Annotated in this window: 45 protein-coding genes and 1 pseudogene (2 of these 46 running past the window's edge); 39 read left to right on the top strand and 7 right to left on the bottom strand. The window is 66.7% G+C overall.

The genetic code is table 11. The annotated features are described in order from the left end of the window. Positions 1 to 293 carry the end of an SPL family radical SAM protein gene (locus tag B8V81_RS08385; RefSeq protein ID WP_101808131.1) on the top strand. Its footprint begins 805 nt before the window's first position, so 293 of the gene's 1,098 nt are visible here — the last part of the coding sequence; the start codon falls outside the window, past its left edge; its stop codon occupies positions 291 to 293. 28 nt (positions 294 to 321) lie between these two features. On the opposite strand, the gene B8V81_RS08380 is transcribed toward B8V81_RS08385, so the two are convergent. Next, complete coding sequence (locus B8V81_RS08380; RefSeq protein WP_028598336.1) at positions 322 to 555, bottom strand: hypothetical protein; 234 nt, start codon at positions 553 to 555, stop codon at positions 322 to 324. A 115-nt stretch (positions 556 to 670) separates the two neighbouring features. Here B8V81_RS08380 and B8V81_RS08375 point away from each other — a divergent pair, with 115 nt between their 5' ends. The 11 genes from B8V81_RS08375 to msrB all read left to right on the top strand — a co-directional run bounded on the left by B8V81_RS08375 (position 671) and on the right by msrB (position 14,877). Next, the gene (locus B8V81_RS08375) at positions 671 to 1,615 is read left to right on the top strand and encodes a helix-turn-helix transcriptional regulator (protein ID WP_101808130.1); all 945 of its coding nucleotides are present in this window, start codon (positions 671 to 673) and stop codon (positions 1,613 to 1,615) included. A gap of 325 nt (positions 1,616 to 1,940) precedes the next feature. Further along, positions 1,941 to 2,378, top strand: coding sequence for a MarR family winged helix-turn-helix transcriptional regulator (locus B8V81_RS08370; protein WP_101808129.1), 438 nt, complete (start codon positions 1,941 to 1,943; stop codon positions 2,376 to 2,378). 31 nt (positions 2,379 to 2,409) lie between these two features. Beyond that, positions 2,410 to 5,601 (top strand): efflux RND transporter permease subunit, encoded by a 3,192-nt coding sequence (locus tag B8V81_RS08365; RefSeq protein ID WP_101808128.1) that lies wholly within the window; start codon positions 2,410 to 2,412, stop codon positions 5,599 to 5,601. A 173-nt stretch (positions 5,602 to 5,774) separates the two neighbouring features. Then, positions 5,775 to 6,779, top strand: coding sequence for an aldose 1-epimerase (locus B8V81_RS08360; protein ID WP_028598332.1), 1,005 nt, complete (start codon positions 5,775 to 5,777; stop codon positions 6,777 to 6,779). 100 nt (positions 6,780 to 6,879) lie between these two features. Then, entirely contained in the window at positions 6,880 to 7,665 is a 786-nt protein-coding gene (locus tag B8V81_RS08355; protein ID WP_028598331.1) for an SDR family NAD(P)-dependent oxidoreductase, read from the top strand. 68 nt (positions 7,666 to 7,733) lie between these two features. Then, positions 7,734 to 10,547: a CHASE3 domain-containing protein gene (locus B8V81_RS08350; protein ID WP_101808127.1), complete on the top strand. Its 2,814-nt coding sequence runs from the start codon at positions 7,734 to 7,736 to the stop codon at positions 10,545 to 10,547. Positions 10,548 to 10,651: 104 nt separating this feature from the next. Continuing rightward, positions 10,652 to 10,954 (top strand): LapA family protein, encoded by a 303-nt coding sequence (locus B8V81_RS08345; RefSeq protein ID WP_342352563.1) that lies wholly within the window; start codon positions 10,652 to 10,654, stop codon positions 10,952 to 10,954. Between the two features lie 118 nt (positions 10,955 to 11,072). Beyond that, positions 11,073 to 12,521: a nicotinate phosphoribosyltransferase gene (locus B8V81_RS08340; protein WP_101808125.1), complete on the top strand. Its 1,449-nt coding sequence runs from the start codon at positions 11,073 to 11,075 to the stop codon at positions 12,519 to 12,521. Next, a complete protein-coding gene (locus B8V81_RS08335; RefSeq protein WP_101808124.1) occupies positions 12,499 to 13,653 on the top strand; it encodes an alpha/beta hydrolase in 1,155 nt (384 codons plus the stop codon). The genes B8V81_RS08340 and B8V81_RS08335 overlap by 23 nt, the downstream gene beginning before the upstream one ends. Next, positions 13,628 to 13,855 carry a hypothetical protein gene (locus B8V81_RS08330; protein ID WP_146000467.1) on the top strand — a complete coding sequence of 76 codons (228 nt, stop codon included), beginning with the start codon at positions 13,628 to 13,630 and terminating at the stop codon, positions 13,853 to 13,855. The genes B8V81_RS08335 and B8V81_RS08330 overlap by 26 nt, the downstream gene beginning before the upstream one ends. A gap of 59 nt (positions 13,856 to 13,914) precedes the next feature. After that, complete coding sequence (gene msrB, locus B8V81_RS08325) at positions 13,915 to 14,877, top strand: peptide-methionine (R)-S-oxide reductase MsrB (protein WP_028598326.1); 963 nt, start codon at positions 13,915 to 13,917, stop codon at positions 14,875 to 14,877. Between the two features lie 123 nt (positions 14,878 to 15,000). On the opposite strand, the gene B8V81_RS08320 is transcribed toward msrB, so the two are convergent. Continuing rightward, the gene (locus B8V81_RS08320) at positions 15,001 to 15,594 is read right to left on the bottom strand and encodes a TetR/AcrR family transcriptional regulator (RefSeq protein WP_028598325.1); all 594 of its coding nucleotides are present in this window, start codon (positions 15,592 to 15,594) and stop codon (positions 15,001 to 15,003) included. A gap of 245 nt (positions 15,595 to 15,839) precedes the next feature. Between B8V81_RS08320 and B8V81_RS08315 the strand changes: the two are divergent. The 6 genes and pseudogenes from B8V81_RS08315 to nrdF all read left to right on the top strand — a co-directional run. After that, a pseudogene (locus B8V81_RS08315) lies at positions 15,840 to 17,342 on the top strand (YhgE/Pip domain-containing protein); the annotation flags it as partial. A gap of 132 nt (positions 17,343 to 17,474) precedes the next feature. Further along, positions 17,475 to 18,116, top strand: a complete 642-nt coding sequence (locus tag B8V81_RS26255) for a YhgE/Pip family protein (protein ID WP_373864124.1) — start codon at positions 17,475 to 17,477, stop codon at positions 18,114 to 18,116. Between the two features lie 276 nt (positions 18,117 to 18,392). Then, entirely contained in the window at positions 18,393 to 19,037 is a 645-nt protein-coding gene (locus B8V81_RS08310) for a TVP38/TMEM64 family protein (protein ID WP_228551680.1), read from the top strand. Between the two features lie 555 nt (positions 19,038 to 19,592). Then, positions 19,593 to 19,952, top strand: a complete 360-nt coding sequence (nrdI, locus tag B8V81_RS08305) for a class Ib ribonucleoside-diphosphate reductase assembly flavoprotein NrdI (protein ID WP_028598323.1) — start codon at positions 19,593 to 19,595, stop codon at positions 19,950 to 19,952. Then, the gene (gene nrdE / locus B8V81_RS08300) at positions 19,939 to 22,023 is read left to right on the top strand and encodes a class 1b ribonucleoside-diphosphate reductase subunit alpha (RefSeq protein WP_028598322.1); all 2,085 of its coding nucleotides are present in this window, start codon (positions 19,939 to 19,941) and stop codon (positions 22,021 to 22,023) included. The genes nrdI and nrdE overlap by 14 nt, the downstream gene beginning before the upstream one ends. A gap of 81 nt (positions 22,024 to 22,104) precedes the next feature. Further along, positions 22,105 to 23,061 (top strand): class 1b ribonucleoside-diphosphate reductase subunit beta, encoded by a 957-nt coding sequence (nrdF, locus tag B8V81_RS08295; protein WP_028598321.1) that lies wholly within the window; start codon positions 22,105 to 22,107, stop codon positions 23,059 to 23,061. Between the two features lie 94 nt (positions 23,062 to 23,155). Here nrdF and B8V81_RS08290 read toward each other — a convergent pair whose 3' ends face one another. The 3 genes from B8V81_RS08290 to metE form a co-directional block, all read right to left on the bottom strand. After that, entirely contained in the window at positions 23,156 to 26,941 is a 3,786-nt protein-coding gene (locus B8V81_RS08290) for a DUF7507 domain-containing protein (protein ID WP_101808251.1), read from the bottom strand. Positions 26,942 to 27,074: 133 nt separating this feature from the next. Further along, the gene (locus tag B8V81_RS25725) at positions 27,075 to 27,392 is read right to left on the bottom strand and encodes a hypothetical protein (RefSeq protein ID WP_043111142.1); all 318 of its coding nucleotides are present in this window, start codon (positions 27,390 to 27,392) and stop codon (positions 27,075 to 27,077) included. A 232-nt stretch (positions 27,393 to 27,624) separates the two neighbouring features. Beyond that, positions 27,625 to 29,943 carry a 5-methyltetrahydropteroyltriglutamate--homocysteine S-methyltransferase gene (metE, locus tag B8V81_RS08280; RefSeq protein ID WP_101808121.1) on the bottom strand — a complete coding sequence of 773 codons (2,319 nt, stop codon included), beginning with the start codon at positions 29,941 to 29,943 and terminating at the stop codon, positions 27,625 to 27,627. A 256-nt stretch (positions 29,944 to 30,199) separates the two neighbouring features. Here metE and B8V81_RS08275 point away from each other — a divergent pair, with 256 nt between their 5' ends. The 18 genes from B8V81_RS08275 to B8V81_RS08180 all read left to right on the top strand — a co-directional run bounded on the left by B8V81_RS08275 (position 30,200) and on the right by B8V81_RS08180 (position 53,226). After that, the gene (locus B8V81_RS08275; protein WP_084136958.1) at positions 30,200 to 31,894 is read left to right on the top strand and encodes a PucR family transcriptional regulator; all 1,695 of its coding nucleotides are present in this window, start codon (positions 30,200 to 30,202) and stop codon (positions 31,892 to 31,894) included. A 22-nt stretch (positions 31,895 to 31,916) separates the two neighbouring features. Beyond that, positions 31,917 to 33,155 (top strand): XdhC family protein, encoded by a 1,239-nt coding sequence (locus B8V81_RS08270; protein WP_052333099.1) that lies wholly within the window; start codon positions 31,917 to 31,919, stop codon positions 33,153 to 33,155. A 242-nt stretch (positions 33,156 to 33,397) separates the two neighbouring features. Continuing rightward, positions 33,398 to 34,078, top strand: coding sequence for a nucleotidyltransferase family protein (locus B8V81_RS08265; RefSeq protein WP_164820157.1), 681 nt, complete (start codon positions 33,398 to 33,400; stop codon positions 34,076 to 34,078). A 1,490-nt stretch (positions 34,079 to 35,568) separates the two neighbouring features. Continuing rightward, a complete protein-coding gene (locus tag B8V81_RS08255) occupies positions 35,569 to 36,768 on the top strand; it encodes a BMP family ABC transporter substrate-binding protein (RefSeq protein ID WP_244912731.1) in 1,200 nt (399 codons plus the stop codon). Positions 36,769 to 36,877: 109 nt separating this feature from the next. Then, positions 36,878 to 38,485: an ABC transporter ATP-binding protein gene (locus B8V81_RS08250; protein WP_101808119.1), complete on the top strand. Its 1,608-nt coding sequence runs from the start codon at positions 36,878 to 36,880 to the stop codon at positions 38,483 to 38,485. Continuing rightward, a complete protein-coding gene (locus B8V81_RS08245; protein ID WP_101808118.1) occupies positions 38,482 to 39,678 on the top strand; it encodes an ABC transporter permease in 1,197 nt (398 codons plus the stop codon). Before B8V81_RS08250 ends, B8V81_RS08245 begins: the two co-directional genes overlap by 4 nt. Positions 39,679 to 39,699: 21 nt before the next feature. Continuing rightward, positions 39,700 to 40,629: an ABC transporter permease gene (locus tag B8V81_RS08240; RefSeq protein ID WP_028598491.1), complete on the top strand. Its 930-nt coding sequence runs from the start codon at positions 39,700 to 39,702 to the stop codon at positions 40,627 to 40,629. A 54-nt stretch (positions 40,630 to 40,683) separates the two neighbouring features. Next, on the top strand, positions 40,684 to 41,736 hold the full coding sequence (locus tag B8V81_RS08235; protein WP_043111183.1) for an FAD binding domain-containing protein: 1,053 nt from the start codon (positions 40,684 to 40,686) through the stop codon (positions 41,734 to 41,736). Continuing rightward, positions 41,733 to 44,159: a molybdopterin cofactor-binding domain-containing protein gene (locus tag B8V81_RS08230; RefSeq protein ID WP_101808117.1), complete on the top strand. Its 2,427-nt coding sequence runs from the start codon at positions 41,733 to 41,735 to the stop codon at positions 44,157 to 44,159. Before B8V81_RS08235 ends, B8V81_RS08230 begins: the two co-directional genes overlap by 4 nt. 325 nt (positions 44,160 to 44,484) lie before the next feature. After that, the gene (locus B8V81_RS08225; RefSeq protein ID WP_101808249.1) at positions 44,485 to 45,006 is read left to right on the top strand and encodes a (2Fe-2S)-binding protein; all 522 of its coding nucleotides are present in this window, start codon (positions 44,485 to 44,487) and stop codon (positions 45,004 to 45,006) included. Positions 45,007 to 45,020: 14 nt separating this feature from the next. Continuing rightward, complete coding sequence (locus tag B8V81_RS08220) at positions 45,021 to 45,503, top strand: nucleoside deaminase (protein WP_101808116.1); 483 nt, start codon at positions 45,021 to 45,023, stop codon at positions 45,501 to 45,503. Next, positions 45,500 to 46,006: a 2-oxo-4-hydroxy-4-carboxy-5-ureidoimidazoline decarboxylase gene (gene uraD / locus B8V81_RS08215; protein ID WP_101808115.1), complete on the top strand. Its 507-nt coding sequence runs from the start codon at positions 45,500 to 45,502 to the stop codon at positions 46,004 to 46,006. Before B8V81_RS08220 ends, uraD begins: the two co-directional genes overlap by 4 nt. Before the next feature lie 18 nt (positions 46,007 to 46,024). Further along, a complete protein-coding gene (gene uraH / locus B8V81_RS08210) occupies positions 46,025 to 46,408 on the top strand; it encodes a hydroxyisourate hydrolase (protein WP_101808114.1) in 384 nt (127 codons plus the stop codon). Between the two features lie 55 nt (positions 46,409 to 46,463). Beyond that, positions 46,464 to 47,921, top strand: coding sequence for an allantoinase AllB (gene allB, locus B8V81_RS08205; protein WP_101808113.1), 1,458 nt, complete (start codon positions 46,464 to 46,466; stop codon positions 47,919 to 47,921). 25 nt (positions 47,922 to 47,946) lie between these two features. Continuing rightward, positions 47,947 to 49,488 carry a Zn-dependent hydrolase gene (locus B8V81_RS08200; RefSeq protein WP_101808112.1) on the top strand — a complete coding sequence of 514 codons (1,542 nt, stop codon included), beginning with the start codon at positions 47,947 to 47,949 and terminating at the stop codon, positions 49,486 to 49,488. Further along, the gene (locus tag B8V81_RS25720; protein ID WP_244912730.1) at positions 49,485 to 50,858 is read left to right on the top strand and encodes a pyridoxal-phosphate-dependent aminotransferase family protein; all 1,374 of its coding nucleotides are present in this window, start codon (positions 49,485 to 49,487) and stop codon (positions 50,856 to 50,858) included. The genes B8V81_RS08200 and B8V81_RS25720 overlap by 4 nt, the downstream gene beginning before the upstream one ends. Next, complete coding sequence (gene ggt, locus B8V81_RS08185; RefSeq protein ID WP_101808111.1) at positions 50,855 to 52,450, top strand: gamma-glutamyltransferase; 1,596 nt, start codon at positions 50,855 to 50,857, stop codon at positions 52,448 to 52,450. Before B8V81_RS25720 ends, ggt begins: the two co-directional genes overlap by 4 nt. A gap of 227 nt (positions 52,451 to 52,677) precedes the next feature. Beyond that, entirely contained in the window at positions 52,678 to 53,226 is a 549-nt protein-coding gene (locus B8V81_RS08180) for a chromate transporter (protein WP_028598498.1), read from the top strand. A gap of 115 nt (positions 53,227 to 53,341) precedes the next feature. On the opposite strand, the gene B8V81_RS08175 is transcribed toward B8V81_RS08180, so the two are convergent. After that, on the bottom strand, positions 53,342 to 53,614 hold the full coding sequence (locus tag B8V81_RS08175; protein WP_146000465.1) for a hypothetical protein: 273 nt from the start codon (positions 53,612 to 53,614) through the stop codon (positions 53,342 to 53,344). 235 nt (positions 53,615 to 53,849) lie between these two features. Between B8V81_RS08175 and B8V81_RS08170 the strand changes: the two genes are divergently transcribed. Together B8V81_RS08170 and B8V81_RS08165 are read left to right on the top strand one after the other, a co-directional pair. Continuing rightward, positions 53,850 to 55,085: a PAS domain-containing hybrid sensor histidine kinase/response regulator gene (locus B8V81_RS08170; protein WP_101808109.1), complete on the top strand. Its 1,236-nt coding sequence runs from the start codon at positions 53,850 to 53,852 to the stop codon at positions 55,083 to 55,085. 81 nt (positions 55,086 to 55,166) lie between these two features. Then, complete coding sequence (locus B8V81_RS08165; RefSeq protein ID WP_101808108.1) at positions 55,167 to 55,706, top strand: NADPH-dependent FMN reductase; 540 nt, start codon at positions 55,167 to 55,169, stop codon at positions 55,704 to 55,706. A gap of 776 nt (positions 55,707 to 56,482) precedes the next feature. On the opposite strand, the gene B8V81_RS08160 is transcribed toward B8V81_RS08165, so the two are convergent. Then, positions 56,483 to 57,436: a D-2-hydroxyacid dehydrogenase gene (locus B8V81_RS08160; protein WP_101808107.1), complete on the bottom strand. Its 954-nt coding sequence runs from the start codon at positions 57,434 to 57,436 to the stop codon at positions 56,483 to 56,485. Between the two features lie 229 nt (positions 57,437 to 57,665). Here B8V81_RS08160 and B8V81_RS08155 point away from each other — a divergent pair, with 229 nt between their 5' ends. Beyond that, positions 57,666 to 57,671, top strand: partial view of a hypothetical protein gene (locus B8V81_RS08155; RefSeq protein WP_146000464.1) — the 5' portion only. Its footprint extends 363 nt past the window's final position; only the first 6 of its 369 coding nucleotides appear in the window; it begins with the start codon at positions 57,666 to 57,668; its stop codon lies off the right edge, out of view.

Here is a 57,671-nt window from a genome sequence, read left to right as displayed (position 1 = left end):
ACGAGGAAGAGCTGCGAGTGCGAATCGAGGAGCTTAGGCTGCTTTACGGGCTGCCGCGCTCGCTGCCGGCTGTGGAGGAGCCGGGGCGGTGGAGCGGCGAAGCCTGCGCCGGGCCGCCGGGCGGCCCGGCGGACGGATGCGGCCCTACGGACGGCGGCCTCGCCGCGTTCGAGCCGCAGCGCAGCTCCGTTTCGTTAGGGCAGCGGCTGGCCGCGCGCAGAGAAGACCCCGCGGCCGAAGCGAGCCGGGGGCCAGTCAAGGAAGTGCTGGAGCAGATGGCGCTCCCCTTTTGAGCTCGAGCCGGGGGCGAGGACAAGCGCCTCAGAAGCCAGTGCGGTACTTCCGGGCGCTGGACGAGTCATCTTTCGTATGCGTCTTGTCCTTCTCGTCCTGCTGCTCGATCGTCAGGTCCTCGACGGGGATGGGATCGACGTGCTGCTGGGCGGGATCCTGATCCATCAGGCTTTCTTTTTCCGTCGGGTACTGCTCGGGATGGTCCCGATCGGCCACGGACGGAGTCGTGGATCGGAGGGACTTGTCTTTCGGGTCGGTCATTTCGAGCACCTCTTTTCGATGTTGTCTCCGCTGCCGGATCGGCTAGGAGGGGGTTGTCTTCCTTACCCCAAAGCAAGGAAGCACTAACGCAGGTCGCCAAGGAGGCGGAAGAGAAATGAAGCTGGCGAGGCTGCTCGGCATCACGATGCTGCTGCTGGGCAGACGCAGGGTCGGAGCCCAGGAGCTCGCCGAGCGCTTCGAGGTGTCGGTGCGCACGATCTATCGGGACTTGGAGGCGCTCTACGCGGCCGGCGTGCCGGTCGTATCCTATCCCGGCCTGGACGGCGGCTACGAGATTCTCCATACGTTCCGGATCGACCGGCAATACCTCAGCATGGAGGAGCTGCGCTCCATGCTGATCGCGCTCAAAGGCGTTCAGGCCGCGTGGAGCGAGCAGCAGCTCGGGCGCCTGCTCGACAAGGTCGGAGCTCTGCTCAGCCGTACCGAGGGAGGCGCCGAACGGGAGAAGGACGCCGGCCAGGTCGTGCTGGACCTTAATCCGTGGCGAGGCGGAAAGCGCGAGAAGAGAATGCTGGAGGAGCTGGGGCAGGCGCTGGAGCAATGCCGTGCGATTCATATGGCTTATATGAATTGGGAGGGCAAGGAGTCGGAGCGGGAGATCGAGCCGATCGGGCTGGTGCTGCGGGATATGGTCTGGTATTTGTACGGCTTCTGCCGGCTCCGGCAAGATTATCGGACGTTCCGGCTGAACCGCATCCAGCGGCTGGAGCCGCTGGAGGAGCGGTTCGAGCGTCATGCGATGACGATCGAGGAGCTGGACCGGCGCTGGGAATCGGACGGAGAGCAGCAGCTCGAGCTTCGCCTGCTGTTCCATCCCTCCGTCCGGACGCGCGTCCGGGACGAATATCCGCCGCAGGCGATCCGGCAGCGCGAGGACGGCTGGCTGGAGGTCGCCTGCACCCGCCACAAAGGCTATTGGCTGTACTCCCGGCTGCTCAGCTACGGTCCCCGCGTCAAGATCCTCGATCCGCCCGAGGTGGCGCAGGAGATGCTGCGCATGGCTCAGGACATGGTGGAGCTTTATGAGGATCGCTCCTGAGCGGCGGAGCGCCGCAAGTTCCGCGAAGAAAGGCATGGCAAAAGGAAGGTCGCGCAAAGCGATGATTGCCGCGCGCCGCTTGAGAGATCGCAGGCATAGAAGGCGCGCGATGGCGCGCAGGACCTTGAGGCTGCGCAGGAATCGTGGGGCTGCGCAGGGACCTTGGGGCTGCATGACAAGCTGGTCGCGAGCAGCTAGGCCGCGCGCAGCTTGGCTGCGACCGGTTCGGCATGCCGCCTGTCGGTTTGACAGGCGGCTTTTTCTCGTGATAAAGTTCGATTATCTAATTGTTCTATATTCGAACTTGTACGAAAAGGAGAAGCGAATGCAGGAAACCAAGCTGAAGGAAATCATCGAGCGCTACGAAAGAGCGAGCTCTCAGGTCAACCGAAGATTCGGAGCGCTGATTCAGAACAAGCTGCCGGAAGGGATCACGCAGGAGCAGTTCGGCATCATCCGCTACTTGAGCGCGCATCCGGACAGCACCTCGACGGAGCTGGCGGATACGTTCTGCGTCGGCAAGAGCAGCATCACGTCCATCACGACGAAGCTGGTCGACAAGAAGCTCGTCCGCCGGCGTCCCGATGACCGGGATCGCCGGGTGACCTATTTGTCGCTGACGGAAGAGGGGCGGCTGGTCGCCGAGCAAGCGGGAACAGTCATCGGCGAGACGCTTGGAGCCTATATTTCTCGCTTTACGGAAGAAGAAGCCATGCAGTTCATCGAGATGTTCGAGGATCTGGCGGCCAGGCTGAAGGACTAAAGAGAAAACAAGCCGGGAGAGGGCGTGGAGCATGAGAACGATTCTGAAATGGCGGTGGGCGGTCCTCGCGCTATGGATCGCGCTGGCGGCAGGCTTGATGCTGCTGGCGCCGGATATGCAGCAGCTGGTGCGGGAGAAGGGGCAGATCACGGTGCCGGACGGCTATTCGTCCTCGACCGCTTCGAAGCTGCTCAAGGAGAAGGAAGCGCAGAGCCGTGCGGCCGGCGACGCCGGAGACGAGAAGTCGGCCGTGCTCGTCTTTCACCGGGACGAAGGACTGAGTGATGCCGACCGGCAGGAGATCCGGAGCGGCCTCGCGGAGCTGAAGGGCAAGGAGAGCCTCGGCATCGCATCGGTGACGGGGCCGTTCGACCGGAAGGAGCTGGAGGATCAGCTCGTCGCCAAGGACGGCAGGACGATGCTCGCTCTCGTCTCGATCGAGGCGGACGGCAAGGAGCCGCAGGAGCTGCAAAGCCTGCTCGTCGAGGCGGCTTCGACGATCAAGGTCGAGCACTACTACACGTCGGAATGGATGATCAACGAGGACCAGATCCGCAGCTCGATGGAAGGACTCGCCAAGACGGAATATATTACGGTCGTGTTCATTCTCGTCATCCTGTTCCTCGTCTTCCGCTCGGCGGTCGCGCCGTTCGTGCCGCTCGTCGTCGTAGGGCTCAGCTACCTGCTGTCGCAGTCGGTCGTAGCCTTCCTCGCGGAATACGCCGGCTTCCCGCTCTCCACGTTCACGCAGATCTTCATGGTGGCGATCCTGTTCGGCATCGGGACGGACTATTGCATCCTGCTGATCAGCCGCTACAAGGAGGAGCTGGCGAGCGGCCTCGATCGGACAGAAGCGATCGTACGGACGTACCGGAACGCCGGCCGGACCGTGCTTATCTCCGGGCTCGCCGTGCTGATCGGCTTCGCCTCGATCGGGTTCTCGACATTCGGCCTCTATCGCTCGGCGGTCGCCGTCGCGGTCGGCGTGGCAGTGCTCCTGCTCGCGCTCGTGACGCTCGTGCCGTTTTTCATGGCGGTGCTCGGGAACGCGCTGTTCTGGCCGCAAAAAGGCTCGCTCTCGCATAGCGAGAGCCGGCTGTGGGGGCGGATGGGCCGCTTCTCGCTGCGCCGCCCGGTCTGGGCGCTGCTCGTGCTGGCGGTCGTCGCCGTGCCTCTGCTCCTCTCGTACCGCAACGCGATTTCGTTCAACTCTATGGAAGAGATCGGCGACAAGTACGATTCGGTCAAGGCGTTCAACCTGATCTCGGACAGCTTCGGGCCTGGCGACTCGATGCCGAGCACGGTCGTGCTGAGGGCGGATAAAAGCTTCGACGGCAAGGAAGGGCTGGCCGCGCTGGAGCAGGTCAGCCGAGAGCTGGCCAAGGTGCCGGGCGTCAAAAGCGTGCGCAGCGCGACGCGCCCGGCCGGCGAGCCGCTGCAGGAGCTGGAGGTCGCCTCCCAGGCGGGCACGCTCGAGAGCGGCATCGACCAGAGTACGGAAGGGCTCGACCGGATCGGCCAAGGGCTGTCCGAGGCGAGCTCGAGCCTGGCGGCCAACGCGCCCAAGCTGGAGAAGGCGGCGGCCGGAGCCGGCGAGCTGGAGCAAGGCACGGCGAGGCTGCAAGGCGGCGTAAAGGAGCTGGAGCAAGGCTTGCGCCGCATCCAGCAAGGCTTGCAGGACGGCTCCGTCGGAGCGAAGGAGCTCAGCGCCGGACTGAAGCAGGCCCAGGGCAGCGCCGTGCAGCTGGCTGAAGCGAGCGACCGGCTGCTGCAAGGCTATCGCGAGGCTGCCGGCGGGTTGGATCAGCTGCATGGCGCGTATGAGCGGCTGGCGGCGAGCCAGCGGCAGCTTGCCCAAGGGCTGGGCGGCGTGCAGCAGGCGTTCGAGGCGCTCGCAGAAAAGTATCCGGAGCTCGGCTCCGACGAGCAATACCAGGCGGCGCTCCAATCGCTCGCCGGACTGCAGGGCGGCGCCGAGCAGGCGGCTGCGGGGCTGGAGCAGGCCAATGCCCAGCTGGCCGGAGCGGCTGCCGGCATCGGCAAGGCGAACGGCGGCCTGGAGCAGGCAAGCGCCGGCCAGGCCGCGCTCGGCGGCGGACTGCGCGAGCTGGCCGCAGGTCTCGACGCGCTGCAGAAGGGCATTCAGCAAGCGGCGGACGGCCAGGGCCAGGCGATCGGAAAGCTGCCGCAGGTGGCGGCCGGCTTCGAGCAGCTGCAAGGCGGACAGCGGCAGCTGTCGCAAGGCTTCGCCGAGCTGAACGAGCAGCTCGGCCAGCTGACGAGCGGCCTCGACCAGAGCGTCGACGGCATCTCTCGGGTGAGCGGCGGCCTCGCGGAGGCGAAGTCGTATCTGACGGAGCTGTCGAAGTCGCCGAGCCGCAGCCTGACCGGCTGGAACCTGCCGGATGCGGCGCTTCAGGACGAGTCGTTCCGGCAGGCGGTGGCAACCTATCTTTCGCCGCAAGGAACGATGGCGACGCTCGACGTCGTCTTCGACTCCAATCCGTACGAGGAGCAGACGCTCCGCCGGATCCCCGAGCTGGAGGCCGCGATCGAGCGCGGGCTGGAGGGGACGGCTTACGCGGGAGCGCAGCATGCGATCGGCGGCATCACGAGCGTGCAGCATGACCTGAACACCATCTCCCAGGCCGATTACTCGCGCACGGTCGTGCTCATGATGGCAGGCATCTCGCTCATCCTGATCGCGCTGTTCCGCTCGCTTGTCATCCCGGCCTACATCATGGCCTCGCTGCTGCTTACCTACTACACGTCGATGGCGGCGGCGGAAGCGATCTTCAGCCGGGCGCTCGACTACTCCGGCATCAGCTGGCCGGTGCCGTTCTTCAGCTTCGTGCTGCTGATCGCGCTGGGCGTCGACTACAGCATCTTCCTGCTCGACCGCTTCCGCGAGTACCGGCATCTGCCGCCGCAGGAGGCGATCCTGCTGTCGATGCGCCATATGGGCTCCGTCATCCTGTCGGCCGCGGTCATCCTCGGCGGCACGTTCGCGGCGATGCTGCCGTCCGGCGTGCTGTCGCTGATGCAGATCGCAACGGTCGTGCTGATCGGCCTGCTCCTGTATGCCGTGCTGATCCTGCCGCTGTTCATCCCGGTCATGGTGCGCCTGTTCGGCGCGGCCAACTGGTGGCCGTTCATGGGCGGACGCGAGGAGCGGGAGCAGCCGCTGCCCGCGCCGGCGCCGAGCCTGTCGGCCGACCGCTAGTCCGTCTCCCGGCCGCTGCCGCGCTCGGCGCAGATCGCAGTCAATAGCCCCGAAGCTTCGGCTTCGGGGCTATTGCCGCGTTGCGGGGAGGACGGCGTCCGTCTCTTTTCATAGTAAATCGCGACGACGTTATGGTACTCTACTACTAGAGTAGAGAGAGGAGCGGTCGTGTCATGGCAACGAGCAGTGCGTTCGAAGGAATCTACCAGGGCCAGAGGGCGATCTATCTGAGGGCGGACGCCTATGAGGCGGTCATGCTGCCCGAGACCGGAGGCAACCTCATCGCCTTCCAAGACCGCATCACCGGCTGCCGGTTTTTGCGAGAGCCGTCGCAGGAGGAGCTGGCCCGCTTCCGCGAGAATCCCGTCGTCTGGGGAATTCCGGTGCTCTTTCCGCCCAACCGCTACGAGGACGGCCGTTTTCCTTGGCGAGGACGGATCTACCAGCTGCCGGTCAATGAAGGAGAGCGCGACAACCACCTCCACGGCTTCCTCCATGCGATTCCATGGGAGGTCGAGAGCTTCGGCAGCAAGGGCTCCGAAAGCTTCGTCACGGTGGCGGTCCGCATCGACGAGGATCATCCGGTCTATCGGCGCTTCCCGTTCCGCTTCACGATCCGCCTGCGCTATGCGCTGAGTCCGGACGGGCTGGCGCAGCAGGTGGCGGTGCGCAATGACGGCGACGAGCCGATGCCTTGCCTGCTCGCCTTCCATACGACGTTGAACGTGCCGTTCGCGCCCGGCAGCAAGGAGAGCGACTACAGCTTCAAGCTGACGGCCGGCCGCCGCTGGGAAATGAACGAGCGCATGCTGCCTACGGGAGCGTTCATGGAGCTCGCTCCGGAGGAAGAGGCGATGAAAGGAGCCGGAGCCGATCCGTTCTGGACCTCGCTCGATCATCACTATACGGCGGAGCCGCAGATGGGCCGCAACCGGATGGAGCTGACCGACCGCAAGCGCGGCATGACGCTTGTCTACGACGTCGGCACCTCGTACAAGCAGTGGATGCTCTACAACAACGGCGGCAGGGGCGAGTTCATCTGTCCGGAGCCGCAGGTCAATCTGGTCAACGCCCCGAATTCGAACTTGCCTGCGGAGGAGATCGGACTGTTCGGCCTGGAGCCGGGAGAGATCTGGGAGGAGCGGGCCCGCCTGTATGTGAAGTTGCGCCCTTCCTGAGCGGCAGGAAGCGCGAATGTCGATTTCCCGGGAAATGCCCCGGATCGGCTCGAGCGCGAGCCGGCCGCGAAGGAAGTTCATTCCGAAGGAGGAACCGCAAGTGAAGCTGAAGCTGGAAGGCAAGAAGGCGATCGTGACCGGAGGCAGCAAGGGAATCGGCTATGCGACGGCGCTGGAGCTGTCCCGCCAAGGGGCGAAGGTGGCGCTCGTCGCCCGGACGAAGGAGGAGCTTGAGGATGCGGCTGCCCGCATCGTCGCGGAGACGGGCGGCGAGGTGCTGGCCGTGCCCGGCGATGTCTCCCGGGAGGAGTCGGCTGCGGCAGCGGTGCGCGGCATCGCGGATCGCTGGGACGGCGTGATCGACATCCTGGTGAACAATGCCGGCACGGCCGCCGCCGCTCCGTTCGCGGAGGTCGGCCCGGCGGCGTGGAAGACCGATCTCGACCTGAAGCTGCTCGGCGCGGTGCATATGACGCAGGCGGCCCTGCCCGCCCTCAAGGCGGCAGGCGGCGGAGCGATCGTCAACGTGACGGCGATCGGCGGCAAGACGCCGCCGAAGGCATCGCTGCCGTCATCCGTCTCGCGGGCGGCGGGGCTCGCGCTGACCAAGGCGATGAGCCGCGACCTGGCGCCGGACGGCATCCGGGTCAACGCCGTCTGCATCGGGCTCATCCGCAGCGCCCAGATCGAGCGGCAGTGGCGGCGGACCAGCCCCGACCAGACGTGGGAGGAGTTCGCGCGCGATCCGCGCCACGACATTCCGCTCGGACGGATCGGAGACACGGAGGAAGCCGCCAATGCGATCGTGTTCCTCGTTTCCGGAGCGGCTTCCTATATTACAGGGACAGCCATCAACATCGACGGGGGCAAATCGCCCGTCGCGTGAGGCGTCCCGGATTTCATTTTCAAGCAGATGCGACTTGCCTCTGCAGCAGATAGGAGCTTGCCCATCCGATGGAAGTCAATCTCAGCGGACGGACGGACCGACGGGGCCGATTCACGATCCGCTTCAAAATCATTTCCGGCTATGCGGTCATCCTGGCCTGCCTGGCCGTCTCGATCCTGATCGTCTTCCTGCAGCTGGCGGCGGTGCAGGAGGAGACCGAATATGTGACCGAGCACGACATCTCCGTCATGAATCTGACCAACGCGATCGAGAAAAACCTGCTCGACATGGAAACGGGACAGCGGGGGTTCATCATCACCGGGGAGGAGGCTTATCTCGATCCGTACCGCTCGGGCTTCTCCCAATGGCAGAACAACTACAGCGAGCTGCTGGCGCTCGTGAGCGACAATCCGAGCCAGACCAAGCTGCTGGAGCTGGCGAGAGGCTCGATCGAGCAATGGCTCGCCATCACGATGCCGGTCATCGAGGCCAAGCAGAACGGCGACGAGGCGAAGGTCGGCGATTTTTACGCGATCGACCGCGGCAAGCAGAACATGGACCAGCTGCGCGGCAGCTTCGACGCGTTCCGCCAGACGGAGCATAAGCTGGCGGGGCAGCGGCTGGAAAGGCTGGACCGGAGCAACAGCCTGCTGCGGACGACGCTGCTTTCGCTGTTCCTCGTCTCCATCGTCCTGTCGGGCCTGTTCGGCTGGCTGATCTCGCGCTCGATCGTGCGCACGATCGGCAGCGTCACGGAATCGATCGACGGCATGGCGGATTCGCGCGGCAGGGACCTGGCTCAGCTCGCCAAGCGGATCGAGATCCGCTCGCGCGACGAGATCGCCGATCTGGCGGCCGCGACGAACCGGCTGCTCGACGAGGTCGAGGGCCACGACTGGAAGCAGCGGCAGGCGCTCGCGATCGGCTCCGCGCTGCAGCAGACGGGCGGCGCGGCCGAGACGCAGGAAGCGTTCCTGCGCTTCGCTGCCGAAGCGCTCCGGGCGCCGTTCGCGGTGCTGTACGCGGTCGAGTCGCTCAAGCCGAGCCGCCGGCTGCAGCTCGCCTGCTCCGTGACGGGCAGCGGCGACGGCGCGGCTGCGCTGCCGCCCGCCATCGAGCACGGCGAAGGCCTCGTCGGCCGCTGCTTCGCCGAGCAGCGGATGCGGCAGTATGACGTGCCGGAATCGTACGTGAAGATCGGCTCCGCCCTCGGCGAGGCGAGTCCGCCGCAGCTGCTGCTCGTGCCGGCGGTCTACGAAGGCCGTACGCTCGCCGTGCTGGAGGCCGCCCGCTTCGAGCCGTTCACGCCGCTGGAGCAGGACTTGGCGCTGGAGGCCGCCGAGCAGCTGGCCTTGGCGCTGCACCGCGTCCATACGGGCGAGGAGATCCGCACGCTGCTGCAGGAATCGCAGGCGATGACGGAGGAGCTGCAGCAGCAGGCGGAGGAGCTGCAGACCCAGCAGGAGGAGCTGCAGACCCAGCAGGAGGAGCTCGAAGCCTCCAACGAGCAGCTTATCCGGCAGGCGCGACTGTCGGAGGAGAAGTCTCAGGAGCTGCAGAGCATCCAGCAGGAGCTGACGCTGTATGCGGCGGAGCTCGAGCGCAGCTCGCGCTACAAGAACGAGTTCATGGCGAACATGTCCCACGAGCTGCGGACGCCGCTCAACAGCATGCTGATCCTGTCCCAGATGCTGGCGGAGAATCCGGGAGGCAACCTGTCGCCCAAGGAAGAGGAGTTCGCCAAGGTCATCCATACGGCCGGCGAGGATCTGCTGGTGCTGATCAACGATATCCTGGATCTGTCGAAAATCGAAGCCGGGAAGATGGAGATCAGTCTCGAGCCGCTCAATCTGAGCGAGCTACCGGCGCTGCTGCAATCGAGCTTCCGCGCGCATGCCGAGCGGAGCGGGCTCGAGTACGCCGTCATCCGCAGGCTGAACGTGCCGGACATGATCGTCAGCGACGAGCAGCGGCTGATGCAGATTCTCAAAAATCTGCTGTCCAATGCGTTCAAGTTCACGAAGCAGGGCGGCGTGACGGTGACGATTTCGCGGGCGACCGAAAGGGAGGTGCTGCAGCATCTGCCATCCCATGCGGGACGTCAGGTCGTGGCGTTCGAGGTTCGGGATACGGGCGTCGGCATCGATCCGTCCAAGCTCGACCTGATCTTCGAGGCGTTCCGCCAGGCGGACGGCACGACGAGCCGGCAGTTCGGCGGCACGGGCCTCGGCCTGTCGATCTCACGCCAGCTGGCGAGCCTGCTGCAGGGCTGCCTCTTCGTCGAAAGCCAGCCGGGCCTCGGCAGCGCGTTCACGCTGCTCTTGCCGAGCCTTGGCGAGGCCGTCCGCGCGGAGGAGCCCGGCCGGGCTTCCGGCTTGCTGCAGGAGGCGGCAGGTTATTTGGACGAGGAAGCGGCGGCCGGCCGTTCCTTGGAGGAGATGCTTGCCGAGCGGCTCCGCCTGCCGTCGTCCGAGACGGAGCCGCCGAGGCGCGGCAGCCGGTACGGAGGCCGGCGCGTGCTGATCGTCGACGACGACATCCGCAACGTCTACAGCCTGACGAGCTTCCTTGAGCAGCAAGGCATCGAGGTGCTGACGGCGGCCAACGGCCGCGAGGCCCTTGACGCGCTGGCGGCGTTCGGCTGCGATCTCATTTTGATGGACATGATGATGCCGGTGCTGGACGGGTACGATGCGATCCGGGAAATCCGCTCCATCGAGGCGCATCGCAGCTTGCCGATCATCGCGCTCACGGCGAAGGCGATGCCGCAGGACCGGGAGCTGTGCCTGCAGGCGGGAGCGACCGATTATATCACCAAGCCGCTCCATCTGGAGCAGCTCAGCTCGCTGCTCGAGGTATGGCTGCCGCGGCGCAAGGTTTGACCCCGGGAGGCCGGGGTAAAAAAGGTTGATTAAGGATACAATGCGGATAGGGTGGTTGAACGATGAGAACGCAGGGATTGCTTATTTCGGGTCTTGTCTTCGCTTTGCTGATAGCCATTTTCGCGGCCATTAACGTCGATCCCGTTCAGGTGAACTTCCTGTTCGCGCAGACGAACCTGCCGCTGATTCTCGTCATTCTCGGCTCGGCGCTGCTGGGCGGCGCGAGCGTGGGCCTGTTCGGCATCATCCGCTCGTTCAGGCTGCAGAAGCAGCTCAAGGCGCAGCAGAAGGAGCTGGACGGACTGCGGGCGCAAGCGCGCCTGGAAACCGCGCCTGTGCTTGCGGATGATCCGCTGCCGGCAGGCTCCATCGAGGCGGGACCGGCGGCACGGCCTTCGGCCGAGTAACGGACGAAACGACGAGCTGCGCCCTGCGAGGCGCAGCTTTTCCCTTTTATGACGCGGACGGCGCGTGCCTGCGGCGGCCGAGAGCCGCGGGATGCCGATGAAAAGGAGGACGACACGGATGGAGACGGCGAAGCTGGCGCTGCATACCGACAAATATCAAATCAATATGATGTATGCCCATTGGAACATGGGGACGCATGAGCGCAAAGCCGTGTTCGAGATGTACTTCCGCAAGCTGCCGTTCGGCAACGGCTATGCCGTTTTCGCCGGGCTGCAGCGGATCGCCGACTACATGCTCGGCCTGAGCTTCACGGAGGAGGAGCTCGCCTACCTGGAGGAGCAGGAGGAGCGGTACGAGCCGGAGTTCATCGAGGAGCTGCGGCGGTTCCGCTTCAGCGGCAGCATCGACGCCGTGCCGGAGGGCACGCTCGTCTTTCCGAACGAGCCGCTCGTGCGCGTGGAGGGACGGATCTTCGAGGCGCAGCTCGTGGAGACGGCGATCCTGAACATGGCGAACTACCAGACGCTGATCGCGACCAAGGCGTCGCGCATCAAGCAGGTCGCAGGCGCCGACGCGCTGCTGGAGTTCGGCACCCGCCGCGCCCAGGAGCTGGACGCGGCCGTATGGGGAGCGCGCGCGGCTTACATCGCGGGCTTCGACGCGACGAGCAACATGCGGGCAGGCTGGCTGTTCGGCATCCCGGCCAAAGGCACGCACGCGCATGCCTGGGTGCAGGCGCATGAGTCCGAGCTGCAGGCGTTCGAGCGTTATGCCGACGCGCTGCCGGACGGCGTGACGCTGCTCGTCGACACCTACGATACGCTCGGCAGCGGCGTGCCGAACGCGATCGAGGTAGCTCGGCGGCTGCGCGCCAAAGGGAAGGAGCTGCAGGCGATCCGGCTCGACAGCGGCGACCTCGCCGTCCTGTCCAAGGAGTCGCGGCGCCTGCTGGACGAGGCGGGCTTCCCGGACGTGCGCATCGTCGCCTCCAACGATTTGGACGAGAACATCATCCTCAACCTCAAGGCGCAAGGAGCGGCGATCGATACGTGGGGCGTCGGCACGCAGCTGATCACGGCGGCGGACCAGCCCTCGCTCGGCGGGGTGTACAAGCTCGCGGCGATCGACCGCGGCGCCGGCTATGAGCCGGTCATCAAGCTGTCGGGCAATCTCGACAAGGTGACCAATCCGGGGTCCAAGACCGTGTACCGGCTCCTCGACCCGGCGACGGGCTGCGCGGTCGGCGACTACATGGCGCTGAGCGCGGAGGCGGCCCCGTCCGGAGAGCCGCTCCGCCGCATCGACCCGGCTCATCCGTACGTGAAGTCGGTGCTGACCCGATACGAGCCGGTGGAGCTGCTGCAGCCGCTGCTGCGCGAAGGGAGTCTCGTGCGCGAGCTGCCGGATCTGGAATCGATTCGGCGCTACCACCGGGAGCAGCTGGCGCTGTTCCGCCAGCCGCATTTGCGCAAGCTGCATCCGGAGCCGTATCCGGTATCGTTCAGTCCGGAGCTGTGGAAGCTCAAGACGGAGATGATCGAGCGTGTCCAAGACAGGAAAGAGTGAGCAAGAGCGGCCGCCTGCCGGCCGGCTGGCGCTGCCGCTGCGGCTGCTGCTGGCGGCCGTGCATGCCGGCGCTTGGATGACCGGACGGCCGCTCGCGGGCATGCGCGGACGGATGGCCGCCTTCATGCGGGCGATGGATGCCGTCGCCTGCCTGCGCCTGTCTGGCCGGGTCGACTCGGGGGACATCGACCTGCAGGCGGAGGACGGCCGCCTCATCCCGGCGCGCTGGTACCGGCCGGAGATCGAAGCGGGCGAGAGCGGCCGGGCGGAGCCGCTGCCGGTCATCCTGTATTACCACGGAGGGGGCTTCGCGCTTGGCGGCCACCGGCTGCGGCATCGCTACAACCGCGCCTGGGCGCAGCTGAGCGGCTGCCTCGTGCTGTCGGTCGGCTATCGGCTGGCGCCGGAGCACGGCTTCCCGAAAGGAGCCGACGACGCCTACGAGGCGCTGCTCTGGGCATCGCGCGAGGCAGGCTCGCTCGGCGGCGATCCGGCGCGGCTCGCCGTGGCGGGCGAGAGCGCCGGCGGCAACATCGCGGCGGTGACCGCGCTGCGCGCCCGCGACGCCGGCGGACCGCCGATCCGGGGGCAGGCGCTGCTTTATCCCGCGGTCGACCTGACCGGGCGGGGCGGTCCGGGGGCTGCGAGCCAGCCGTCGCTGCGACAGAACGGCCGGCAGTACATGCTGACGCTGCGGCTGCTGCGTCAATTCGCCGACGGCTACGCGCCGGAGGAGCTGCGCGCGCAGCCGCAAGTATCGCCGCTGCTCGCGCCGGATCTCGGCGGACTGCCGCCGGCGCTCGTCGTCACGGCGGAGCTTGATCCGCTGCGGGACCAGGGCAGGCTGTACGCCGAGCGGCTGCGCGCCGCGGGCGTGCCGGCCGAATACCGCTGCTATGCGGGCATGATCCATGATTTTACGGCGATGATGCCGGGCTGGCTGCCGGAAGCGGAGCAGTCGCTGCGGCAGGCGGCCGGGTTTTTGAACGATCGGCTGCGCCTTCCCGCGCATGGCGGCGGCCGTGCGGATGCGTCCGCCTCCGACGATCCAGACGGAGGGATCGGGAGCGCAGCGGCGAGGCGGCAAGGAGAGGAGACAAGAGAGCATGAGCATGGGCAACCATTCGGCTGAGGGCGGCTCGCAGGAGGAGCTGCTGCAGCTGCGGGCGCGCTGCGCGGAGCTGGAGAGCCGGCTGGCCGCAGCCGAGGCGGAGCGCGAGCGGCTCGCGGCGGAGACGGCGAGGCTCGCGGCGGAGGCGCAGCGGCTGCGCCGCAGGCTGGGCGGAGCGGAGGGCGCGATGCATTCGCGGCTGAAGGACGCGCTGCGCGAGTAGCGGCTTGGACTTCGGTCCCGGACGTCCGCTATAATAGAAGTCTGAGGAGGGATGGCAATATGGCAAACAACAACGAGCAGCTGGCGACATTCGCCGGCGGCTGCTTCTGGTGCATGGTATCGCCGTTCGAGGAGCTGCCGGGCATCATTCGCGTCGTCTCCGGCTATACGGCCGGCCACGTGGAGAATCCGACCTACGATCAGGTGTGCGAAGGCAACACCGGCCATACGGAAGCCGTGCAGATCACGTACGATCCGGATGTCTTCCCGTACAGCAAGCTGCTGGATATCTACTGGCAGCAGGTCGATCCGACCGACGCGCTGGGACAGTTCGCCGACCGCGGCGATTCGTACCGGCCCGTCATCTTCTACCATACGGAGGAGCAGCGCAAGCTGGCGGAGGAATCCAAGCGCGCGCTGCAGGAAAGCGGCCGCTTCGACAAGCCGATCGTCGTGACGATCGAGCCGGCCGCTCCTTTCTACGAGGCGGAAGACTACCATCAGGACTACCACAAGACGCATCCGTTCCGCTACAAGATGTACCGCAGGGGCTCCGGCCGCGACCAGTTCATCGAAGAGCACTGGAAAATGGACAAGAACGAGGACGAGCTGCGCGCCCGGCTGACGCCGATGCAGTACGAGGTGACGCAAAACAGCGGCACCGAGCCGCCGTTCCAAAACGAGTTCTGGGACCACAAGGAAGAGGGCATCTACGTCGACATCGTCTCCGGCGAGCCGTTGTTCAGCTCGCTCGACAAGTACGATTCCGGCTGCGGCTGGCCGAGCTTCACGAAGCCGCTGGCCAAGCCGAGCATCAAGGAGAAGACGGATACGAGCCACTTCATGGTCCGCACCGAGGTGCGCAGCGCCGGCGCCGACTCCCACCTGGGCCATGTGTTCGACGACGGCCCCAAGGATCAGGGCGGCCTGCGCTACTGCATCAACTCCGCCGCGCTCCGGTTCGTACCCGTGTCGCAGCTGGAGGACGAAGGCTACGGCGAGTACCGGAGCCTGTTCCGCTAAGCGTTTTCGATCCGTCAAAAAAAGCTGCCTTCCGCCATTACGGCGGGGGCAGCTTTTTTGCGCTTGAAGCAGAGGGGAAAAAAGGCGGTGATAGATGCCCCTGAGCGGGTCAGTCAATACGTCCTAAAGCGGCGAGCCGCTCTTTTGCGAGATGCCGTCCAGGAAATACAGCTCGAACAGGCGCATGACGTCCTCCTCCTGGAACGGCCTGCCCGAGACGGACGGCCAGTCCACGACGAGCGTAATGAACAGCTTGACCAGCACATACGCCGTCAGCTGCGGATCGCAGGGCTTGATCTCGCCCTTGGCGACCGCGTCCTCGACATGCCGCGCGACGAACTCCAGCAGCGCCTCCTCCATCATGCGGATGCCGAAGCCGGCCGCGGCCGTGCCGATCTCCTTCATCTCCAGCGACAGCCTCGTGAACAGCTCATGCTCCCGTCGAAAGTTGAGCACGTCGAGCAAGGCGCGGTGCAGATTCTCGGCGAACGGCTTGGCCGGGTCGACCGCCTTTTCGGCGAGCTGCACGATCTCCTCCACGAACGCGTTCATGATCTCTTCGAACAGCTGCTCCTTGTTGTCGAAAAAGGTGTAGATCGTTCCTTTCCCGACGCGCGCGATCTTGGCCACCTGGTCCATCGTCGTCGCCTTGTAGCCGAACAAGGCGAATGACCTGGCGGCGGCCTGGACGACCTCGGCTCTCCGATCGATCGACATCACGTGCAGACCTCCCGTATATGACTCTAGAACGAAAATGGTTCTTCTGGTCATTTTGATCGTAGCATAAGGTTTTTATACGGTAAACCGCCGTTTCCGGTTTCAGAAATGAAATCGCTTCAAGGGAAAAAAGCGGACAGGCGGCCGAAAAGAGCCGGTTGCATGTTGAAAACAAGCGTGATAAAGTAGGATTCTGACCAAATGACCAAAATAGATTTTTAGTCAGAGAGGAGAAGGGAATACCCATGAAGGCTGTGAAAACGATCGGCCAGGACTTGAAAGCGATGTTCAAGAAGCCGATGCTCGCCATCTCCTTCGTCGCCGTCGCGTTTGTTCCTATCCTATATAGCGGCTTTTTGATCGAGGCTTCCTGGGATCCGTACGGCCATCTGGACAAGATTCCGGTCGCGGTCGTGAACGAGGATCAAGGCACCGTGTACGAAGGAGAGCGGATGGATGTCGGCCAGGAGTTCGTCGACGAGCTGAAGAAGAACGGGAAGTTCGCCTGGAGCTTCGTCACGCCGGAGCAGGCGGCGCAGGGAATCGCCGGCAACGACTATTATATGGCGATCAAGATTCCGAAGGACTTTTCCGCCAAGGCCGCCACGCTCATGGACGATCAGCCGCAGCAGGCGGAGATCGTCTTCGAGCCGAACGGCGACTACAACTTCATCGCGGGCCAGATCGGCTCGACGGCGATGAAGGACGTCCGCGCGGAGCTGAATGCGAGCATCACGGAGGCGTATGCGCGCAGCATGCTGTCTCAGGTGAAGGAAGTGTCGGAGGGCTTCGCGGAAGCGGCGGACGGAGCCGGGGAGCTCAAGGACGGAGCCGGCAAGCTGGACGAGGGCGCTCGCGCGCTCCAGGAAAATCTCGCCAAGCTTGCCGAGGGCACCGGCAAGCTCAAGGAAGGAGTGTCGCCGCTCGTCGGCGGGGCGCTCAAGCTCAAGGACGGCACGGCGACGCTCGCCCAGGGCAGCGGCTCGCTCGCCTCCGGCCTGGCGCAGCTGCAGCAGGCGGGCGGACAGCTGACCGATGGCGCCGCCGCTGCCGACAATGGAGCGGCTCAGCTCGAGCAAGGGCTGGCGGCATCCGCCACAGGCGCGGCCAAGCTGCAGCAAGGGCTGCAGCAGTCGGAGCAGGGCAGCGCCAAGCTGGCGGACGGCCTCGAGCAGTCCGCGGCCGGCAGCGCCAAGCTGGCCGACTCGCTGGCGGCTGCGGAGGAAGCCGGCGGCAAGGTGTCGTCCGGCGCGGCCGAGCTGAGCGCCGGACTGGAGGCGCTGCTGCAGGCGAACCCGCAGCTGGCGGAGTCCGAGCAGGGCAAGCAGCTGCTCGCGGCGAGCAAGCAGCTGGCGGAGGGCAGCAGCCGGCTGAGCGCGGCTCAGCAGCAGCTGAGCGCTGGCGGCCGCCAGCTGGCGGACAGCCAGCAGCAGCTGGCGGCTGGCGCGGCCTCGCTGCATGACGCGCAGAGCCAGCTGCTGCAGGGCAGCGGCGAGCTGAGCGCGGGGCAGCAGCAGCTGCTCGCCGGCGCGAAGCAGCTGCATGCGGGCACGACGCAGCTGAGCGGCGGGCTGCAGCAGTTCGGCGCCAAGCTGGGCGAGGCTGCGAGCGGCAGCGCCGAGGTCGCCGGCGGCGCCAAGACGCTGAGCAGCGGCGCGACGCAGCTGACGAGCGGCATCGGCCAGCTGGCCGAGGGCGTCGGCACCGTCGCCGGCGGCGCGGTTCAGCTGGAGGACGGAGCCGTCCGGCTGCAGGACGGCACGCTCAAGCTCGTCGACGGCTCGGGCGAGCTGCAGAGCAAGCTCGGCGAGGCGGCCGACAAGACCGCTAGCGTCCACGACGGCGACGACACCGTGTCGATGTTCGCCGATCCGGTCCGCATCAAGGAAGACGACAGCCGCAAGGTCGAGAAATACGGCCTCGGCATCGCTCCGTACTTCATCTCGATCGCGCTGTTCGTCGGCGGCCTGTTCTTCACGACGGTCATCTCCTCGCGCGACTCGTTCCAAGCGGATGCGACGCGGCTCGGCCGCTTCCTCAGCCGCACGGCGACATACGTGCTGATGAGCGTCAGCCAGTCGCTGGCGGCGGTGCTGATTCTGCTGTACGGGCTGAAGCTCGACATCGGCAACGTGCCTCTGTTCATCGCCTTAGTGTTTGCCGCGAGCCTGACCTTTACTCTGATCATCCAGGCGCTCGTCACCTGGGGCGATCAGGTGGGCCGCTACGTGGCCGTCATCATCATGATCCTGCAGCTGACGTCCAGCGCGGGCACGTTCCCCAAGGAGCTGCTGCCGGACTGGATGCAGGCGGTCCATCCGTGGCTGCCGATGTCGCACAGCATCGCCGGCCTCAAGGCCGCCATCTCCAGCGGGGATGTCGCGGTCGTCTACGAGCAGCTGAGCTATCTCGGCATTTATGCCGCCATTGCGCTCGCCTTTACCGGCCTGTACTTCGCGGTGAAGGCGCGGCGAACCGCGGAGGCTACGCCTCTGGAGCGGGATGGAGCGCTGCAGGCTTGATCTTGAGAATAGCGTCCAAGTCGGGTTGATGAAGCCGGCTTGGATGCTTTTTTCATCAACGGCCTGGAGCTGTTGCTAGCGGCCGTCCTTCCGATCAGGACGGCCTCTTTTTTTTCGCTCGACAGGGATGCCCGCATCCCCGTCGAATGGAGGAGGAGCAAGCGCGTCGGGCTCTTCTCGGGCTTGGAAATCCATGTATTTGTGCGGAGGCGTCCGAATAGACTACACTTACTAAAGGCAGCGGCTGAAAAAATGAGCGGATGAGGAGGAGGAGCCATGCTGGATCGCATGAACGGCTGGATCGACTCGCTCGTCGCCGCGAGCGGCTTGGGCGGACCGGCCATCCTGTTGCTTACGATTCCGCTCGCCGTGCTGCAGGGGCTGTTCGGCTTCTTCCCGTTCGCGACGATCATCCTCATCCATATCTCGATCCTCGGCATCGCGGGCGGCCTGCTCGCCAGCTGGCTCGCCGGCACGGTGGCCGCGCTCGTCGTCTACCTGCTGTTCCGCTACTTCTTCTACGGCAAGGTGCAGCGGCGCTTCCAGGCGCGTCTGGAGCGCTACGAGCGCTATCAGGCCGCGCTCGACGAGTACGGAGGCTGGATGGTCATCCTGCTGCGCACGATCCCGGTCATGCCCAACAACCTCATCTCGTTCATGTCGGCCATCGCGCCGGTCAAGCTCCTGCCCTATCTCTGGTCGTCGATCATCGGCAACCTGTCCCATATATGGATGTTCGGGCTCATCAGCAGCTCGCTCATTTTCCCTGGCCACGACCTGCGGCTGCTGATCGCCGCCTACCTTGCGTTCCTTCTGATCCTCTCGATCGCGTTCGCCGCGGTGCGGATTCGGAAGGCGTTCCGAAGACGAAAAATTTTGCGGATGGGCGGAGAGAACCCATCCACAAATATCCCGCTCTAGCGTTGTGGATAAGCTTGGGATAAACGAGAAAGAGCCCGTCGGACGGGCTCTTTTTTGCTTATTCACAGCTGTGGGCAACCGCCTGTTTCAAGCCCCGGATCTGGAGGGTAATGCCCGTCCATCGGCTTGACAACCACAATATATTGAGGTAAATTTAACTCCTAGCCTCTACATATGGATAATCAAGCACGAACTAGACAGGCTGTCAAGTCCCAAAAATAGCCTTTAGCCGGACGCCCGCAGGCATCCCCGGCACGCGTCGGACCGGAAGCGCCGGACGCGTCCGGGCAGCCGCTTTCCGCCCGAAGAGGCGGGGGAAGAGCAGGACGGGCGCAGCCATGCATCGACAACTTAGGCAAGGCCCGGACGGAGAGAGCACCCAACGAGTGACAGCTCCGATCGGGTTGTTTCGGCTGTTTCCGCAAGCCGCCTTGGCCGCTGCTTCGCCGTCGGAGCCCTGGTTTCTCCAGCTGGAGGAGCTACTAGATCTAGTAGCAGGGCTTTGCCGGCGAATTCGCCCCGAGACAGCCACAAAAGAGAGAAGGAGTGGACCGCATGCTCATCGCCTACACGTCCCGCACGGGCAACGTGCGCAAGTTCGTCAGCAAGCTCGGCTATCCGGCCGTGCAGATCAGCGATTCGACGACGATGGACGAGCCTTTCGTCCTGGTCACCTATACGACGGGATTCGGCGAGGTGCCGCCGGCGGTCGACGCCTTCCTCGAAAAGAACCGGACTTATCTGCGCGGCGTGTCGGCCAGCGGCAACCGCAACTGGGGAACCTGCTTCGCCGGCAGCGCGGACAAAGTCTCGGAGCGGTACGAAGTGCCGGTCATCTGCAAGTTCGAGCTGTCGGGGACGGCTCGGGATGTCGAACAATTCATGCGGGAGGTGCAGCCCCTTGCGGCATATTGAGCTGAACAACGAGATCATGAAGCGCGGAGCGGACGGATTCTTCAAGCTGGAAAAGGATAAGGAAGCCGTCGCGGCGTTCATGGAGGAAGTCCGGGCCAAAAGCCCTTCCTTCGCGAGCCATAAGGAGAAAATCGATTACCTGATCGAGAACGACTACTACGAGGACGTATACAAGCACTATTCCGAGCAGGAAGCGGTCGCCGTGTTCGAGCTGGCGCACAGCCTCGAGTTCGAATTCCCTTCCTATATGGCGGCATCCAAGTTCTACACGGACTACGCGATGCGCAGCAATGACCGCAGCCAGTTCCTCGAGCACTACCCGGACCGCGTCGCGATCACGGCGCTGCATCTCGGACGCGGCGACGCCGAGCTCGCCAAGTCGCTGGCCGTGTCGATGATGGAGCAGCGCCTGCAGCCGGCGACGCCGACGTTCCTCAATGCCGGCAAGAGCCGCCGCGGCGAGATGGTCAGCTGCTTCCTGCTGGAGATGGACGACTCGCTCAACTCCATCAACTACAACCTCTCGACCTGCATGCAGCTGTCCAAGATCGGCGGCGGCGTAGCGGTCAACCTGAGCAAGCTGCGCGGACGCGGCGAGCCGATCAAGGGCGTCGAGGGCGCGGCCAAGGGCATCATGCCGGTGCTCAAGCTGATGGAGGACGCCTTCTCCTACGCGGACCAGATGGGCCAGCGCAAAGGCTCCGGAGCGGCGTACTACAACATTTTCGGCTGGGACATCATGGAGTTCCTCGACAGCAAGAAGATCAACGCCGACGAGAAGACGCGCCTGAAGACGCTGTCGATCGGACTGATCGTGCCGAACCGCTTCTACAAGCTCGCCGAGGACAACCAGCCGCTGCATGTGTTCGCGCCGTTCTCCGTGTTCAAGGCGTACGGCAAGCATCTCGACGACATGGACATGGACGAGATGTATGACGAGCTGATGGCCAACCCGGCCGTCCGCAAGAAGCTCATCATGGGCGCGCGCGACATGCTGGTCAAGATCGCTACAATCCAGCTGGAGTCCGGCTATCCATACATCATGAACAAGAGCAACGCGAACCGCTTCCATGCGCTCAAGGATATCGGCAGCATCAAGATGTCCAACCTGTGCACGGAAATCTACCAGCTGCAGGAGACGTCGGAGATCGGCGACTTCGGCGAGCCGGATACGATCCGCCGCGACATCAGCTGCAACCTGGCCTCGCTCAACATCGCGAACGTCATGGCGCACGGCAAGATCCGCGAGACGGTGCAGGAGGGCATCGCCGGCCTGACGGCCGTCAGCGACATGACCCGCGTCTCCAACGCGCCGGGCGTCGTCAAGGCCAACGAGGAGATGCACTCCGTCGGCCTCGGCGCGATGAACCTGCACGGCTATCTGGCCAAGATGAAGATCGCCTACGAGAGCCCGGAAGCCCGCGACTTCGTCCGCACGTTCTTCATGATGATGAACTTCTACTCGCTCGACAAGAGCGCCGACATCGCCGCCGAGAAGAACGAGCGCTTCCGCGACTACGACCGCTCGGAGTATGCCAAGGGCACCTACTTCGACCGTTACCTGGCGACGGACTACCGTCCCGTGACGGACCGCGTCAAGGAGCTGTTCGCCGGCATCGAGATTCCTTCGCCGCAGGACTGGGCGGAGCTGAAGGCCAAGGTCGCCCGCCAAGGGCTGTACCACGCGTACCGCCTGGCGATCGCGCCGACGCAGAGCATCTCCTACGTGCAGAACGCGACTTCGAGCGTCATGCCGATCGTCGAGCCGATCGAGACGCGCACTTATGCGAACTCGACGACCTATTATCCGATGCCGTTCCTGTCGCAGGACAACTTCTTCTACTATAAATCGGCCTACGCGATGGATCAGTTCAAGGTCATCGACCTGATCGCCGAGATTCAGGAGCATGTCGATCAAGGCATCTCCGCCGTGCTGCACGTCAACAGCAGCGTGACGACGCGCGAGCTGGCCCGGTATTACCTGTATGCGGCCAAAAAGGGACTGAAGTCCCTCTATTACACCCGCACGAACCGGCTCGGCGTGGAGGAGTGCGTCAGCTGCGCGGTCTAATTTAAGGAGGAACCACCCATGAAACCGATCGATCTCGCCACGCCGGCAGCTCCGGCCTCTGGCGCCGCCGCTGCCGCGCCGCTGCGCGCCGTCAACTGGAACCGTCCCGACGACGACTTCACAGCGACGTTCTGGAGCCAGAACCTGATGCAGTTCTGGACGGACGAGGAGATTCCGCTGTCCGACGACAAGATGAGCTGGATGTACCTGAACGACCAGGAGCGCGACACGTACATGAAGGTGCTGGGCGGCCTGACGCTGCTCGATACGGTGCAGGGCGGCGTCGGCATGCCGAGCCTCGTCGAGCATGTCGAGGGACTTCAGCGCAAGGCGGTGCTCGGCTTCATGGGCATGATGGAGCAGATCCACGCCAAGTCGTACAGCAGCATCTTTACGACGCTCGCTTCGACGGAAGAGATCGACGCCGTATTCCGCTGGGTGGAGAAGCATCCGCAGCTGCAAAAAAAAGCTTCCGTCATCTCCGGCTACTACCGCAGCATCGAGTCGCCGCGCGACTTGTACATGGCGATGGCCGCTTCCGTGCTGCTCGAGAGCTACCTGTTCTACAGCGGCTTCTTCTACCCGCTCTATCTCGCCGGCCAAGGCAAGATGACGAGCAGCGGCGAGATCATCGACCTGATCCTGCGCGACGAGAGCATCCACGGCCTGTACGTGGGCGTGCTCGCGCAAGAGGTGCATGCGTCGCTGAGCGAGCAGGAGCAGGCGGAGACGCTGCAGGAGCTGGACCGGCTGCTGCGCGAGCTGCATGCCAACGAGGAGCAGTACACGGACGAGCTCTACGTCGGCATCGGCCTGCAGGACGAGGTCAAGAAGTTCGTTCGCTACAACGCCAACAAGGCGATGATGAACCTCGGCCTGGAGCCGATCTTCGAGGACGAGGACATCAATCCGATCGTGCTCAACGGCATCAGCACCCGGACGAAGCAGCATGACTTCTTCTCCAAAAAGGGCAACGGCTATGTCCGTACGCTCAACGTCGAGCCGCTGCGCGACGAGGATTTCCTCTTCGACTTCTAGATTCGGACTCAAACAAACGGCAAGCCCCCCGGAAAAGCGCGCCTAGCGCGGTTTTCCGGGGGGCTTTTTTGCGGACTGGAGCCGGTCGGCAGCGTTATTCCTCTTCTTCCTCGATCAGCACTTGAACGGTGTTGGAGAGGGCCACCTGCGGAAGACGGCTGCCGTTCGGCAGCAGAAGCTCATAGCCGGCCGAAGCGGAGTTGACGACGACCGGGATCGGCGGCGCGAACGCGGCGAGCACCTGGAAGGCGACGATGACGGTGCTTCCTGCTGGAACGGCGCCGATCGGGATGCGGGACGGCGTCAGCTCGGGGGGCAGAGCCGTGCCGCCGACGGTCAGGCTGCCGGGCACGAATTGAAGTCCCGCGGCCAGAGCGTCGTAGACGATGACATTTTCGATCGGCTGCGTGTTGGGATTGAGCACGGCGAGCTCGAAGCGCACGGAGCCGCCGACCGTGACGGTCGAGACGCTGGCTCGCTTGACCAGCGAAGCGAGCGCCAGCACGGGCACGGTGACCGGATTGGTAGTGATTGTCTGCGTGAAGATCCGTCCATTCGGCAGGATGAACGTCAGATCGAGCCGCGCCTGGTTGACCAGCACGCCTCCGGGAGGGAAAGAGACGACCTTGAGCTTGAACGTTACGGTCGCCGTGCTGTTCGCCTCGACCGTGCCGACGAAGGCTCTCGTCTGCGTGTTCGCCCCTGGCACCGGCACGCCGTCGAGCTGAAGGCTGTTCTCGACAAAAACGCTGCCTTCCGGGAGATGGTCGCTCCAGATGATGTCTGCGTTGTAATTGCCGGTAATGGTGATGTCCACCTCATACAGCACCTCGTCGCCGACGAAGGCGAACGGAGTCAGCGCCCGCTTGATCGCCGTGACGGAAGGATTCGCGACCGAGACGACGACGAGGTTGGAGAGCGAGGCAACCGTCGTGCCTCCTGAGGTGAAGGTGGCCGTCGCGACATCGTCCACATCGTAATCGGGCTCGTTCAGCGAGACGACCTCTTCCACGAACGTCAGCACGGCTTGCTGGCCGGGAGCGAGCGTGCCGAGGCTGACTCCTGCGGCGATGTTCCCGGCCGACGGCACGCCGTTCACGGCGAGGCTGCCCGGGACGAAGACGGCTCCGGGCGTCGTGTCGTCGGTGACGACGACATTCGCCGCCGGCCCGGCGGAAACGTTCTCCACGACGATCGTGTACGTGATGCGGTCCCCGACGAGCGCATAGGTCTGGGAGGCGGACTTGACGACCGAGAGCTGCGGATCCGTCTCCAGGATCGTGACGAGATTGGACAACGCCGTGCCGGAGCCGGTCGCGCCGGAAGGGGAGCTGAACGTGAAGGCGGCCGAAGCCTGATTGTCGAACTGTCCGTCCGGCGGCGATGACGTCAGCAGCACGTCGTAGCTGACGGAAACCGTTCCGCCCGGAGCGACCGTGCCGGCCGCGATGCCCGTCGTCGGATCGGCTCCCGGAACGAGGATGCCGTCGACCCGCGCCGTGTCGGGCACAAAGGAGCTGTAGGCGTTCAACGGGTCGAGAATCGTGACGGCCGCAGCGACGTTGCCCGTATTGGTCGCCGTGACGGAGTAGGAAACGACCTCGCCGACCGCGGCGACCGTGACGGACGCCCGCTTCGTCAAGCCGATGACCGGCTGCAGCACCTCCACGTCGACCGGATTGGACGCGGAGCTGTTCGGCGCGCCGAAATACGTGAACGCGAGCGAGGCTTCGTTCGTCAGCACCGGCGGCTCCGGAGCGGAAAGGACGAGGAGCTGGAACGTCACCGTCGCTGTCGCGCCGGAGGCAAGCGTGCCGAGCGGGATGCCGGAAGCCGGATTCGCGGCTGGATTCGGCACGCCGCCAACGACGACGCTTCCCGTCACGAACGCGTAGCCGCTTGGAATCGTGTCCGTCAGGACGGCGTTGTCGATCGGACCGACGCTCTCGTTGGCGACGGAGACGGTGAATGTGACCGTCTGGCCGATGATCGCGCTGCTGGCGTCGGCCGATTTTTCGACGGGCACGATCGGCGGGTTGACCGGAGCGACGACCGGAATGACGACTGTATTGGAAGGCGTCCGCCCCGTCAGCGTGCGGCCGTCCGGAGGCTGGTACGTATAGGAGGCGGTCGCTTGGTTGACGAGATTGCCGTCCGGCGGAATGGAGGTCGCCTGCACTTCGAACGTAACGACGGCGGACTCGCCTGGACCGACAGGACCGACCGCGATGCCGGTGACCGGACTTTCGCCCGGAGCGGGGACGCCGCGGACGGTGACGCTGTTCGGCACATAGGTCGATCCCGCCGGAATCGGATCGACGATCGTCACGTTCGCCGCGATGTTGCCGCTGTTTTCGACAAGCAGCGAGTAGGTCACGATGCCGCCGAGCGGAGCGAGGGACGGACTGCCGCTCTTGACGAGCGTAAGGATCGGCTGATAGACGGGGATGCGCACGATATTGGACGGCACGAACGTGGAGATGACGGGCGAGTCGGGCGTCGGCTGATACGTATAGGCGACGCGGCCTTGATCGTCCAGCGTCCCGCTGAACGGCACCGCCGTCACTTTGTACTTGAACGTGATGACGGCCGTGGCACCGGGAGCGAGCGAGCCGACGGTCACGCCGGTGTCCGGATCGGCGCCGGGCAGAGGCGTGCCGTTCAAGGTGACGCTGCCGGCCACGAAGGAGGAGGCGGTTTCGTCGATGCCGTCGGTTACTTGAACGTTGGTTGCCGTCACGCTGCCGGTATTGCGCACGGTCAGCGTGTAGGTGATGCTGTCGCCGACGACGGCGTCTGCGGCCGACGCTGATTTGACGATCGTCAGGATCGGCTGCGTGATGTCGATCTGGATGCCGACGGAGTCGACGAGATAGCCGTCTCCGCTCGTCGTCAGCTGCAAGACGGCGGAGGTCTGGGCGTTCTGCAGCGTGCCGGCCAGGCTGACATTGGTCACGTCATAGCCTTGCCGGCCTGCCGGGATGTCCGATCCGGGATTGCCGTTGATCTGGTTGCGCGTGCCGAACGTGCCGGAGGTGTCGAGCAGACCGGCGTCGTTGTTGATCTGCGAGGCGAAAAAGTTGTTGGCAAAGTTGTTCGGTCCTGACAGCGTCCTCAGCGTCGCGGCCGTCGGCCCGAATCGGGCCTGGTCGCCGGTCTTGTTGGCGTCGCCTTCCTGGGCGCTGATCGCGGCTCTGGCGTCGAGCGGACCTTGAAAAGGAGTGGCGAAGCCGGTGACGACCGTGCTGACCGGTCCCGATGTCGCCAGGATGACGGCCGCGCCGACGCGGATCGAAAGGTTGCGCAGCGGCATCGACGGATCGGCGTATGCGACGGCGAGCGTCCACATGGCATGGTTGGACGTCGGATCGGGCACGACGATCGTGCCTACGACTCCGCTCGTCGTATACGCGCCTGCTCCTGCCGTCTGCACGATCGAGGTGACGTCGGCCGAACGGACGTAAGCGTAGCCGGGAGGATAGGGAGGGCTGTTGGCCAGCAGCACCTCGAACGCCGTCGCCGGGTCCGGAGCGATGCTGGCCGATCCGAGCGGCGTCGTCAAGGTGACCGGATCGTTCAGGAACGAGCTGAGATTGACGCCGTTGTTGATGTACATGCCGCCCCAGATGAGCTCGGCATAAAGCACGCTGCTGCCGGCAGGAAGATTCAGCAGCGCCGTCGAGCTGTTCTGCTGGAAATTCGATGTCGTCCCGGCCGGGTAAAGGCCGAATTTCTGCGTGGTGTCGATCGTCGTGAACGCGCCGATGCTGTCCACGGTGCCGGGCACTCCGACCGTGTTCGACCGGCTGAGGCCGAGCGTATTACCCGTATAGGTGATCGCTCCATTTTGGTTCAACAGGAATCGGTTGACAAAAGGCATTTTAAAATCCTTTCCGCCGCTGCTCGCCGGCATGAAGTCACCCCTCACATCTATGCCGAAACGAGCGAATTATGCGGAAAATCAAAAAAGCTCCCCCGATGCCCGGTCGGGAGAGCGGATTCAACAAGCTGGATTACTTGAGCTCGATGATCTCGTTGATGTTGCGGATTTTCAGCGCATCGGCGATGGAGCTCAGATGATAGATGTTGATCGTGCCGCGCTGCAGATGGCAAATTTCCGTGATGACGTTCGGACGCACGCCGGCCAGACGGGCGAGCGCGCCTTTGGTCAACGGCTTGTACAGCCGTTTCGCGTCGCTAGCCAGCTCCGCGTAGGCACGGATGGGAAGAAGCGTGTTCGTCGACTCGTCGATGAAGTACTGGCGAATCAGCGTTTCCAGATTGCTTTGAATGCGATGGGTCGCTTTGTCATACGTACTGGTTGTGCTCATAGCAAACTCCCTTTCCTTATTATGTAAGTCCAATGACCTAGTTGATTGTTATATCGGATGAATAACGGGAGATTTGCACTATTTTTATCATCATTTTTAAGTTTTCTTTCGTTCTTACCGATTTTGCTTTCCTCGAAAAGCGAACAAAAAGAGACCGCCGACCCACCCGATCGAATCGGGGAGGACGACGGTCCGTCTCAGCTTGATTTCCAGCTGACGAGGATGGCGGCGATCAGGTCGAGCTTGCCGCGAGCCGCTTGGACGAGCGGATCTCGCGCGCGGCGGCGACCATATTGTGGAGGGAGGCGGCGGTTTCTTCGCGGCCGCGCGTCTTGAGGCCGCAGTCCGGATTGATCCAGAACAGCTCGGGATCGAGGCTGCGCAGGGAGCGCTCGATCATCGAGACCATCTCGGAGACGGACGGCACGCGCGGGCTGTGGATGTCGTAGACGCCGAGGCCGATGCCTTTTTCATAGGTGTTCTCCTCGAAGCTGTGGATCAGCTCGCCATGGGAGCGGGACGTCTCGATCGAGATGACGTCGGCATCCAGGTCGCGAATTGTATCAATGATATCGGAGAACTCGCAATAGCACATATGGGTATGGATCTGCGTCGTATCCGTCACGCCGGTCGTAGCAAGGCGGAAGGCGTCGACGGCGGCGCGCAGCTCCTCGGGCCAGCGGCTTTTCTTGAGCGGCAGCCCTTCGCGCAGCGCCGGCTCATCGACCTGGATCATGCCGATGCCGGCGTTTTCCAGCTCGGCCACCTCCTTGCGGAGCGCGAGCGCGATCTGCAGCGCCACCTCGCTGCGCGGCAGGTCGTTGCGCACGAACGACCAGTTGAGGATCGTGATCGGGCCGGTAAGCATGCCTTTGACCGGCTTGCTCGTGAGCGACTGCGCATAGACGGTTTCCTGGACCGTCATCGGGTCGACGAAGTCGACGTCGCCGTAGATGACCGGAGGCTTCACGCAGCGGGAGCCGTACGACTGCACCCAGCCGTTCGACGTGAAGGCGAAGCCGGCAAGCTTCTCTCCGAAAAATTCGACCATGTCGGTGCGCTCGAACTCGCCGTGCACGAGCACGTCGAGGCCGATCTGCTCCTGCAGCGAGATCCAGTCCTGGATCTGATCGCGGATGAACGTCTCGTAGGAGGCTTCGTCCAGCGTGCCCTTGCGCCACTTGGCGCGGGCGGAACGGATCTCCGCCGTCTGCGGGAAGCTGCCGATCGTGGTCGTCGGCAGCAGCGGCAGCTGCCAGCGCTTCTGCTGCTCGACGCGGCGCTCGGCGAATGCGCTCGTCCGCTCGGAGCGCTTGCCGCCGTGCTGCTCTACGCTCGCTCGCACCGACGCGACGCGACGCTCCGGCAGCGCGTCGAACGCGGCGAGCGCTTCACGGCTGGCGGCGAAGCCGGCCGTCACCGTCTCGTCCTGCTCGTCTGCTGCGAGCGAGGCGGCAGAAGCGAGCAGCGCCAGCTCGGCGAGCTTCTCGTCGGCTCCGGCCAGCGCGCCCTGCAGCGCCGGATCGAGCTTCGCTTCGCCGGCCAGGGAGACCGGCACATGCAGCAGGCTGGACGACGGCTGCAGCAGCAGGCGCTCGGCCGGCACGACGGCTTGCAGCTGGCGGACGAGCGCCAGCGCCGCGTCGAGATCGGCGCGCCAGATGCCGCGGCCGTCGAGGATGCCGGCGGCGAGCGTCAGCTCCTGCGGGAAGCCGTGCTCGGCAATAGCCTGTAGGTTGCGGCCGCGGTCATGGACGAAGTCGAGGCCGATGGCGGCGACCGGCAGGCTTGTCAGCGCCTGGTAGTCGTCCGGAGCGTCGAAGTACGTCTGCACGATCAGCTTCAGCTCGGGAGCGGCCTTCGCCAGCTCGGCGTAGATGCGCCGCAGTCGCGCCGCGTCGCCTTCGGCGAGATCGCCGCAGACGACCGGCTCGTCGAGCTGCGCCCACGCGGCTCCGGCCGCCTGGAGCTCGGCCAGCACCTGGCCGTACAGCGGCAGCAGGCGGTCCAGCCAGGCGTCCGTCTCGGCAGCGGCGTAGCCTTTGGACAGCTTGAGGAACGTCAGCGGTCCGATCAGCACCGGCTTGCCGTCGATGCCGAGCTTCTCCTTGGCTTCGCGGTACGCCTGCAGCGGCAGGTTGGCCGTCAGGGCAGGCTCGGCGCCGCCGAGCTCGGGCACGATGTAGTGGTAGTTCGTGTTGAACCACTTCGTCATCTCGCAGGCTGTCGCCGAAGCGTTGCCGCGAGCCATCGAGAAGTAGAGCGCGAGCGGCACCTCGCCGCCCTCGTAGCCGTAGCGCTGCGGCACGATGCCGAACATCGCCGCCGTGTCCAGCACGCGGTCATAAAACGTGAAGTCGCCGACCGGAATCAGGTCGAGGCCGGACTGCTGCTGGCGGCGCAGCCGCTCCAGGCGGATCGCCTCCATCTCCTGCTGGAACTGCGGCTCCTCGATCTTGCCGGACCAGAACGCCTCCAGCGTCTTTTTCCATTCCCGATTCTCCCCGATATTGGGATAGCCGAGGCTGCTGCTCTTCACCGTGCTGCCCATTGCTTCCAACCTCCTGTTGCAGGCCGTTCGCCTGTCTCGAATATAGGCTTCATTATGCCGAAGCGGCGGCGATCTGCCTAATTGCAAATAGGAATAGCTGGTTATAGCCTGCGGTTAGGAGCCCGAATGGATTTCCGCTAAAAAACCATTGTTGCCTTGCCCTCGGAAGCCTATAATGTTAGATAATCTAACATTAGAATGGATCTCGCGGCCGGGAGAGGGCGACCGGCCAGGCAAGAACGAGGAGGCGGCAAGCATGCATATGACGGTCGAAGAGGCGATGTCCGTATTTCCGCTGTCGGAGGGCAGGCTCGTAGCGGGAGCCGCAGGCAAGGGACGGATCGTGAAATCCGTCAACGTCATGGATGCGCCGGACATCTGGGATTGGATCAAGGAAGGCGAGATGCTGCTGACGACCGGCTACCTCATCAAGGACGACCCGGAGGGCGGGGCGGGGCTGCTGCGCCAGCTCGAGCGCCGCGGCTCGTCGGGACTCGGCATCAAGCCGGGACGCTTCTGGCCGCAAATTCCGGCGGAGCTGATCGCGGCCGCCGACGAGCTCGGATTCCCGCTCATCGAGCTTCCGTACGCCTACACGTTCTCGGATCAGATGAACGGGCTGTACCGGGCGGAGATGCAGCGCAGCACGACTGCCCTGCAGGCGGCGCTCGACAAGCAGAAGCAGCTGATGCGCTTCGCCATGCAGAGCGATCCGATCCGACATCTGCTTGACGAGATCGCCGGCGTCGTCGGCTATCCGCTCGCCGTCGTCGACCGCAGCGGCGAGATGATCTACAATTCCAGCCGCGTCGAGGCGGCGGCGCTGCTGCAGGGCTGGCCGTGGACGGCGGGGCGCCATCCGTGGACGAAGGGCGACGGGTGGCATTGCTGCCGGATTCCGCTGGAGACGGAAGGCGGCGCCGGGCAGGACGTCCAGGGCTTTGCCTGCTTCGTGACGGAGGAGCCCTTTTTCACGACGCTGGAAGAAAGCCTGTTCCATCAGGCGGCGCAGCTGATCGCCTACCAGCTGGAAGCGCGGCACGCGGCCGCCGGCAGCGCGGCGCGCAGCTACGAGGCGCTCGTCCGCAGCTATCTGGAGGGCGGCATCGCCGCGTCGGAGCTGGCGGCGCACGGAGGTACGGCGGAGTCGGCGGCCATCTCCGGCGCGTATGTGCCCGTGCTGACCGATGCGGGCTCGGCGCCGGACGAGGCGGCGTGGGAGGCGCGCCTGGAGCGGACGCGGCTCGAGTATGCCCGGCATCCGCAGCTCGGGCGCTGCGGCGCGCTCCATGTGCGGCTTGAGGAAGGGCTGCTCTCGCTGTTCCCGGAGCCGGCGGCGGGCGAGCAGCTGGAGGCGCAGCTGGCCGCATGCGCGGCGAGCCTGCGCAAGGAATCGGGCGGCGCGGCGCGAGTCGTCGTCGGCAGCCGCCGCATCGGGGAAGCCGCGCTGGCCGGCGCCTGGACGGAGCTCAAGGAGGCGCTGCGCATGGCGCGCCGCTGGGGCGTGTCCGAGGCCGTCGTGCCTGCCCGGCGGATGGAGCTGGCGGCCTTGTTCGAGGACGTGCCCGCAAGCCGCATCGCCGCCTACTGCGACCGGGTGCTCGAGGGGCTGCTGCGCAAGGAGCCGGAGTACAGCCAGGAGATGCTGCGCACGCTCGAGGTGTATCTCGAGCAGGACGGCCAGCTGGCCGAGACGGCCAAGAAGCTTTATATCCACCGCAATACCGCCTCGTATCGACTGGAGCGGATCAGCGACCTGCTCGGCGTCGACCTCAAGAAGACGGACGACCTGCTGCGGCTGAAGCTGGCGTTCCGACTGCGCGGCTTCGGCGCGCTGCCGGCGTCGGCTGTGCCGAGCAAGGCGGCCCGGGCGGAGGCCGAGACGGCGGCGGGGGATCATCCGGCTGGTCATGCGTCCGGCCGCGCGCCTGGGCGGCGCAAGGCGACCTAGAGCGCAGAGAGGGGGAGCAGGCATGGATGCAGGACGGGTTTTGGAAGGCTGGAACGGATCGGAGCCGTTCGTGCTGGCGACGATCGTGGAGGCGGCCGGCCATTCGTATCGCAAGCCGGGCGCGTGCATGCTGCTCGGCCGCGATGGGCGTCGCCGCGGCAGCGTCAGTCCCGGCTGCCTGGAGGCGGATCTGGCTCAGCGCGCCGAGATGCTGCTGGATGAGTCGGAGCGCGGCGCAGGCGGGGAGCCGAGCTGGCAGCGGGTGCTTTACGACATGAGCTCGCCGGACGATCTGCTGTGGGGCGAGGCGACCGGCTGCGGCGGCTCGCTGACGGTGCTGCTGGAGCGGATCGAGGGCGAGCTGGCGGACGTGCTGCGGCAGGCGGCGGGACTGCAGGATGACCGGTGGCTGGAGCGCCGCCTGCATCCGGGACGCATCGGCTACCGGCTGCTCGATCAGCCGCTCTGTCCGGCGGAGGCAGGCGACGAGAATGTCGTCCGTTATGTGACGCATCTGGCAGCGCGCCCGCGGCTGATCCTGTTCGGCGCCGGAGACGACAGCATCCCGATCGCCGAGCTGGCGCTGCGCGCGGGCTTCCGCGTCGTCGTCGCCGACTGGCGGGAGGGGATGTGCGCGCCGGGGCGGTTCCCGGACTGCGAGCTGCGCATCGGCTCGCCGGCAGAGCTGCTGGACGCGCTGCGCATCGGCACGGCCGACTATGTGCTGCTGTGCAGCCATCGGCTCCGCTTTGAGCGCGAGCTGCTGGAGCGCCTGGCGGCGGCGCCGCCGCGTTATGCCGGCGTGCTCGGCTCCCGCCGGCGGATCGCGCTGCTGCGGGACGGCCTCGATTATCCGGGCTTGATCTCCGGTCCGGTCGGGCTCGACATCGGCGGCGACGGCGCCGAGGAGATCGCGCTCAGCATCGCGGCGGAGCTCGTTGCCGTGCGGCGGCGCGGCGCGCTGCCGCAGCTGGCGCTGACGCGGCAGCCGGCCGCGGCCGTGCCCTTGGAGCGCATGCGCGAGGAAGGCAAGGCGGCTGCGAGCGTCGCGCTGGCGGGAGGGAGCGTGAAGGCGGCTGCGGGCGTCGCGCTGACGGGAGGGAGCGTGAAGGCGGCTGTGGGCGGCGCTGACGTCGGGACGGCAGCGCTCGCGAGCGGCAGGAGCTCCGACGCGGCTTATTCCAACGGTAGTGCCGGGCTCCTGGCGGATAGCTGCCTGCTGCAGCCGGGTCGCGTCATCGCCGAGGGAGGCGGCGGCTGATGGCGACGGCGGGACAGATCGGACGCGGGATCGGAGCCGGAATCAGCAACGGGCCGACGAGCGGAAGCGTGGTCGGCACCTGGAGCGTAGACGGGATCGGAACCGGTACAGGAAACGAGCGCGGAATCGGGAACGGGATCGGGACCGGTAACGGAATCGGCAACAGGATCGGCAACAGGATCGGTAACAGGATCGGAATCCAGGCAGAAGGCCCCGGCCAGGTGGAAGGAGGCAAGCCGCTTATGCGAGCGGTCGCGATTTGCCTGGCGGCCGGCGCAGGCTCGCGCATGGGCGGGGCCAAGCCGGCCCGCGAGCTGGCGCCGGGCGTCAGCCTCGGCTCGGCGGTGCTGAGCGAGCTGGCGGCGAGCGGAGTCGAGCGGGTGGTGGCCGTGCTGCGTCCCGGCGACGACGGGACATGGCTTCCAAGCGGAGCCGGGGCGGCGCGGCCCGATCCGGCCGGCTGCTGGCCGCCGCTCGAGCGGGTGACATGTCCCGACGCGGATCAGGGCATGGCGCATTCGCTTCGTTGCGGCCTCGCAGCCGCTCTCGGCAGCAGCGGCGATGAGCCGAGGCTAGACGCGGTCCTGATCGCGCTTGCGGATCAGCCTTTCGCGGACGCCGCTTTGATGCGGCGCCTCCTGGCTCGTCTGGCGGAGCGTCCAGAGCTGGACTGGACGGCTTGCGCCGGCGCCGACGGATTGCCCGTGCCTCCTGTCGCGCTTCGCTCCACGATGTTCGACGCCGTCTGGCGCTTGAGCGGCGATCAAGGCGCCCGCAAGCTCCTGCGGGACACAACGTTCCAGGGCGATGCGCTCCACGATGTGCCGGAGCAGATGCTGCTCGACGCGGATACGCCGGAGGAGCTGAAGCGGCTGCGGCAAGCCTGGGAGCAGATGTACTCAAGCCGCAGCGGCATCGCCTGAGCGATCGCAACGGAACTACAAGACGTTCTTAGTCGGGCAGAGGCTGTTTTTGCTCGTCCATGAAGCGGTAGAGCGCGATGTGGCGGAACGAAGCTGAGGCTTTCATGCGCCGGTTCAGACGCAAAGACTCCAACAAAACGAAAAACGTACATCCTCCAAACAGCCGCGGTCGCCGGGGCTGTTTTTGCGTTGACGCTATATCTATCCAGCGATGTAGTTGCGCGGAAAATCCGAGTAACTGTGCTCGAACAGGTGTCCCGACGCCGGAGTTGCGCGGAAAATCCGAGTAACTGTGCTCGAACAGGTGCCCCGACGTCGGAGTTGCGCGGAAAATCCGAGTAACTGCGCTCGAACAGGTGTCCCGACGTCGGAGTTGCGCGGAAAATCCGAGTAACTGCGCTCGAACAGGTGTCCCGACGTCGGAGTTGCGCGGAAAATCCGAGTAACTGTGCTCAAACAGGTGTCCCGACGTCGGAGTTACGCGGAAAACCCGAGTAAGCAGGCGGTCTGAGGGGCGGAGCCGAGGCGATAAGTCGAAAAAATCGGGTTAGCGGGCCGTCGGAGCAGGGTTGGCGGGCTGTAACCCGAAGAAATCGGGTTAGAGAGACGTCGGAGCAGGGTTGGCGGCTGCAACCCGAAAAAATCGGGTTAGCGGGCCGTCGGAGCGGGGTTGGCGGGCTGCAACCCGAAAAAATCGGGTTAGCGGGCCGTCGGAGCAGGGTTGGCGGGCTGTAACCCGAAAAAATCGGGTTAGAGAGCCGTCGGAGCGAAGTTGGCGGGCTGTAACCCGAAAAAATCGGGTTAGAGAGCCGGAGGAGCGGAGCCGAGGCGATAAGTCGAAAAAATCGGGTTAGCGGGGGCGTGGAAATCCAAACGGGCGGAGTTGAGCGGGAAAATCGACCAGCTGTCCGGACGGATGGTGACGGGCAAGATGCTTGATCGGGTTGCAGATGGCAAGCGAAGCGGGAGCCCGCCCCGCGCCCACCCCTCGCCCACCCCGCGCCCACCCCGGGCCTGCCCCGCGCCTATCCCGCGCCTATCCCGCGCCCATCCCGCGCCCATCCCGCGCCCATCCCGCGCCCATCCCGCGCCCATCCCGCGCCCATCCCACGCCCATCCCGCGCCCACCCCGCGCCCATCCCGCGCCCACCCCGCGCCCATCCCGCGCCCGTCCGGCGCCCACTCGCGCCTGCCCTGCGCTCGCCACGCTCCCGCACCCATGCATAAATATGACATGCATATAACGCAAAGAAGAGCCGGAATAAATCGTTTCGGCAACCGTTCCGACGTATTTTCGTGCGCCGCGCACAATGAAAGCCGATCCATTTCCATTCATGCACAAATATATGTGAGGTAAGTTGACGTAAAAACGAACCGCCTCCTATAGTGGAAGACATGGCAGCGCGGCAAAGCGCCGAATGCCCGTACTTCCAGCACATCCTGCGCCGTCCGGCCATTATCGGACGCGCAGCATTTAAAGGAGGATAAGGATGAAAAAGAGGGTCAGAACGTTCAAAAGCGCCATATGGCTATGCGTGGCGGTCATGCTCGCGCTAGCCGGATGCTCCGCGGGAGGCGGCAGCTCGAACAATGGAGCGGCGGCTCCCAGCAACGAAGCGTCGAACGGCGGCGCAGCGGCGAACGCCGGAACTGCAAGCGAGAACGCAGGCGGCGAAGGCGGCACGATGCCGAAAATCGAGAAGCCCCGCGTCGCTTTCGTCTACATCGGTCCTCCAGGAGACGGCGGCTGGACGTACGAGCATGACAAAGGCCGCCAATACATGGAAGAGCAGACCGGCCTCAAGGCCGATACGGTCGAGAACGTGCCGGAGAGCGCGGACGCCGAGCGCATCATCACCGAGCTGGCGCAAAACCACGACATCGTCTTCACGACGAGCTTCGGCTACATGGACTACACGCTGAACGTCGCGAAGAAGTTCCCGAAGGTCATCTTCGAGCATACGGCCGGCTACAAGACGAACGACAACATGAGCACGTTCTTCGGCAAAAACTTCGAGGCGAGCTACCTGTCCGGCATCGCGGCCGGCAAGCTGACGAAGAACAACCAGATCGGCTACGTCGGAGCCTTCCCGATTCCCGAGGTCATCTACAACATCAACGCCTTCGCGCTCGGCGCGCAGAGCGTCAACCCGGACGCCAAGGTGAGCGTCGTCTGGTCCAACACCTGGTTCGATCCGACGACCGAGCGCCAGGCGGCGGTCAGCCTGCTGGACAAAGGCGCGGACGTGCTGATGGCGTACCAGGACAGCCCGGCGACGATCCAGGCGGCGGCGGAGCGCGGAGCTTTCGCCGGCGGCAACGATTCGGACATGAGCCGCTTCGCCCCGGACACGTACATGACGAACCCGGTCTGGAACTGGGGGCCGTACTACACGATGGTCGTCAAGTCCGTCATGGAAGGCACGTGGAAGAGCCAGCAGTACATGGGCAGCATGCAGGACGGCATGGTCGGCCTCGCGCCGCTCGGCGCCAAAGTGCCGGACGACGTCAAGGCGCTCGTCGAGGAGCAGCACAAGAAGGCGATGGAAGGCGCGCTTGACGTGTTCCAGGGCCCGATCAGCGATCAGAGCGGAGCGGCCAAGGTCGAGGCGGGCAAGTCCTTGACGATGGAAGAGATTCTGAACATGAACTGGTTCGTGAAAGGCGTGGAGGGAACGATCCCGAACTGACGGCCTTTCCTGCGGCCTGCCGGAGCAGCGCTCAGATCCCTTGCAGAAGGGATCTGAGCCGCTTCCGGGGAGGCGCGCGAGCTGCATTTCAAGGAGGCGGATTGAGGCGATGAGCACCCATCCAGCGGTGGAGATGAGGAAGATCGTCAAGCGCTTCGGCAGCGTGACGGCCAACGATCAGGTGGACTTCACGGCGGAGCGGGGCGAGATCCACGCCCTGCTCGGGGAAAATGGAGCCGGCAAGAGCACGATGATGTGCATGCTGTCCGGCGTGTACCGCGCCACCGAGGGCGAGATCCGGATCCAGGGCCGGCCGGTCCGCATCCGCTCGCCCAAGGAGGCGGCCGAGCTCGGCATCGGCATGGTGTTCCAGAACTTCCGGCTCGTGCAGACGCTGACGGCGGCCGAGAACATGGTGCTGGGCGAAAAGGGCGGCTTCTGGCGCGGCGCCGGCTGGATGAAGAGAAAGACGAAGGAGATCGCCGAGCTGGCCGAGCGCTTCGGACTCGGCTTCCCGGTCGACCGGCCGATCTGGCAGCTGTCGGTCGGCGAGCAGCAGCGGGTGGAGATCGTCAAGACGCTGTACCGCGGCGCCGACATCATCATCCTCGACGAGCCGACCTCGGTGCTGACGCCGGGCGAGGCGGAGCAGCTGTTCGCCACGCTGCGCCAGATGCGCGCGGAGGGCAAGACGATCCTGATCACGACGCACAAGATGAAGGAGGTCATGAGCGTCGCCGACCGCATCTCCGTCATGCGCAAGGGGCGCATGATCGCCTCGCTCGCCCGCGAGGAGACGGACGAGCGGCAGCTGGCGCAGCTGATGGTCGGCAAGGAGGTCGTCCTCCAGCGCAAGGAGCGGGAGCCGGCCGGCATGGAGCCGCTGCTCGCGCTGCGCGGGCTGAAGGCGCTCGGCCACGGCGGGCGCAAGGCGCTCGACGGGCTCGACCTGGAGGTGAGGAAGGGCGAGATCGTCGGCATCGCCGGCGTCGCCGGCAACGGGCAGAAGGAGCTGGCGGAGGTGCTGAACGGCCTGCATCCCTGGTCCGGCGGAGAGATCGAGTTTGACGGCGCGGTCTGGAAGCGGGCGTCGGCGCTGGAGGCGATCGAGTCGGGCATCGCGCATATTCCGGAGAATCGGATGAAAAGCGGCCTTGCCGGCAGCCTGGCGATCGCCGACAACCTGCTCTCCAAATCGTACCGCGGCCCGGAGCGCTCGCGCCTCGGCCTGCTGCGGGGAGGCGCCAACCGGCGCTGGGCGCAGTCGCTCGTCGAGCAGTTCGACGTGCGCACGCCGAGCCTCGATACGCCGGTGCGGATGCTCTCGGGCGGCAACCAGCAGAAGCTGCTGTTCGCCCGCGAGATCAGCATGCGGCCCAAGCTGATGGTCGCCGTGCATCCGACGCAAGGGCTGGATGTCGGGGCGGCCGACAGCGTGCATCGCATGCTCATGGAGCTGCGCGCCTCGGGCAGCGGAGTGCTGCTCATCTCCGAGGATCTCGACGAGATCCTGCAGCTGTCCGACCGCGTGCTCGTCGTCTTCGGCGGGCGCATCATCGGGGAGATGGCGCATGACGAGGCGGACCGCCAGCGCATCGGCCTGCTCATGACCGGCTCCGGCGGCGCGGAGGAGGCGGCGGCGGGACGCGCCGGGGCCGAGGAGGCTCTCCGGCAGCCGGACCAACCTGATCCTGACGGCAAGGAGGCCATCGTATGAATCCAACATCCGGCCCGGCGGGACTCGAAGCGGTGCTCGCTCCGGCCCGGCAGGCGGCCCAGGCGTCGGCGAGCCTCGCGGGAGGGGCGCCGGGCAGTCCGGCCGCAGCCGCATCGACGCCGGGAGCGGCGCGCAAGCCGCGCTTCCCGCTGCGCTTCGAGCTCGATCCGGCAGGCAAGGGCTCCCCGTGGTGGACGCCGATCGTCTCGGTCGTCGCGGCGCTCCTGATCTGCGCCGTCTTCATCGCCGCCAACGGCATGAACCCGCTCACCGTCTACGCCAAGATGATGAACGGCGCTTTCGGCTCCAGCTTCGGCTTGACCGAGACGCTCGTCAAGGCGATTCCGCTGCTGCTGTGCGGCCTCGGCGTCTCGATCGCCTACCGCATCTCCGTCTGGAACATCGGCGCGGAGGGGCAGCTGCTCGCCGGCGCGATGGGCGCGACCGCGATCACGATCTACCTGCCGGGGCTTTCGCTCTGGCTGACGATTCCGGCGATGCTGCTCGCGGGCATCGCGGCGGGCGCGCTGTGGGGGCTCTTCACGGCCATTCCGCGCACGTATTTCCAGGTCAACGAGCTCATCACCTCGCTCATGCTGAACTACATCGCGCTGCTGGCGCTCAATTACTTCGTCTTCGGCCCGTGGAAGGATCCCAAGGGCTTCAACTTCCCCGGCACGCCGATGTTCGGCGACAACCAAATGCTGCCGGTGCTCGGCGACACGCGCCTGCATCTGGGCCTCGTCTTCGCCGTAGGCGCCGTCGCCCTGTACGCCGTCCTCATCCGCTACACCCGCTGGGGCTACGAGCTGCGGCTGATCGGCGCCAATCCGGACGCCGCGCGCGGAGCCGGCATCAACATCCGCAAGCATATCCTCATCGTCATGGCGGTTAGCGGCGGCCTCGCCGGCATCGCCGGCATGGCGGAGGTGGCGGGCGTGTCTCACCGCCTCATGTACGGCATCTCGCCGGGCTACGGCTACACGGCGATCATCGTCGCCTGGCTCGCCAAGCTGCATCCGGCCGGCCTGCTCGTCACGTCGTTCCTGTTCGGCGGGCTCATCGTCGGCGGCTACAGCGTGCAGACGATCGGCATGCCGTCGTCGATCTCGTCGATGATCCAGGGCGCGATCCTGTTCTGCCTCATCGCCGGCGACATGGCCGCACGCTTTCGCATCCGTCGCGCCGCCTAATCCCGATCGGAGGAACCTGACATGGACTTCATCACTCTGCTGCTTGCCGCCGCGATCGCCTCCGGCACGCCGCTGCTGATCGCGACGCTCGGAGGCATCCTGAGCGAGCGCGCCGGCATCATCCAGCTCGGCACGGAAGGCATCATGCTCATGGGCGCGGTCAGCGCCTGCCTCGTCTACATCCGCTCGGGCAGCCTCTGGGCGGCGCTCGCCGCCGTCGTGCTCGTGTCCGCGGCGCTCGGCCTCGTGCATGCGTTCATGACCGTCACGCTGCGCGCCAACCATATCGTCAGCGGGCTGGCGATGACGCTGTTCGGCGCCGGCCTCAGCGCCTATCTCGGCAAGCCGGTCGCCGGCCAGCCGCTTCCGGGCGCTTTTCCGAGGCTTGAACTGGCGTTCCTGGACGGCGTGCCGTTCCTCGGGCCGATCTTTGGCCGTCTTGACTGGTTCACCTGGATCAGCTTCGCGCTCGCGCTCGGGCTGCATCTGCTCATCCACCGCACGTCGTGGGGGCTGCATCTGCGGGCGATGGGCGACAATCCGGCGACCGCCGACGTCATGGGCATTCCCGTGCAAGCGGCGCGCTACGCCTACGTCGTCGGCGGGGCGGTGCTGATCGGGCTCGCGGGAGCGAACATGCTGCTCGTCTACTCCCCGACGTGGAACGAAGGGATGACCGCCGGCCGCGGCTGGATCGCCGTCGCGCTCATCATCTTCGCCCGCTGGAACCCGCTGCGCGCGCTGCTGTGCGCCTATTTCTTCGGGGCGCTCGACTCGATCGGCTTCCGCATCCAGCTGGAGGGCTCGCTTATTCCGTCGTACTTCCTCAAGATGATCCCGTACGTCGTGACGATCCTCGTGCTCATGTACCTCGGCTGGAGAGGACGCGGTAAGCCGTCCGGCTCGCCGGAGTCGCTCGGCCTGCCGTATATCCGCGAGCAGCGGCTGTAGCGTAGAGAGCGGCGATCGGATCGGATAGGACATGAGGGCGAAGGGGGAAAAGGGATGAGCTTGAAGGAAACGGCCGGGCCGCTGCTGCTGCAGCCGGCCACGCTGGAAGAAGCCTGGCGGCTCCGGTGGAGGCACGGCTTCGCCGCCCTGCCCGTCGCCGGCGGCACGCTGCTGCGGACGCAATGGGAGAACGGCGTGCTGGCGCCGCCGTCCGTCCTGCTCGACCTGCGCCGGATCGGCGGACTCGCGGACATCGGGCCGCAGCCGGACGGCAGCCTGCGCATCGGCTCGCAGGCGACGCTGTCGGCCGTGCTGAAGGCGCCGGCGAGCGCCGGCTGGCCGCTGCTGCGCGAGGCGCTGCGCATGATCGCCGCGCCGGGCGTGCGCAATCTCGGCACGCTCGGCGGCAACATCGCGTCGGCCGTCGGCGACAGCCTGCCGGCGCTGCTCGCGCTGGACGCGGAGCTGGAGTGGTACGACGGCGCCTCGCTCGCCGGGCAGAGCCTCGAGGCCTGGCTGGAGGAGCGCCGGGCCGGAGCGGCTCCGGAGCGCCGCCTGCTGGCGGCGGTGACGCTGCCGGCGCCTGGCGGAGCTGCCGGCGCTGCCGGCGCGGCTGGCGAGGCGGGCGGCGCGAGCGAAGGGAGCGGCAGAGCTCGGGCCGCTAGCGGCAATGGCGCCGGAGCCGGAGGCGCAGAGGGAGCCTGCGCCGCTGACTTCAGCGGCGGGCATGCGAGCGGCGGCCGCTGGCACGCCTGGCGCAAGATCGGGCGCCGCGAGTCGTTCACGCCGGCGCTCGTCTGCGTCGCGGCGGCGGGCGGCCCGGCCGCGCCCGTTGGCGCGCCCGGCGCATGGCTGCGGCTCGCGGCCGGAGGCGGCTCCGCTCCGCCGCAGCGGCTGCGGCTCGCCGAGCGGGCGGCGCTCGCGGCGCTGGCCGCAAGCGGCGATGCCGCCCGCGCGGCGGCGGCCGCGTTCGAGGCGGCGCTGACGGAGTACGCGCCGGCGGGAGACGCTTTTGCCGATGCGGACTATCGGCGGCGCTGCGCGGCCAATCTGGCCGCGGCGGCGGTATGGGAAGGATGGACAGCGAGAGGAGGAGAGCGGCGATGATCCTGACCCGGGAAGGAAGCGGCGAGCGCTGGCGGATCCGTCCGGACGGCGCTGCCAAGGTGGACGGCAGCCTGGCGTACCTGACGGACATGAGCCGTCCCGGCACGCTGTGGGCGCGAGTGCTGCGCAGCGAGCACGCGCATGCGCTCATCCGCTCGATCCGCACGGAGCGGGCGGAGGCGCTGGCGGGCGTGCATGCGGTCATCACCCATCGCGACGTGCCGGGGCTGAACCGGTTCGGCATCGCTTTTCCGCATCAGCCGGCGCTGTGCAGCGACCGGGTGCGCTACGTCGGCGACGCTGTCGCGGCGGTCGCCGCCGACACGCCGGAGATCGCGGCGTTGGCGCTGGAGCTGATCGAGGTCGAGTACGAGCCGCTGCCTCCGCTGACCGACCCCCGCCTCGCGCTGCTGCCGGACGCGCCGCAGCTGCATGAGGACGGCAATCTGCTGCATCGCACGGAGTACCGCACCGGCGAGCCGGAGGAGCTGGAGGCGCTGTTCGCCGAGTGCGCGTTCGTCGTCGAGAGGGAGTATGCGACGCCTCGCCAGATGCACGCTTATATGGAGACCGAGGGCGGCCTGTTCATCCCGGAAGCGGATGGCAGGCTGACCGTCTACTCGGCGACGCAGCACGGCCTCATGGACCGGATGCAGCTCGCCCGCATGCTGGACTGGGAGGAGGAGCGCATCCGCGTCGTGTCGAGCCCGATCGGCGGCTCGTTCGGCGGCAAGGACGAGCTGAACGTGCAGCCGTACGGCTCGCTGCTCGCGCTCAAGACCGGGCGTCCGGTGCGGCTGCACAACTCGCGCATGGAGTCCGTGCGGGCGGGGCTGAAGCGCCATCCGATGCTCATCACGATGCGCACCGGCACGGACCGGTCCGGGCGGCTGCTCGCGCATCGCGCCCGCATCCTGTCGGATACGGGGGCGTACGCGACGCTGGGAGCGGAGGTGCTCAACTTCTCGACCGAGCATGTGATCGGGCCGTACCGCTGGGGCATGCTCGATGTCGAGGGGCATGCGGTGTACACGAACAACGGCGTGTCCGGCGAATTCCGCGGCTTCGGCGGCAACCAGGCGATCTTCGCGCTGGAAAGCCAGCTCGACGAGCTGGCGGAGCTTCACGGCATCGACCCGTGGGAATTCCGGCGGATGAACATGCGCGAGCCGTCCGATCCCGGACCGCTCGGCCAGCCGATCGCGCCGACCGACGGCGCGCGGCAGGTGTGGGAGGCGCTGGAGCGCTCGCCGCTGTGGCGGTCCCGGCACGGCGCCAAGGCGGGCGCCGGCGGGCAGGCTGCGCGGAGCGGCGAGGCGGAGGCGGCTCTGCCGGCGGATAAGCGGGCTGCGGCGGCGTCGAATGCGGCGCGGGCCGCAGCGCAGGCGGAGAGCGCGGCAGGCGCCGAAGCGGCTCCGGCGCCGCCTCCGTGGGTGCGCGTCGGCTACGGCGCGGCGCTGACGATGCACGGAGCCGGACTCGGCTTCGGCATCCCGGACCCGGCGGGCGGCATTCTGCGCCTGGCGGCGGACGGCGTCATCGAGGCGGTGTTCGGCTACGAGGAGTTCGGCCAAGGGCTGATCGCGACGCTGAGCGGCATGCTGATCGAGCAGTTCGGCTTCGCGCCGGACGACTTCCGCATTCTCATCGGCGACACGGATATCGTCCCCAACAGCGGCTCGTCGACCGCCTCGCGCGCCACGAGCATGATGTGGATGGCGCTGCGGCGGCTGCGTCCGGAGCTGACGCGGCGGCTGACGGAAGCGGCAGCCGAGGCGTCGGGCATTCCGGCCGATCGTCTGCGCGTCGGCGCGGGCGGCGTCTGGGACGCAGGCGGCGGGCTCGTCGCCGCGTATGCGGAGCTGGCGCGCCGGACGGCGGCGGACCCGATCGTCTGCGAGACGACGTTCCACTACCCGACTACGAGCAAGCCGCATGTCGGCGCGCATTTCCTGTACACGTACGCTGCCGTCGCCGCCCGCGTCGAGGTCGACCTGCTGAGCGGCAGGGTCAAGGTGACCGACCAGCATCATGCCGTCGCCGCCGGTCCCGTCGCCAATCCGCAGGGATATCTTGGACAGATCGAGGGCGGCGCCTCGATGGCGCTCGGCTTCACACTGAGCGAGGATGCGGTCATGGAGGCAGGGCGCTACGCGACGCGCAACCTGGATACGTATCTCGTGCCGTCGGCCGCCGATGTCGGCCGGCTGACGGTCGAGGCGATCGAGGAGCTGCCGGAGGACGACACGTACGGTCCGCGCGGCGTCGGCGAGATCGGCTCGGTGGCGCTCGCCCCGGCGATCACGGCCGCGATCCGCGACGCGGTCGGCGTGCGGGTGCGCAAGCTGCCGCTCGAGCCCGGCGTGCTGCTGCAGCCATGGAGCGCCGAGTGGCAGGCGAAAGGAGGCGGATGCGATGAGTGACGACAAGAAGCGTTACCCCATCGGCGAGTCGGAGTCCGAGCGGCGCCGGCAGGCGGAGCGGGCCGCGAGCGGGCCGCAGGCTGCGGCGCAAACGCCGGAGCCGGCCCGTCGCGGGACGGAGGCGCCGGCCGAAGCCGGCCCGGAGGCCGCGGCCATGCAGATGCCGGCCGGCGCTCCGGCGCCGGAGCCGCCGGTCGCGGCCGGAGAAGAAGGCGCCGCCTCCGCTTTGGCGGAGCTGGCGTCGGCGCAAGCGGTGCTGGCGCCGGAGCGGCTCGATGCCGATGCTGCGCGGGCCGAGCTTGCGCCGGCCGATGCTGCGCCGGCCATGCTCGCGCCGGCCGAAGCCGCGCCAGCGCCGCCGGCGGGCGGTCCGCTCTGGCTTCGCTTCCGCCTGAACGGGCAGCGGCGCGAGCTGCGGGTCGACCCGTCGCGCCGCCTGCTGGCGGTCATCCGCGAGGACCTCGGCCTGACCGGTACGAAGCGCTCCTGCGAGATCGGCCGCTGCGGCGCCTGCATGGTGCTCGTGGACGGCGAGCCGATGAACAGCTGCCTGCTGTCCGCCTACCAATGCCAGGAGGCCGACATCGTGACGATCGAAGGGCTGCGGGACGAACGGGCCGAGCGCGTGAAAAGCGCCTTCCTTGAGGAAGGCGGATTCCAATGCGGCTACTGCACGCCGGGCATGGTCGTCAGCGTGACGTCGATGCTGGCCGCCAATCCGTGCCCGTCCCGGGCCGAGACGGAGGAGGCGCTGGCCGGCAACATCTGCCGCTGCACCGGCTACGGCAGCATCTTCCGCGCGGTATGCCGGGCTTCGGCCGGCGAGCCTGACGCGAACCTGATTTAAAAGGAGAGATCGCCATGAGCGACAGAGACCATATCCGCTATCTCAAGCGGGTCGTCGAGGTGTCTGAGGCGGCGCGCGAGTCCGGCAATACGCCGTTCGGCGCGCTGCTCGTCGGCCCGGACGGCGAGATCCTGCTGGAGCAGGGCAACATCGAGGTGACCGAGCGCAACTGCACCGGCCATGCCGAGACGACGCTGATGGAGCGCGCCTCGGGCCTTTACGACAAGAAGTTCCTGTGGGACTGCGCGCTGTACACGTCCGTCGAGCCGTGCGCGATGTGCTCGGGCTCCATCTACTGGGGCAATGTCGGCACCGTCGTGTACGGCATCAGCGAGAAAAGGCTGCTGGAGCTGACCGGCGACGACGAGCAGAATCCGACGCTCGACCTGCCGTGCCGCGAGGTGTTCGCCGCCGGCCAGAAGCCGGTGACGGTCATCGGGCCGTTCGAGGAGCTGGACGAGGCGATCGTCGCCGTGCACGCGGGGTACTGGACATGAGCGGGCAGGTTACGATCGCGGAGCTGAACGCGATGACGCCGGAAGCGTTCGCCAAGACGCTCGGCGGCATCTACGAGCATTCGCCGTGGGTCGCCGAGCGGGCCGCGGCGGGCCGGCCGTATGCCGGCCGGGAAGAGCTGCATGCCGCGATGGAGCGGGCCGTGCGCGAGGCCGGCGAGGAAGCGGTGCTGGCGCTGCTGCGGCAGCATCCCGATCTCGGCGCGCGGCTCGCGATGAGCGAGCATTCCGTCGCCGAGCAGCAGGGCGCGGGCCTCGACCGGCTGAGCCCGGAGGAGTACGAGACGTTTTCGGCGCTCAATCGGCAGTATGTGGAGCGGTTCGGCTTTCCGTTCATCCTCGCGGTGAAGGGCAAGGACAAGGACGGCATCCTGCAGGCGCTGCAGGAGCGGACGCCGCGGGAGCGCGAGGCGGAGCTGGAGCAGGCGCTGCGGGAGATCGGGCGCATCACCGGCTTTCGGCTGGCGGACCTGATCGCGGACTAGGCAGGGAGGAGGAGCGAGATGGGCGGAGGGAGATTGACGACGCATGTGCTGGACACGTCCAGAGGACGCCCGGCGGCAGGCATGGCGCTGACGTTGACGCGCCTGGCCGGAGAGGGGCAGGCCGGCCTGCTGCGCGAGGCGGTCACCAATGCCGACGGCCGCATCGACGGCCCGCTGCTGGCCGGCGAGGAGCTGACGCCCGGCACGTACGAGCTGCTGTTCGAGGCCGGCGCGTATTTCCGCTCGGCGGCAGCGGCGGCAGGCGCAGGCGCGGCCGCTGCGGCGGGAGAGGCGTTCCTGGAGCAGGTGCCGATCCGCTTCACGATCGCCGACGGCTCGCAGCATTATCATGTGCCGCTGATCGTCGCGCCGGGCGGGTACAGCAGCTATCGGGGCAGCTGAGCGAGGCGGGCCGCGGGCGCTGCCGTCATCAGCGGTTAGGAAAGGGGCGAACATCATGGGAGAGAAGACGGACCTTCCGGCCGCAGGCTGGACAACGGTGATCAAGGGCGGCGACATCGTCCTGCCGGACGCCGCGGAGCCGCAGCGGCTGGACATCGCGATCGCCGGCGGAGCGATCGCCGCGATCGGCCCGGAGCTGGACGCGGCCGGGGCGGACATCGTCGACGCGTCGGGGCTGCTCGTGCTGCCGGGCGGCGTCGACGTCCACGTGCATTTCAACGAGCCGAACATGGGCCACTGGGAAGGGTTCCCGACCGGCTCCGCCGCGCTCGCCGCCGGGGGCGTGACCGCCTACGCGGACATGCCGCTGAACGGGCTGCCGGCGACGGTCGACCGGGCGGCGCTGGCGCTCAAGGCCTCCTGCGCCGAAGGCCGCTCCGCCGTCGACTATGCATTCTGGGGCGGGCTCGTCCCGGGCAAGCTCGAGGAGCTGGAGCCGCTGGCGGAGGCCGGCGTCGTCGGCTTCAAGGCGTTCGTCTCCAAGCCGGGCGGAGAAGGCGAAGGCCGCTTCGTCGAGGCGGACGACTGGACGCTGTACGAAGGAATGCGGCGCATCGCCTCGTTCGGCGGCGTGCTGGCGCTGCATGCGGAGAACGACAGCATGACGACCGCGCTCGGCGATTCGATGCGGCGGGCAGGCCGCGTCGGGGCGCTCGACTTCGCCGCCTCGCGGCCGCCGGTGGCGGAGCTGGAGGCGGTGCACCGGGCGCTGTTCTACGCGGAGCTCACGGGCTGCCGGCTGCACTTCGTGCACATCAGCCATCCGGACAGCGTGGAGCGGATCGACCGCGCTCGCCGGGACGGCCTGGACGTGACCGTAGAGACATGCCCGCATTATCTGATGCTGACGGCGGACGACATGGCCCGGATCGGGCCGGTGGCCAAATGCGCGCCGCCGCTGCGGGACGCCGAAAGCGTCGAGCGGCTGTGGGCGCAGCTGGCGGAAGGCAAGATCGACCTCGTCGCCTCCGACCACAGCCCGAGCCCGATCGAGCTGAAGGCGGGGCCGGGGCTGAGCTTTTTCGACGCCTGGGGCGGCATCTCCGGCGCGCAGAGCACGGTCGAGCTCGTGCTCGGCGAAGGGCTGCGGCGCGGCATTCCGGCCGGCCGGCTCGCGCAGGTGCTGGCGGGGGCGCCGGCGGAGCGCTTCGGCTTGACCGGCAAGGGCGGAATCGCCGTCGGCAAGGACGCCGATCTGGCGCTGATCGACCGCAGCGCGGGCTACACGCTGGAAAGCGGCCACCTGCAGTACCTGCATCCGAATAGCCCGTACACGGGCATGCGGATGGACGTCCGGGTCGTCCGCACGCTGCTGCGCGGACAGGTCGTCTACTCGCTGGACGGCGGCGTCGTGCCGGCGGGAGGCGTGCGCACCGCTGGCGGCCTGGGGGCGCCGGCAGAGCGGCGGCAAGCCGCCGAGGCCGGGACGGGCGGAGCGTTCGGCGGACGCTGAAAGCGGAAGAGAGGAGGGAGCGCGGATGGCGCTGACAAGCGAGCAGATGGAGCAGGCAGCCTCCTTCATGATGGAGCTGCTGCGGGAGCTGGCCTGGATCGGCGCGGAAAGCGCCGCGAACGCGGCGACGGCGGACCCGCTCGGGACGGCGGCGGCGCAGCTTTCGGCGGCCGCCGCCGAGGCGGCTGGAGGAGCGGGCTTGGCGCAAGCGCCGGGCCAGGCGGCGAGCGCAGCGGCAGGCGCAGCGGCGGTGCCGCCAACAGCGTCGGTGCCGCCAACAGCGGCGGTGCCGCCAACAGCGGCCGTGCCGCCAACAGCGTCGGGCGCTGCATCCGCCGTGGAGGCGTCCGGGACGCCGCATGCGCCGCAGGGCCTGATCGGCCCGGCCGGCGCGCTCGGCGTGACGCGCCTGCTGTACGACGACGCTTGGCTGCAGGCGCAGCGCCTGCTGGAGCGGCGGCTCGCCGCAGCCGGCCTTGAGCCGCGCTTCGACCGCGCGGGCAGCCTGTTCGGCCGGCTGCCCGGGACGGACGGCGGGAGCCGCGTCGTCCTGACCGGCTCCCATATCGACACCGTGCGCCGCGGCGGCCACTATGACGGCGCCTACGGCGTCGCCGCCGGCATCGCCGCGCTGGCGGCGCTGAAGCGCTTTTGCGGACCGCCGCGCCGGACGCTGGAGGTCGTGTCGCTGTGCGAGGAAGAGGGCAGCCGCTTCCCGCTTTCCTACTGGGGCTCGGGCACGATGGTCGGCCGCTACGGGCTCGAGGGAGCCTCGTTCTACCGCGATCCGGACGGCGAGACGCTCGAGCAGGCGATGCTTGCGGCGGGCTTCGGCCGCCCGGAGCAGCCGCATCCGCGGCGCGATGACCTGGATGCGTTCGTCGAGCTGCATGTCGAGCAGGGCATCGTGCTGGAGCGGAGCGGAGAGCCGATCGGCGTCGTGCAGGCGATCGTCGGGCAGCGCCGCTATACGTTCACGGTGGCGGGCGAAGCGAACCATGCCGGCACGACGCCGATGCCGCTGCGGCGCGACGCGCTCGCCGGGGCGGCGGAGATGGCGCTGGCCGCCGAGCGGGCGGCCGTCCGCCGAGGCGAGCCGATGGTCGCCACCGTCGGGCGGCTCGAGACCGAGCCCGGCACGCCGAACGTCGTGCCAGGCCGCGTCCGGTTCACGCTCGACGTCCGGCATGACGAAGCCGAAGCGCTGGAGTCGTTCTGCCGCGAGCTGCTGGAGGAGCTGGACGGCATCGCCGCCCGGCGCGGCCTCGAGCTGCAGGGCGAGCTGTGGATGGACGCGCCGCCTGCGCGCATGGACGCGGAGCTGGCCGACCGGCTCGCGCGGGCGGCCGGCCGGCGCGGGCTGGCGGTCCGCCGCATGGCGAGCGGAGCCGGGCATGACGCCCAGCTGCTGTCGGAGATTTGTCCGGCGGCGATGCTGTTCGTGCCGAGCCGGGCCGGAATCAGCCACTCTCCGCTGGAATTTACGGAGGAGGCGCAGCTGGCCGGAGGCTTGGCGGTTTTGATCGATGCGCTATACGAGCTTGCCTACGAGGAGAGAGTGCCATGAAACGATACGCCGACCTGTCGCCGACGCCGAGGACGATCATGACGCCGGGGCCGGTGGAAGCCGACCCGCGCGTGCTGCGGGCGATGAGCCATACGATTCTGGGGCAGTTCGATCCGGAGTTCACCGCCATCATGAACGAGACGATGGAGATGCTGCGGGAGCTGTTCCGCACGGACAATCGCTGGGCGTATCCGGTCGACGGCACGTCGCGCTCCGGCCTGGAGGCGGTGCTCGCCGGGCTGATCGAGCCGGGCGACCGCTTGCTCGTGCCGATCTTCGGGCGCTTCGGCCATCTGCTCACCGAGCTGTCGCAGCGGCTCGGGGCGGAGGTCTATACGATCGAAAAGCCCTGGGGCGAGGTATTCGAGCCGCAGGAGGTGATCGAGGCGATCGACGCCTGCCGTCCGGATCTGGTGGCGATCGTGCACGGCGAGACGTCGACCGGCCGCGTGCAGCCGCTCGAGGCCATCGGCAAAGCCTGCCGCGAGCGCGGCATCCTGATCGCCGTCGACGCGGTCGCCACGCTCGGCGGCGTGCCGGTCGAGACCGACGCCTGGTGCCTGGACGCCGTCGTCGGCGGCGCGCAGAAATGCCTGTCGGTGCCGTCCGGCATGGCCCCGATCACCTACAACGAGCGCGCCGAGGCGAAGCTGCTCCGCCGCAAGCGCGTCGAGCGCGGGCTGCAGCCTCCGTCCGAGCCGGCGGCAGACGGCGCGGCCGCTTCCGGTTCCGCCGCGCCAGCAGCTGCGCCGGCAGGCCTTGCCGCCTTGCCCGCCGTCGGCAGTTTGAGTCCGGCCGCCCTCGCATCCGCCGCGCCGACGCTGCAGCCGCCTGCCGCGAGCGAGCTCGGCGGCAGCGTCATCCGCAGCAACTACCTCGACCTCAGCCAGCTGCAGGATTACTGGAGCCCGGCGCGGCTCAACCATCATACCGAAATGACGTCGATGCTGTACGCGCTGCGCGAGGGCGTGCGGATCGTGCTGGAGGAAGGGCTCGAGGAGCGCTTCGCCCGCCATCGGCTGCATGAGTCGGCGCTCGTCGCCGGCCTGGAGGCGATGGGCCAGCGGCTGTACGGCAATCCGGCATGCAAGCTCGCCGTCGTCGCCTGCGTCGAGATCCCCGAGGGCATTGACGGCGAGTCGGTGCGATCGATGCTGCTGGAGCAGTTCGGCATCGAGATCGCCAGCAGCTTCGGCCCGCTCAAAGGCCGCATCTGGCGCATCGGCACGATGGGCTACAGCTGCTCGAAGCGCAACGTGCTGCTGCTGCTCGGCGCGCTGGAGGCGGTGCTGCTGCGCCACGGCGCGGAGCTCAAGGCCGGCGCGGCGGTGCAGGCGGCGCTCGACATCTATGAGGGGGGAAGCGTATGAAGCCGGTCATGCCGATGGGCTACCAGGGAATGGTCGCGACGCCTCATTACATCGCCAGCGAGATCGGGCGGGACATCGTGCGCCGCGGCGGCAGCGCGGCGGATGCGGCCGTCGCTATCAGCGCGGCGCTCGGCGTCGTCTACCCGCATATGACCGGCGTCGGCGGCGACGCGTTTTTCATGCTCTACGACGCGGCGAGCGGCGAGATGGCCGGCTACAACGGCAGCGGCCGCGCCGGCAGCCAGGTGACGCCGTCCGTTTATGCGGATGCCGGGGAGACGGCGATTCCGCAGCGCGGCGTGCGCAGCTCCATCACCGTGCCAGGCATGGTCGACGCCTGGTGGGAGGTGTGGCGGCGCGGCGGCCGGCTGCCGTGGGAGGAGCTGCTGGAGCCGGCGGCGCAGTATGCCGAGCAGGGCTTCCCGATCTCGCGCAACCTCGAGCACTGGATGCGGATCGGCGAGCGCGAGCTCGCGGCTTGCCCCGCGCTCGCGGCCGTCTACCTGCCGCAGGGCCGGCTGCTGCGGACCGGCGAGCGGCTCGTCCAGCCGGATCTCGCCCGCACGCTGCGGGAGCTGCAGGCGGCGGGCCGGGACGGCTTTTATACGGGGACGGTCATGGAGCGCATCGTCTCTGGGATGGAGCGGGACGGCGGGCTGCTGACGCGCGAGGACTTCGCCGCCCATCGCGGCGAGTGGGTGCCGACCGTGTCGGTCAGCTATCGCGGCTGCGAGGTGCATCAGATGCCGCCGAACTCGCAGGGTTTCTCCGCGCTGATGATGCTGAACGTGCTGGAGAACGCCGACCTCTCCGAGATCCCGCGCGATTCGGCCGCGTTCTACCATCTGATGGCCGAGACGGTGAAAAAGACGTTCCGCGACCGCGACCGCTACTTGACCGATCCGGACTTCGCGCATATTCCGCTGGAGCGGCTGCTGTCCAAGTCGTACGCCCGCCATCTGTACGACGAGATCGGCCGCAGCTTCCCGAATCCGGCTCCGCATCTGTCGCCGGCGATGGGCCAGGATACCGCCTACGCCGCCGTCGTCGACGGCGAGGGCAACGCCGTTTCCTTTATCCAAAGTCTGTATTACGATTTCGGGGCGGCCTACATGCCCGAGGACACCGGCGTGCTGCTGCAGAACCGCGGCTCGTTCTTCTCGCTCGATCCGTCCGCTCCGAACGTGCTGGCGCCGGGCAAGCGCTCGTTCCACACGCTCATGCCGGCGATGATCCTGCGCGGAGGCAAGCCGTGGGCGCTCGTCGGCTCGCAGGGCGGGGAGGGCCAGCCGCAGACGCAGCTGTCCGTCATCACCGGCCTGATCGACTACGGCTGCACCGTCCAGGAGGCGCTGGCGCTGCCGCGCTGGATCTACGGCCGGACGTGGGGGCAGGACAGCGACAGCCTCAAGCTGGAAAACCGCGGCCTGTCCGGCGCGGCCGCGACGCTGCGCGGCTGGGGGCACCGGGTCGAGCTGGTCGACGCCTGGGACGGCGTCACCGGCCAGGCTCAGGGCATCGTCATCGACGCCGACGGCCTCATGACCGGCGCCGCCGACCCGCGCGGCGACGGCCTGGCGATCGGCTGGTAGGCCTAGGGTTTGCCAACCAGCCGACGCCTTGGCGATCGGCTGGTGAGCCTAGAGCTGCTTACCAGCCGACGCCTTGGCGATCAGCTGGCAAGCCCAGAGGCTGCTTGCGAGCAGACGCCCTGGCGATCAGCTGGCAAGCCCAGAGGCTGCTTGCGAGCAGACGCCTTGGCGATCAGCTGGTTGGCTGGCTTTTCCCTCGGGCGCGGCATAGAAAGGAGCGAGCACGAGTGCTGGCGACATTATGGAATCTCTTTTACTCGTTCGGGGTGGCGACGCTGCTCGGCTACGGCGGAGGACCGTCGATCATTCCGATCTATCAGGATCAGGTGGTGGGCCGATACGGTTGGATGACGACCGACGAATTCGGCAAGGCGCTCGCATTCGGCAACGCGCTGCCCGGTCCGATCGCGACCAAGCTGGCCGCCTACATCGGCTACAAGGTCGCGGGCGTGGCCGGCAGCGCCGTCGCGCTCGTCGCGGTCGTGCTGCCGACGGCGCTTGTCATGGTGGCGCTCTCGGGCATCATGATCAAGCTGAGCGGCAACCCCGTCATCAAGGGCATGATCCGGGGCATTCAGCCGGTCATCTTCGTCATGATGGCGATGCTGGCGTACGACTTCTCGAAGTTCGCCTTCAAGGAAAGCTCCGGTTTCCTGAACTTCATGCCGTTCCTGATCGCGGCGGCGTTCTTCATCCTCGTGCAGTACCTGAAGCTCAACGCCGTATGGGGCATCCTCGGCGCGCTGGCGATCGGGGCGGTCTTCCTACGGGGCTAGGGCGTGCCGGCTTGGAGGGGCGCCTTGGATTCCAACGTAAAAACCCGTTTCCCCTTCCGCTGAAGCAGCGCTTCGGCAGGTCGGGAAACGGGTTTTTATCTGTATTGTGGCACATTTACCACAGGTGGAGGCGCTGCGGCGGAAATAGAGCGCATCCAGTGGCATAGCTTTCGCTCAGCGCGATCACGTCCGGTACGAGCTTCAGCACGCCGATGCTCAGATCGTCCGGACCCGACCAGCAGCGGTTCCTGCCGGACTCCCGCAGGCTGCGGATGGCCGAGCGGTTGTCCAGGATGGCGACCCGGCCCTGCACGTCGACGATGTCCTTCGGCCACATAAGGCCTGCCATGCCCAGCCCCATCAGCAGAGGTGGCAGCGGGGTAGCCACCGGCCGGTTCGCCCTCCAGCAGCGCGCTCGCCACCGGCCAGCTCGCCTTCCAGCGGCGGCGGTCTGCCGGCAGCGTGGCCAGTCAGTCCGTCATGGGGATCGGCATGTGCCTCGATCGCGGGCAGTTCTTTTGCTCGCCGAACCGCGGCGGCTTCCGTTCGTCATCCGGTTCTATTCGCAGCCGAAAGGTTAATGCACTTGCAAAGGGATCCAGCCAAGAGAGGAGCGGTGCGCCATGGCAGAGTGGAACGGATTCGAGGCGATCGTCATTGTCGCCGTGCTGACGCTCGTCCTGTTCGCGCTGAGCCTCATGCTGGAAAAAAAGGCGGCCTGGAAGGAAGCCGCCGGCAACCGGAGCCGTTACGATTCCATTTTCGAATACAATCCCGACATGGTCTGCCTGTTCAGCCGGGACGGACGGCTGCTGCGCATCAATCCGGCGGCGGTGCGCTTGACCGGCTACACGGCGGCGGAGCTGGAGGGCGGGCGCTTCTGGTCGATCGTCGAGCCGGAAGACAGGAGGCGCGTGAGCCGCTGCTTCCTGCGCGCCAAGCAGGGGCGCGCGCAGACATCGGAGCTGCGCATCCGCACCAAGGACGAGCGCGAGATGGAGCTCAGCACGGTGTTCGTTCCTTGGGACGGGCGCAACGGCCATATGGATATCTACACGATCTCGACCGATCTGACGCCGCGCAATGCGGCTTTGCGGGAGGCGTGGCAGGCCAAGCTGGAGGCGGAGCAAGCGCTCAAGATCAAAAGCGAGTTCCTCGCCGTCATGAGCCATGAGATCCGCACGCCGCTGAACGGCGTGCTCGGCATGAGCGAGCTGCTGCTCGACACCGAGCTGGACGAGAGCCAGCGGGAATACGTGCGCATCATCCAGAGCAGCGGCAGCGGCCTCATGGACGTGATGGACGATGTGCTCGACTATTCGCGTCTGGAGTCGGGCGGAGAGATTCCGTTCGCGCAGGAGCCGTTCGTGCTTCGCGACGTCGTCGTGGGCTCGCTGCAGCTTTTTCTCGGCAAGCTCAAGGAGAAGAAGCTCGACGCCATCCTCGAGCTCGAGCCCGGCCTGCCGGAGGTGCTGGTCGGGGACGGCAAGCGGCTGCGCCAGGTGCTCAACAACCTGATCAGCAACGCCGTCAAGTTCACGGACGAGGGCGGCATCTCCGTCAAAGTCAGGGAAGTCGGACGGACCGGCGGCCGCATCCGTCTCGAGTTCTGCATTCGGGATACCGGCATCGGCATTCCGGAGGGCAAGCTCCATCTGCTCTTCAAGCCGTTCAGCCAGACCGACTCCTCCATCTCGCGCCTGTACGGCGGCACGGGCCTCGGCCTTGCGATCTGCCGCTCGCTCGTGGAGCGGATGGACGGGCGCATCGAGCTGAGGCCGCTCCAGCGGGGAGCGGAGGCGATCTTTGAGATCGAGGTTAGCGTTCATGAGGATGAGGACCCTTCGGCCACTTTGTAAATAAAATGCTTGAGAAAGTTCGCGAGCAGGCTATAATGGGAACAGGAACCCCATGAATGGAAACGAAAGGATGAACGATCGATGAAGCTTACGATCATTGCAGGAGGCAACCGCAAGGAATCGACCAGCACGAAGCTGCTGCGCTATATGGAGAAGGCTCTTTGGGAAAAGGAGATCGAGGTGACGTTCATCGATCTGCATCGCCACACGCTGCCGCTTTATTCGTCCGATGCCGCCGAGCCGAGCGAGCAGATCGACTTGCTCGTGCAGGCCGTCGCCGAAGCGGACGGCGTCATCCTCGGCACGCCGGAGTATCACGGGTCGTTCTCGGGCACGCTCAAAAACGCGCTCGATTACCTCGGCGCGGCGCAGTTCGAGGGCAAGCCGGTGCTCGTCGCCAGCTCCGCGGCCGGCGCGGTCGGCGTCAGCTCGCTGACGCAGCTGCAGACGGTCGTCCGCAACCTGCACGGCATCAACTGCACGGAGTGGGTATCGATCGGCGGAGAGGCGCGCTCGTTCGGCGAGGACGGCGAGCCGGCCAGCGACAAGGTCAAGCAGCGCGTCCTTTACGCGCTGGAGCATCTGACGCGGCTCGTGCGCCAGCTGCGCCTGGCCGACTAAGCTCGCGGCGGCGCCCGCGCTTGAGCGGGCAGCCCGAGAGCGTCGGCGGCGCATGAGCGTCGGCAGCGGCAGAGGCGCGCAGACGAGGCGGCAGAGCTGGCCTCGGTCAGGCGAGGGCGAGGCGGCGTCGGCCGGTCGTCCAGCCTTTAGCGCCGCGCAGCAGAAAGGAGCGTTCCCGATCGGGAACGCTCCTTTTTGCTGCCGGAACGGACGGAGTTGCACGGAAAAACCGAGCAACTCGGGCGCGCAGGCGTCGGAAAGGAGGGAGATGCGCGGAAAAACCGAGCAACGCGGGCGCGCAGGCGTCGGAACGGAGGGAGTTGCGCGGAAAAACCGAGCAACTCTGGCTCGGTGGCAGCAGAACGGAGGGAGTTGCGCGGAAAAACCGAGCAACTCGGGCGCGCAGGCGTCGAACGGACGGAGATGCGCGGAAAAACCGAGCAACTCGGGCGCGCAGGCGTCGAACGGAGGGAGATGCGCGGAAAAACCGAGCAACTCGGGCGCGCAGGCGTCGAACGGAGGGAGATGCGCGGAAAAACCGAGCAACTCGGGCGCGCTCCCGGGTTCGCGGCGACAGGCAGGAAAAAGGGACAAGGACGGAGTCAGGCTCCGCTCTTGTCCCTTTGCTCGCTTGGCGATGCCTGGCGGCATTTTGCCGGTTTGATCGCCCCTTGCCTAGTCCTCTTCGCATATGAAAACAGTTCGCGCAGCAGTCGACGAGCTGCGCGAAGGGCCCAGTACCCTCGCTCGTAGTCGACGAGCTGCGCGCGAAGGACTCAGTACCCCCGCTCGTAGTCGACGATGTTGCGGGCCGGGCGGCCGTCCGCCAGGTAGCTCTTGAGGTTGTGGACGAACAGCTCGGTGACGCGTTCCTTGTAGCGCTCGGAGCTGCCGCCCATATGCGGCGTGATGATGACCTGCTCCATCGCCCACAGCGGATGGCCTTCCGGCAGCGGCTCGGGATCGGTCACGTCCAGACCGGCTCCGCCGATCGCGCCGCTGCGCAGCGCCTCGACGAGCGCATCCGTATCGACGGACACGCCGCGGCCGATGTTGACGAACACGGCGCTGTCCTTCATCGCGGCGAACTCGGCGGCGCCAAAAACGCGCTCCGTGTCCGGCGTGTGCGGCAGGACGTTCACGACATAGTCGGCGCGGGCGAGCGCGTCATGCAGCTGATCGATGGCCATCGTCTCGTCCATGTGCGGCGTCGGCCGCGCCGTGCGGCGCACGCCGATCGTGCGCATGCCGAGCGCCTGGCCGAGCCGGCCGAGCTCGGTGCCGATCTCGCCCGCTCCGATGATCGCGAGCGTCGCTCCATTCAGCTCCGCGTATGGCTCGCGCGGCTCCCATTTGCCCCGGAGCTGGCTGCGCACCGAATGGTGCAGGCCGCGCGAGAAGGCGAGCATCATCGCCAGCGCCGTCTCGGACATCGGCACCGGATGCACGCCGCTCGCCGTCGTCAGGATGACGCCGGCCTGCTCCAGCTTGCCCAGCGGCATCTTGTCCACGCCCGCGGACCACGATTGCAGCCACTTGAGGGAGCCGCCCTCTCCAAGAGACTCCTTCTCGATGACGGGGCTCCATCCGCAGATGACCTCCGCCTCGCGGAACAGCTTGTCGTCCAGCTCCTTGGGACGGCCGAATACGATGTTCCAGCCCGGCGCGGCCTCGCGCACTCGCGCTTCCTGCTCCGGCGTCAGGCCGTGCAGGCAGATCATGGTTGGCATGCTTCTCATCCTCTCCTTTAGGATAGTCTATCAACGTTCGGCATTGGGTTTCAAACGGATTAGCGGAAATGTCGGAGGGACAGCCGTATTTTAAAGCCGAGTTAGGCAACAAGAAAATCGTTCATTGGATATATTGGATTTTTCTGTATAAATCATACAATTGAAGGAGTATGAGAATCGCGATCCCGTAGTCGCTGACCTATCCATTGAACAAGCGAGGACTCCTTTCATGAAA

The sequence above is a fragment of the Paenibacillus pasadenensis genome, assembly GCF_002864175.1.
GTDB lineage: Bacteria > Bacillota > Bacilli > Paenibacillales > Paenibacillaceae > Paenibacillus_O > Paenibacillus_O pasadenensis.
This window is presented reverse-complemented; position numbering and strand designations above follow the sequence as displayed.

Coding starts and splice junctions, on each gene's coding strand:
- B8V81_RS08380 (WP_028598336.1), bottom strand. CDS start 555: ATGACCGACCCGAAAGACAAGTCCCTCCGATCCACGACTCCGTCCGTG.
- B8V81_RS08375 (WP_101808130.1), top strand. CDS start 671: ATGAAGCTGGCGAGGCTGCTCGGCATCACGATGCTGCTGCTGGGCAGA.
- B8V81_RS08370 (WP_101808129.1), top strand. CDS start 1,941: ATGCAGGAAACCAAGCTGAAGGAAATCATCGAGCGCTACGAAAGAGCG.
- B8V81_RS08365 (WP_101808128.1), top strand. CDS start 2,410: ATGAGAACGATTCTGAAATGGCGGTGGGCGGTCCTCGCGCTATGGATC.
- B8V81_RS08360 (WP_028598332.1), top strand. CDS start 5,775: ATGGCAACGAGCAGTGCGTTCGAAGGAATCTACCAGGGCCAGAGGGCG.
- B8V81_RS08350 (WP_101808127.1), top strand. CDS start 7,734: ATGGAAGTCAATCTCAGCGGACGGACGGACCGACGGGGCCGATTCACG.
- B8V81_RS08340 (WP_101808125.1), top strand. CDS start 11,073: ATGGAGACGGCGAAGCTGGCGCTGCATACCGACAAATATCAAATCAAT.
- B8V81_RS08330 (WP_146000467.1), top strand. CDS start 13,628: ATGAGCATGGGCAACCATTCGGCTGAGGGCGGCTCGCAGGAGGAGCTG.
- msrB (WP_028598326.1), top strand. CDS start 13,915: ATGGCAAACAACAACGAGCAGCTGGCGACATTCGCCGGCGGCTGCTTC.
- B8V81_RS08320 (WP_028598325.1), bottom strand. CDS start 15,594: ATGTCGATCGATCGGAGAGCCGAGGTCGTCCAGGCCGCCGCCAGGTCA.
- B8V81_RS08310 (WP_228551680.1), top strand. CDS start 18,393: ATGCTGGATCGCATGAACGGCTGGATCGACTCGCTCGTCGCCGCGAGC.
- nrdI (WP_028598323.1), top strand. CDS start 19,593: ATGCTCATCGCCTACACGTCCCGCACGGGCAACGTGCGCAAGTTCGTC.
- B8V81_RS08290 (WP_101808251.1), bottom strand. CDS start 26,941: ATGCCTTTTGTCAACCGATTCCTGTTGAACCAAAATGGAGCGATCACC.
- B8V81_RS25725 (WP_043111142.1), bottom strand. CDS start 27,392: ATGAGCACAACCAGTACGTATGACAAAGCGACCCATCGCATTCAAAGC.
- metE (WP_101808121.1), bottom strand. CDS start 29,943: ATGGGCAGCACGGTGAAGAGCAGCAGCCTCGGCTATCCCAATATCGGG.
- B8V81_RS08275 (WP_084136958.1), top strand. CDS start 30,200: ATGCATATGACGGTCGAAGAGGCGATGTCCGTATTTCCGCTGTCGGAG.
- B8V81_RS08270 (WP_052333099.1), top strand. CDS start 31,917: ATGGATGCAGGACGGGTTTTGGAAGGCTGGAACGGATCGGAGCCGTTC.
- B8V81_RS08265 (WP_164820157.1), top strand. CDS start 33,398: ATGCGAGCGGTCGCGATTTGCCTGGCGGCCGGCGCAGGCTCGCGCATG.
- B8V81_RS08255 (WP_244912731.1), top strand. CDS start 35,569: ATGAAAAAGAGGGTCAGAACGTTCAAAAGCGCCATATGGCTATGCGTG.
- B8V81_RS08250 (WP_101808119.1), top strand. CDS start 36,878: ATGAGCACCCATCCAGCGGTGGAGATGAGGAAGATCGTCAAGCGCTTC.
- B8V81_RS08245 (WP_101808118.1), top strand. CDS start 38,482: ATGAATCCAACATCCGGCCCGGCGGGACTCGAAGCGGTGCTCGCTCCG.
- B8V81_RS08240 (WP_028598491.1), top strand. CDS start 39,700: ATGGACTTCATCACTCTGCTGCTTGCCGCCGCGATCGCCTCCGGCACG.
- B8V81_RS08235 (WP_043111183.1), top strand. CDS start 40,684: ATGAGCTTGAAGGAAACGGCCGGGCCGCTGCTGCTGCAGCCGGCCACG.
- B8V81_RS08230 (WP_101808117.1), top strand. CDS start 41,733: ATGATCCTGACCCGGGAAGGAAGCGGCGAGCGCTGGCGGATCCGTCCG.
- B8V81_RS08225 (WP_101808249.1), top strand. CDS start 44,485: ATGCTCGCGCCGGCCGAAGCCGCGCCAGCGCCGCCGGCGGGCGGTCCG.
- B8V81_RS08220 (WP_101808116.1), top strand. CDS start 45,021: ATGAGCGACAGAGACCATATCCGCTATCTCAAGCGGGTCGTCGAGGTG.
- uraD (WP_101808115.1), top strand. CDS start 45,500: ATGAGCGGGCAGGTTACGATCGCGGAGCTGAACGCGATGACGCCGGAA.
- uraH (WP_101808114.1), top strand. CDS start 46,025: ATGGGCGGAGGGAGATTGACGACGCATGTGCTGGACACGTCCAGAGGA.
- allB (WP_101808113.1), top strand. CDS start 46,464: ATGGGAGAGAAGACGGACCTTCCGGCCGCAGGCTGGACAACGGTGATC.
- B8V81_RS08200 (WP_101808112.1), top strand. CDS start 47,947: ATGGCGCTGACAAGCGAGCAGATGGAGCAGGCAGCCTCCTTCATGATG.
- B8V81_RS25720 (WP_244912730.1), top strand. CDS start 49,485: ATGAAACGATACGCCGACCTGTCGCCGACGCCGAGGACGATCATGACG.
- ggt (WP_101808111.1), top strand. CDS start 50,855: ATGAAGCCGGTCATGCCGATGGGCTACCAGGGAATGGTCGCGACGCCT.
- B8V81_RS08170 (WP_101808109.1), top strand. CDS start 53,850: ATGGCAGAGTGGAACGGATTCGAGGCGATCGTCATTGTCGCCGTGCTG.
- B8V81_RS08165 (WP_101808108.1), top strand. CDS start 55,167: ATGAAGCTTACGATCATTGCAGGAGGCAACCGCAAGGAATCGACCAGC.
- B8V81_RS08160 (WP_101808107.1), bottom strand. CDS start 57,436: ATGCCAACCATGATCTGCCTGCACGGCCTGACGCCGGAGCAGGAAGCG.